Below are 54,939 nucleotides of genomic sequence, written 5' to 3'. Positions count from 1 at the left end.
GCCGCTGGCACCTGAGCCCGGTGGAGGTCGATGACGTTGCGATCGTGGTGCTCGCATTGTGGTCGGAGGCACCGGAGCGCTACAGCGACTACGATTTGCGTCGCGTGGCGGACGAACTGAGTACGCGCCTGCAGCGCCTGCCAGACACGGGTGAAGTGACGGTAACCGGTGGCCGCACCCGCCAGGTGCAGATTCTGCTGGACCCGGAAAGCCTGGCCGCGCGGCGCACCAGTGCGGCGGAGGTAAGTGCGGCACTGGCGGCATCCAACCAGCTGCAATCCGCCGGCCGCTGGACGTTCAGCAACGAGTCGATTCTGCTGGAAAGCGGGGACGCGCTGCGCGGTGCACACGAGCTGCCGGGACTGGTTGTGAATGTGATCGATGGTGTGCCGGTGTATTTGCGCGATGTGGCGCGGATTGTGGATGGTCCGCAGGAGCCGGCGAGCTACACCTGGATCAGCTTCGCCGGGGAGCCCGGAGAGCAGGGGCAATCCACGCCGCGCTACCCCATGGTGACGCTGAATGTCGCCAAGAAGCCGGGCACCAATGCGGTCGGCGTCGCGCAGCGGGTGCACGCAGAGCTCGAATTGCTGCAGCGCGATCTGCTCCCGGCGCAGATGCATGTGAGCGTATTGCGCGACTACGGCCAGACGGCCGATGAGAAAGTCAACAACCTGGCCAGCAGCCTCGGCTTTGCCATCGTTACCGTGGTGGTGTTCATCAGTGTGTTCCTGGGCTGGCGCGCGGGCCTGGTAGTGGGCCTGGCGGTGCCAATCTGCTACGGGTTCACGCTGGCCCTGGACATGGCCTTCGGCTACACCATCAACCGCGTTACCCTGTTCGCGCTGATCCTCGCCCTCGGCTTGCTGGTGGATGATCCGATCACCGGTGTCGACAACATCGCGCGCAACTTTGCCGTAGGCAGCGGTTCGCGCGCGCGTCGCATCGTCGATGCAATGGCGGAAATACGTGTGCCCTTGCTGATGTCGACACTGACCATTGTCGTGGCCTTTCTGCCTCTGGCGTTTATCACCGGCATGATGGGACCGTATATGGCACCCATGGCTTTCAACGTGCCTGTGGCCGTTATCAGCAGCACGCTGGTGGCCTTTCTGGTCACGCCCTGGCTTGCCGGACGCCTGCTGCCCTCGATGGACAGCCCGGCTCTTGACGCGTTGACCGGTGACAGCGGTGGCAGCAACCATGGCGTGTACGCGCGGCTGGTGGGCCCCCTGCTCGCGCACCGCGGTAGAGCTCGTTTGGTGGTGTGGGTGGTGATTGTGCTGTTTCTGCTCGCAGCCAGTCTGCCGTTGCTGCGCCTTGTGCCCCTGAAATTGTTGCCCTACGACAACAAGAACGAGGTCCAGGTACTGATCGACCTGCCGGAGTCGGCCACTCTCGAGCAGACGGCGGCCTTGACCCAGCGTGTTATGCAGTCCCTGCTGCGGGTGCCGGAAGTGCAGACCGTGGCCGCATTTGTCGGTGAGCCTTCGCCGATCGATTTCAATGGCATGGTGCGCCGGCATTACCAGCGTGTGGCGCCGCAGCTGGCGGACATCCGAGTGGTGCTGGTCGACAAGGCGGCTCGCGAGCAGCAGTCACACGGTGTTGTGCTGCGGCTCCGGGCGTTGCTCGCCCCACTGCAGGCCGAGGGGGTGCATCTGAAGGTGGTGGAGGTACCTCCGGGTCCTCCCGTGATGAGCACGCTGGTGGCGGAGGTCTACGGCGATACGCTGACGCCCTATGAACGTCAGCTGGCTGCCGCCCGGCAGCTGGCCGACCGTCTCCTGCGAGAAGCGCATGTGGTCGAGGTGGACACGTCCGTAGAGGCGCGGCAGATGCGCTGGCGTTTCGTTGCGGACAAGCCGCGAGCGGCACTGTCCGGTGTGTCGACGGCGGATATCAATGACACCATCGCCATGGCGAACGAAGGTCTGGTCGCAGGCTATCTGCAGGAGGCCAGTGAAGCGCTGCCCTTGCCCCTGCTGCTGCGCCTGGCCCCCGAGCAGCGTGTCTCGCCACAGGATTTTGCACGCCTGCAGGTCAAGGGGCGTGCCGGCATTACCCAGGCCAGCAAGGCCAGTGGACTGGATGCGGCACCGCAACCTTTGGTGGCGTTGGGCGAACTCGGCGAGTTTCAGCAGCTGGCGGCCGATCAGGCAATTTATCGCAAGGATCTGCGCCCTGTCGTGTATGTCACCGCTGAACTGTCGGGCCGCCCTCCCGCCGATGTCATCGCCGATATGGTAGCCGACCGGGGCGTCAGCGAGGGCAGTGCAAACGACTGGCAACAGCGCAGCTTCCTCAATCCCGGTGGAGGTGATGGCTGGGCGCTGCCGGAGGATATCGAGGTCCGCTGGACCGGTGAGGGGGAGTGGCGCATCACAGTCGATGTGTTCCGCGATATGGGACTGGCATTCGCTTTCGCCCTGGTGGCGATTTTCTTTGTGTTGCGGGTGCAGACAAACTCCGCGGCACTGTTGCTGATTATCATGGCTGCCATTCCGTTGACCGTGATCGGCATCATGCCCGGATTCTGGTCGCTGAACATGTTGGGAGAGCGGAGCGTTGCGGGTGCGCCAGACCCGGTGTTGTTCACCGCAACGGCAATGATCGGCATGATTGCGCTGGCGGGTATCGTGGTGCGCAATTCACTGATCCTTGTCGAGTTCGTCACCCAGGCGCGCGGTCGCGGCGAGAGCATTCGCAATGCTCTGCTGGAAGCGGGTCATGTGCGCATGCGTCCGGTGCTGTTGACGGCGGGTACAACCTTGCTCGGCAATCTGGTGATCATCCTGGACCCGGTGTTCAGTGGCCTGGCGCTGGCAATTATTTTCGGCATCATCGCGTCGACCCTGTTGACCCTGGTGGTGGTGCCGGTGGTGTATCTGCTGGTCTTCGACCGTGAGACCGGGGAGGTCGCAAGCAATGCGTAGTGTCTGGAAATGGGCGCCGGCCGTGGCGGCAATCGTGGTGCTGGTGCTGTTGGTCAGCTGGATGGCGGGTGTTTTTGATAAACGGCTTGCGCCCGGTCTTGCGCCCCCGCCTGCTGAGCCGGCGCAGGCGGCTTACCTTGTGGAACTGGAGGAGGTGCCGGTTGCCGAGCCGGTGCCCGGTTCCGTGGAGGCGAAGCAGGCAACGCTGATTTCGTCGCGTATCATGGCGCGCATTGAGCGGATTCTGGTGCGCGCTGGCGACACCGTCAGCGAAGGGCAGCTGCTGCTGGAACTCGAAAAGACTGATCTGGAAGCGCGGGTCGCCCAGGCCAGTAACCAGATCAGCGCGGTGCGCGCGCGTTTCACGGAAGCCGAACGCAATCTGCAGCGCAGCCTGGAGTTGCAACAACGCGGTCTGCTTTCCGCCTCTGATCGCGATGCGGCGCAGGCAACGCGCGACAGCCTGCAGGCCGACCTGCAGCGCATGCAGCAGGGGCTTGAGGAAGCGCGCGCCGCTCTGGCCTACGCGTCTATCCGGTCCCCGCTGGATGGTCGGGTCGTTGACCGGTTTGCCGAACCCGGTGACACCGCAGCCCCCGGTACACGCCTGCTGTCGCTGTACAATCCGCTGTCACTGCGGGTCGAGGCGAGTGTTCGCGAACAGCTGGCAGTGCGCCTGGACGTGGGCCAGACCGTGCCGGTGAGCCTGCCGGCACTGGACAGCAGGGTGAGCGGCAGCATCGAGGAGATCGTACCGGCGGCTGAGCCCGGATCACGCAGCTTTCTGGTGAAAATTCGCCTGCCCTACGATGACCGGCTGCTGCCGGGATTGTATGCGCGCATTGAAGTGCCGGCGGGCAGTGAGCAGCGCATCCGCGTGCCCGAGAGCCTGCTGGCCCGGGTGGGGCAGCTGTGGGTGGCTGATGTTGCCGGCCCGGAGGGGCCGGAGCGCCGCTTTCTGCGCGTTGGCAAGCGCGACATTGATGGCCGGGTCGAGGTGGTTGCCGGGCTGGAGCCAGGCGACCGCGTGCTGCCGGCGGCTGCGGACCCGTGAGCGAGGTCAGCCGTCCTTGCGCAGGTTGTCCGGACCCCAGTAGGCTTTCATACTGCTGATCTTGCCATTGTCATCGAATTCAAACACATCGATAACGTCAATCTGCATTCCCGGCATGACAACATGGAACGGGAAGGCGACCGCATTGCCCGCGCAGCGCACCTGCCCTGACAGCCGCAGTTTGGCGCCGGCGCCCAGGGCACCCTGGTAAAACGCGCAGATGGCATCAAGGCCGCGATGCGGCTCCGTGCCAACCGGGTCTTCTACTACGGCGTTGTCGGCGTACATGCCGCGGATAATCTCCACATCGGATTTTTCGAACGCCTCAACGTAGCGTTCTACCATGGCGAGCTTGTCTGCATTGTTCATTCAGTGACCTCGTTTTCTGTGGTGTGCCTTCAATAGCCGCACAGGGTGGCATAGCGGTTTTTGTGGAAACCGGTGTCGCCAAGAATCTGCATGGCAGTGCGTGCGCGTTTCAGGAAGAACCCGATCTCAAGCTCATCGGTTACCCCGATGCCACCGTGCATCTGCACGGCCTCATTGGTGGCGTGCCTGCCCAGGTCGTTGAGCGTGGCCTTGGCGAGGCTGGCCATGATGGCCAGCTGCTGTGGCTGCTCGTCCACGACGGTCAGCGCCTGCAGGACCACGGAGCGTGCCAGCTCCAGCTCCGCCTGCAAACTGGCGGCGCGGTGTTGCAGGGCCTGGAAGCTGCCGATGGGCACGCCGAACTGCACGCGCTCCTTCAGCCAGGCCACCGTGCGCGCAAACACTTCTTCAACGCTGCCCAGCATCTCGGCAGCCATGGCGATGCGACCGCGGTCGAGCACGTCCTCAAGCCACCGCCCCGCCTCACCCTCGGTGCCGATGACCTGGTTGCTGGCGATGCTGACCGCGTTAAAGCGGATATTAGCGGCGTTGCGGCTGTCGGCCATGATGGTGCGTTCGATCTCGACACCTGACGTGTCGCGCGGGACAAGCACCACCGAGAGACCGTCGCGGCTGCTTGTCTCGCCGGCGCTGCGGGCGACTACCAGCAGCGCATCCGCCGAATGACCGTCGAGTACAAACAGCTTCTCACCGGAAAGCAGAAAGCCGTCACCCGACCTCTCCAGCCGGGTGGCGATATGGTGCGGTCGGTGGTGGTGTGATTCCTCCAGCGCCAGCGCCAGCGTAAGCTCGCCCGCTGCAACCTGTGGCAGGTAGTCTGCTTTCTGGGCTTCGCTGCCGCCCAGTAACAGCGCGGACGCGCCGACAACTGCCGTGGCGAACAACGGGCTCGCGGCCAGGGTGCGGCCGGTTTCCTGCAGCACCACGCCGAGGCCACTGAAGCCGAAGTCCAGGCCGCCAACGTCCTCGGGCAGGATCACGCTCGCCCAGCCCAGCTCCGCCATCTGGCGCCAGAGCTCCGGGTCATACCCCAGCGGGTCGCGGGCGTTGCGCAGGGCGCGCAGGGCGCTGACGGGCGCCTCCTTCTGCAGAAATTCGCGTGCTGTTTCGGCCAGCAAGCGCTGTTCTTCATTCAAAACCAGTGCCATGCTGTTCTCCTCAGTACTCGGTGGCAGCTTTGGGGGGCTGCGGCAACTGCAGGACGTGGTTGGCGATCACATTCAGCTGCACTTCGCTGGTGCCGCCGGCGATGGTCATGGCTTTTGACATCGCCCAGAGGCGGGTGGTGTCGAGTTCCTCCGGGGTGAATCCGGGCGCCTCCCAGCCGAGTCCACGGGTGCCCATAATGGCCAGCAGCAGCTCGTTCTTGTCCTTGATGGCCTCCGTACCGAGGTACTTCATTGCCAGCCCGACGGTTCCCTTGATGCCCGCCGCGCGCTCCTCAAAGCTGCGCATGTGGGTCAGGCCAATCGCATGCATGCGCATTTCGTAGTCGACCAGGTCGCTGCGCAGCTGTGCGTTGGCGATGCGGCCGTCGGTGAATTCCAGGTAGCGCCGCGCAGCCTCGACCGGGGGGATTTCCTTGCGCGGCGAATCCCCGCCGATTTCCGCCATCAGCTTACGCTCGTGGACCAGCAGCGCCTTGGCCACCGACCATCCCTGGTTCAGCTTGCCGACCAGATTGCTCTTGGGCACGCGAACGTTGTCGAAAAAGGTCTGGCAGAATTCGGAGTCACCGCTGATCAACTCAATCGGCGTGGTGCTCACTCCTGGGCTTGCCATGTCGATGAGCAGGAAGCTGATGCCCTCCTGCTTCTTGGCGTGGGGGTCGGTGCGCACCAGGCAGAAGATCCAGTCTGAGCGATCCGCGGCCGTTGTCCAGATTTTGCTGCCGTTGACCAGGAAGTGATCGCCCTGGTCTTCGGCCCGGGTTTGCAGACTGGCGAGGTCGGAGCCTGCCCCTGGCTCGGAGTAGCCCTGACACCAGCGAAACTCCCCGTTGACGATGGCCCGCAGGTGCTCTTGCTTCTGTGCCTCACTGCCATATTCCAGCAGCGCCGGCCCCAACATCCACAAACCCAGACTGTACAGGGGCGTGCGCGCGTTGATGCGCTTCATTTCCTCTTTCAGAATCTGCCCCTGCTGCGGCGTGAGGCCGCCGCCGCCATAGGCTGTGGGCCATTCCGGCGCAGTCCAGCCGCGGTCGCGCATCCGCTCGAACCAGACGCGTGCATCGTCGCTGGCAAAACTGCCGCGCCGCCCGCCCCAGTACTGTTCTTCCGGTGTATTCGGCAGCCGCTGCGAAGCGGGGCAGTTGGCTTCCAGCCATTGCCGCGTTTCCTCGCGAAACTGGTCTAGGTCTTCCACGCACAATCTCCTGTGTGACGGCCGTTCTCGCGCTGCCGGGAGGGCGCGCGCGGCGAGTGTGCCAAGGGTAATGACCGCGCGAGTATAAGCAAACGGCTGAGCGTATTGCCGGGCCCGAGAGGCAGCACTGGTATAGAGCAGCAAACCCTCCGGTGCTGCGCAATCACCTGCGTCGAGTTCAGTGCCGCGTACCGCCGGAATTGACGCTCTCCTGGGCTCTGGTTCATGCTCCGGCGCTGGAATTCATTCACGAGGGCAGGCAATGCAGCGTTTCACGAACAGGGTAGTCATGGTCACGGGAGCCGGCAGCGGTATTGGGCGCGCCGCGGCAGTGCGCATAGCGGCTGAGGGTGGCAGTGTGTACTGCGTGGATATCAGTCAGGCTGGCCTCGACGACACCGTAGCGACCATCTCGGCGGCGGGCGGCGAGGCAACTGGACAATGTTGCGACGTGTCTGATGAAACCCAGGTCAAGGATACGGTGGCGGCCTGCGTGGCGCGCTACGGCAGCCTCTACGCGCTGGTGAACATGGCCGGGATTCTGCGCTTCGACGATACCGATGCGATCGCCCTGGACGCCTTCCAGCGCGTGATTGCCGTCAACCTGACGGGGACACTGCTGCTCTGCAGGGAAGTCCTGCCTCACCTGATGGAGACCCGCGGCAGTATCGTAAACGCCGCGTCCACGGCGGCCCTTGCGGGACTGCCCTGTGGTGCAGCGTATTCAGCGAGCAAGGGTGGTGTGCTGGCGATGACACGCAGCATCGCCGTAGAGTTTGCCAAGCGCGGCGTACGGGCCAACTGCGTCTGCCCTGGCGATATCAACAGCGGTATGACCACGGGCATCGAGTGGCCACCCAACATGGACTTTGAGTTGATCGGGCGTATTTCGTCCCTGTCCGGTCCGAAAGATGCCGAGGTCATGGCGGGTGTCATTGCCATGCTGGCATCCGAGGATGCGGTGCATATCACCGGCGAGGACATCCGGGTCGACGGTGGCACGCTCTCCTGATGTTGGCACAGCGCCCGTTCTCGGGCGTTGCACGCTACTCTGAATCGCTCAATCTGACGCTCACCTCGCGCCGCTCATCGCCGCGGCGCAGGGTGATGGTTACCGTGTCGCCGGGCTCATGCTGCTCGATCAGGCTCAGGTAATCGTCATTGCTGCGCACGGCCTCGCCGTCCACGGCAGTGATAATGTCCCCCAGAAGGATTTCACCTCGCGCGTTGCGGTAGGCACCGCGGATGCCGGCACGATCTGCAGGCAGGCCGGGGAATACGCGCACCACAGGCAGCCCTTCGATTCGATAGCGACGAATCCAGCGATCGCTGGCCAGTTCCAGGCCGAGACTGGGCCTCTGGATACGGCCATAGCTGATCAGCTGGGGCACCACTTCCCGAACCGTATTCACGGGAATGGCAAAGCCGATACCCGCACTGGCACCGCTGGGGCTGTAGATTGCGGTATTCACCCCCACCAGCTGCCCCATGGAATTGAGCAGGGGGCCGCCCGAGTTGCCCGGGTTGATGGCGGCATCGGTCTGGATGACGCCGCGGATGGTGCGGTTGCCCGGTGCGCGGATCTCGCGCCCCAGGGCGCTGACCACACCGGTGGTCAGTGTGGTGTCGAGCCCGAAAGGATTGCCGATGGCGAGAACCTTGCGACCCACGCTGAGCTCCGATGAATCGCCCAGTGGCAGCGTGGTCAGTCCCGCCGGCGGGTTTTGTATGCGCAGCACGGCGAGATCCTTCTCCGGCGCCACGCCTATGACCTCCGCGTCGTACTCGCTGCGATCCTGCAGGGTGACCGTCAACCGGTGCGCTCCGGCTATCACGTGAAAGTTGGTGACAATCAGGCCGCTGGGGTCCCACACGAAACCTGTTCCGGAACCGCGCGGTATCTCGTGTACGTTCAGTGAAAACAGGTCCCGCCGCAGGGCCTTGTTGGTAACGAACACCACCGCTGGGCTGGCCTTGCTGAAAATCTCCGTGCTGTTGGCCTCGTCCTCGGTGGCGAAGCTCAGGTAGTCAACCTCCTGGGCCAGGGCCGACGGCAGTAGCAGCGCAAGACCCAGTACGCACAGCCAGTGTTTCACAGCTGTCCTCCCTGATCCTCCGCGAAGGTCGTCTGGAACGCCCGGATGCGCTTGGCGTTGGCGCCGATGTCGCCCACACCCACCCGCGATACTGAACGCAGGTCGATCACGCTGCCCTCGGAGGTGGAGCGGATGCGCACGGCGATATCATCCTTGAAGGCCATGATGGCGGTGGTGTCGACGGCCTCGAATCGCCATGCATCCGCATCCTGCCAGGTGATTTTCCAGCCCAGTTGGTCAGCGACGGCCAGCGCATGGCGGAAAGCATTGTTCGCGCTGCGTTCACTGCGCAGCGACTGCAGGTCCGGATAGGCGTCCTGCTGCGCGCCCAGACTGTCGGGCTTGATATCCAGCGGGTTGCTGTCCGGGCCGCGCAGGGACGGCGCGTGGCTGAATGTCGGTGGGTCGCTGAGGTCGGTGGTGATGTCGTGAATCGCAGGGTAGTCTCCCCGCCCCGCCACAACCGACAGGAAAAGCAGCGTGCCGGGCAACGCGCACGCCAGTCCTGTGAGCAGCCGCCTGCGTTGCTGCCGGTAGCGGGGCAGCACAGACAGCACCGTGAGCAGTAGCGCGGTGATTGCCGCCAGCAGGCAGGCCAGCGCGTACAGCAGCAGGCCCTGTTGCCAGTGGCCGGACCGCACAACAAGCACGGCCAGCGGCAGTGTCAGCAGTAAAGTGACGCTGAAGTAGAAGAGCAGCGTTGGCAGTCGTGCGGGACGTGGATGGTCGGTCATGTCGGGCTCCAGGCGAAGTCGCAGAGGGGGTGAGAATACTATTCCGGGGCGCAGTGTGCGAGGCCCGTCTACGGTTCAACAGAGCAGTCACGCCCTGCGTTTTGAGGCTGGCGCATTGAGCTTTGTGGGGGCATTTGCTTAACTCCAGCGCTCACACGGATAACAAGCCCGCAACGGGCACAAGGAGCTGCAGTATGGGACGAGTCGCCGGTAAAGTCGCCATTGTTACAGGTGCCGCCAGTGGGATGGGCAAGGCAGACGCCATTCTGCTGGCAGAGGAGGGTGCCTCTGTGGTGGTCGCTGACCTGAACGAGAAAGATGGGCAGGCGGTCGCGGACAGCATCGGTGGGCGCGCGCGTTTCATGCGCCTGGATGTTTCCGATGAAGACAACTGGCGGCAGGTTATTGCCGACACCCTGAGCGTGTTTGGGCGCCTGGACATTCTGGTGAACAACGCCGGTATGCTGACCATCGCGTCGATTGTAGACACGGATCTGGCGATGTTCCGCAAAGTGCAGTCCGTGAACAGTGAGGGTGTTTTTCTCGGCTGCAAGCACGCCATCCCGGCCATGGAGCAGAGTGGCGGCGGCTCGATCATCAACATGTCATCGGTGGCGGCTATCCAGGGCATTTCCTTTGCCGCGGCCTACAGCGCCAGCAAGGGCGCAGTACGCTCCATCACCAAATCCATTGCGATGTACTGCAAGGAGAAGGGCAACGGCATCCGCTGCAACTCCATCCACCCGGATGGTGTGCGTACGCCCATGGTCATCAAGGCTGCTACAGGCAAGGACTCGGCGTCTCCGGAGGAGCTGGCTTCGCTGCAGGGCAACGATATGTGCAACCCGGAAGATATCGCGCAGATGGTGCTCTACCTCGCTGCGGATGAGTCCTGGTTTGTCAACGGGACTGAAATGCTGATCGATAACTGCTCCACGATCACGCCGCCTGTCGGCCTGTCATAGGAGGCATCATGGAAAAGGTACAGTACGCGCTCTGGCGCGCCCCCGCAGTGGGTGAGGATGCGTTTCGCGCGGGTTTGCTGGCTGACCTGGTGCCGGCGCTGCAGCGTCTGGAATCGGTTCGCGGGCTGCGCCTCGCGGTGGTGGACTCAGCCGTGGCGCCCGCCGCAGACAAGCGTCTGGCCAACTCCGGCAGTCTGCCAGACGCGCTGCTGTCGGTCTGGTTGGACGATGCCTGGCGCAGGCCGCAGCCCATGGCACTGGTGCCCGAACTGGTGGCGCGCAGTCACGCCTGGCTGGTATCCGAGGCGGAGCCTGTCGTCAACGCCACGCAGCCGCCGGGTGCCGATGCGCGGGTTCCCGGCTTCTGTCAGGTGGCTTTGCTGCAGCGTCCACCGCGGCTCGACGTCGCCGAATGGCTGCACATCTGGAAGGGCAGTCATTGGCAGATTGCCATCGATACGCAGTCGACCTTCGGCTACCGGCAGAATCTGGTGGTGTGTGATCTCGACGGGGGTGGCCCATCCCTGGATGCCATCGTGGAAGAAGACTTCCCGGCCGAGGCGATGACCTCCGCGCACAGTTTCTATGCCGCGCCGGACGACGCGACCCTGCAGGCCCACCAGACGGCCATGATGGAGAGTTGCGCGCGCTTCATCGACTTCGACAAGATTGATGTCGTGCCGATGAGCGCGTACTGGTTCAGCCCTGCTGCAGGGCCCTGATCCGGTCTTCCAGCGGCGGGTGTGAGCGAAACAGGGCGGAGAACCCTTCTTTCAACTGTTCGCTGATGCCGAACGCTGTCAGCTCCCCCGGCAAGTCCTGCGGCAGGCCCTGCTCGGCACGCAGGCGCTGCAGTGCGGCGACCATGGCCCCGCTGCCGGCGAGTCGGGCACCCGCGGCGTCGGCGCGGTATTCACGCCAGCGCGAAAACCAGAACACGATCATGCTGGCCAGGATGCCCAGGACCAGTTCGGCGACAATCGTGACCACGTAATAGCCTATGCCGTAGCCGCGCTCGGTCTTGAAGACGACCCGGTCAACCGTGTGGCCGATGATGCGCGCGAGAAACATGACGAAGGTGTTGACCACCCCCTGAATCAAGGTCAGGGTCACCATATCGCCATTGGCGACGTGGCCAATTTCATGGGCCATGACGGCGCGGACTTCGGCGGGCTGGAAACGCTGCAACATGCCGCTGGACACAGCAACCAGTGCCGCATTGCGATTCCAGCCCGTGGCGAAGGCGTTGGCCGCCTCGGAGGGAAAAATGCCCACCTCCGGCATGCCGATACCCACCTCGTCGGCGAGTTCCCGCACCGTGTCCAGCAGCCATTGTTCTTCGCGGTTTCGCGGCTGTTCGATGATGTAGGTGCCGGTGCCCCGCTTTGCCATCCACTTGGACAGGAACAGAGAGATCAGCGACCCACCGAAGCCGAACAGGGCGCAGAAGATGAGCAGGGGCCCCAGGTTCAGGTCCACCCCGTTGGCGGCAAGAATACCTTCCAGGCCCAGCAGATTGAAAATAATGCTGACCAGTACCAGTACTGCGAAGTTTGTGGCAAGGAAGAGCAGGATTCTCATGACAGTCGTTTCACCTCGTGGTGGTTGATGCAGCCCCGCTTTGACCGGCGGCTGATGGATTCTGTTCCCTGTCTGTCAGCAGATCGGGCGTCGGGTCGGGCAGTGGGTGGCTGCTGGGTTCGATCGCCGGCTCTCCGCGCGCGTCCAGTTCGACTGCCAGCACTTCGCCGCGCAGCGACACATCCTTGCTGCTCAGCTCGAACAGCAGGTTGATGCCTTCGTCGTGGTGTTTCAGGCGCGCTACCAGGCGCGCATCGCGGCCGTCCAGCCAGCTCCTGGACTTGCCCCAGTAGTGGCCGAGCTGATTGCGGATGACAAATACCTCACTCATGTGTTGCGGGCTCCTCTCACGCGTTGCGCCGCGCAGTGTAATGAGTCGTTGCGATCGACACCAGCCTGCGGCGGGTTCCCCGGCTCAGCCGAGCAGGAAGTCCTTGGCCTCGTTGACCTTGGCCGCCAGGTAGTGGTTGCCCCCGCGATCCGGGTGCAGCTTCTGCATGAGTTTGCGGTGGGCAGCCACAATGTCCTCATCGCTGGCATCGTCGCCAAGTCCGAGAATGGCGAGTGCCTCGCGGCGCGTCAGACCGCTCTGGCTGTCGGGCGGGGGGCTCGACTGTGTCGCGCCGAAATCCGTCTCGCCGGGAAAACGCTGTTGCAGGTAGCTGTCCAGTAGTTGTACGGAATCGTTGTCCTGCTGCCGGCAGTAGTGCAGGAGCGTTTCCAACTGGCTTCGATCCAGTTCATCCAGGCGCCATTCCTTGAATGGGCCAGACAGGACTTCCCCGCTGAGTTTGCCGCTATCGTGGTCCAGGTGCATGCGCAGCACCGCGCTTTCCACCGTGGACTGTCGGCCATGCGCTGCGTTCGCCGAACGGTTGCGCAGCGAGCTGAGCATGGGAAAGAGACGGATCAGCAGTGGCAGCATTTGCCGGCCTGCAACCAGCAGACCGGTGAGCGCGGCTCCGACCCAGTGCATGCGGCCAGTCAGCGTCAGGTACAGCACGATGACGGCCGCCGCTGCAATGCAGAGTTTGATGTACTGCGCCCTGCGCTTGTGGGGTGGCAATGTACGAGCGCGCAGGTACAGGATGTACAGGGCCGCGGCGATTGCCAGTAGCAGCAGGATTCTCGGCACGTTGGCCCTCAGGGTTTCAGCTGTTGGAGGAGCAGTTTAGCACCTTGCCCGGGGTGATTCTCCAGCGCGGCCCGCCCACCCGTGGCATATCGCGCCACGGCATCGAGCAGGTCTGACAGCGTGTCTGCACTGTGTTGATCGAAACGCGCCCAGGCACCGCCGCTCAGCCGCGCCATGCTCTGGAACGTGCGCTGCACCGCACTGTCGGCACCTTCCTGGAAGAGGAACAACGGCAGCTTGCGCAGTCCGCACTCGCCGGCGAGATGGCAGACCTCATCCGGTGACTCCTCCAGCGCGTCACCGATAAAGACCAGGCCTCTCAAGGGGGTTTCCCGATGTACTGCCAGTGCATGGCGCAACAGCCGTTGAATTTGCGTGTGTCCGCCTTCGCAGCGTACCCGCATCATCTGCCCGGCGAGTGCCTTGCTGTCGCTGAGCCAGGGGCTGGCCCTGAACTCGTGGAAGCCGCGGTAGTAGCAGAGCTGGATACTGAGTGAGGCTACCTGCCCGGCACTGTGGAACATGGCCGCCTGACGATCGCGCGCGAATGCCCAGGTCGGTTTGCGACTGGCCGTGGCGTCTATGGCGAAAACAAGTCGGGGATGGCGCTCGGCAAACACGGCAACCGCCTTGGCAGTGCCGAGAAATGCCTGAATGTCCTGTGAACTGGATGTTCGGGCAGGGGGTTTCGCCATGGCGGTTGCTGCGTCAATGCCTCGCGTTGAGCTTGCCGAGGCGCTCCAGTTCAATGAGGTAGGTGCGGCGCTCGGCAAGCTCCGCGATGGCGCTGCGCAGCCCCTGCTCGTCGAGGTTAGGCAACTGTTCCTGTCCGGCAACAATACGCAACAGCTTGCGGCTGCACAGCGCCCCGGGATTGAATGTCGTGTTTGTATTCATCGTCGTTGTCCTGTTCTCTCCAGTCAGACCCGGCGCAGGGGGTTTGGTTCACTGCGCCTGCCCGTGTCAGGCATCACGCTAGGGCAAAATTGTGACAGTTTGTCGGCAGGCCACTGGATTCGCGTTGCCCCGAGCTTACACCGGCTACACCGGAGAGGGGAAGGGCAGTACACTGGCTTGTCTGTTGAATCGAGGTGAGCCGTATGAGTCTGTTCGATATCCGCAAAAAGCGCGCATTGCCCGATGCGGCATCCGCCCTGCCGGGGCGCAGTGAATCCCTGCCGGTGCCGCCGGCGCACTTTGTCAGCGGTCATCCGCTGCAAGGGCCGTTTCCTGCTCCCCTGCAGCAGGCCGTGTTCGGCATGGGTTGCTTCTGGGGTGTCGAGCGCCTGTTCTGGCAGCTTGAGGGGGTGTACACCAGCGCGGCTGGCTATGCGGGTGGTCATACACCCAATCCCACCTATCAGGAGGTGTGCAGTGGCGGTACAGGCCACACCGAGGCGGTGCTGGTGGTTTTCGACCCGTCACAGATCAGCTACGAACGCTTGCTGCAGCATTTCTGGGAGGGGCATGACCCGACCCAGGGCATGCGCCAGGGCAATGATCTGGGAACACAGTACCGCTCCGCTATCTACACCTACGGCGAGGAGCAGCTGGCGCAGGCGCTGGAGAGCAGGGATCGGTTCCAGGCGGCGCTGGAGCAATCCGGTTACGGTGCCATCACGACCGAGATAGCCCCGGCGTCGCCCTTCTATTACGCCGAGGAGTACCACCAGCAGTATCTCGCCAAGAACCCGGGTGGTTACTGCGGACTCGGTGGTACCGGGGTCAGCTGTCCGCTGGGTCTGGCAGTGGGCGGTAAAAATTGAGTCCTGCGAAGCAAAGGCGTCTTGCCCGGATGACGCAAAGGCTGTTTAATCCAGACTAATCGCCGTTAGTGTTGGCGAGCACACTCGAACGATAACGATAATGGTGAGGTGCAGTTGATGTTCAACAACGAATTTCCGCGGATGTCTGTTCTTTCCCTGGCGGTCGCCGGTGCATTGTCCGCCGGCGCCGTTGCGCCTGTGCTGGCGCAGGGCATGGTGCTGGAGGAGGTGGTGGTGACGGCGCGTAAACGCGCCGAGAGCCTGCAGGAAACCCCGTTGGCCGTAACGGCGCTGGATGCCGCCGCCCTGCGCGAGGCCGGCGTACGCAACCTCGCAGATCTCAATACGCTCGCCCCGAATATCGACGTGGTGGAGGCCAACGGGTCTGCGCCGCTGGCCAGCGTCTACATCCGCGGGGTCGGGCAGCGCAATACGGGGGAGAACATCGACTCGGGTGTTGGTATCTACATCGATGATGTTTACCTGGGACGACCGGACGGCGCCTTGCTCGACCTGAACGATGTGCAGTCGGTGCAGGTCCTGCGCGGCCCGCAGGGCACGCTCTTTGGCAAGAACACCACCGGCGGTGCATTGGTGTTCACCACAAACAAGCCGGTGGAGGAGTTTGAGGGTTCGGTAGGTCTGCGGGTCGGCAATTATGATCGGTTGGACACGGAGTTCGTACTCAACGTGCCCCTGACTGACTCCGTCTGGACTCGCCTGTCCGGAGTCACGCGCAAGCGCGACGGTCAGATAGAGAACCTTTTCGACGGCGAAGACTACATGGACGAAGATCGGCAGAGCCTGATCTGGCAGACGCGTTGGGCGGCGAGCGAGGACCTGACGCTGGACCTGAACCTGAACTGGGCGGATACCGACCAGAAGATGCGTCCCCAGAAGTGCGTCAATGTTGAGGGCGCCAATGGCTGGCAGGCAGCGCTGTTCAATGCGATAGCCATCGGCCCCGCCACGGGCCGCACCCTGGCCGATTTCTGTGAGGAAGCGGCGCAGGCCGGCGGCGGCGACCCGCGCACGGTGATATCGGACCTCGGGGGCGATTACAAGGCGGAAAATCGCGGAGCTTCACTGGTGGCCGAATGGGCCATCAACCCGGACCTGTCATTCAAAAGTATCAGCGCCTATCGCTACACCGAAGCCTCACAAAACGACGAACTGGACCACACCGGTATCCCGTTCCTGCACCGCACCAACACCGTGCACCCGCAGGGCGGTGCCGGTGAAAGTGACCAGTACAGCCAGGAGTTTCAGCTCATTGGCAGTGCCTTTGACGACCGCATGCAGTACGTCAGCGGCCTGTTCTGGTTTGAAGAGGAGAGTGGCGGCCGCCAGAGTATCAGTTTCCTCGGGCCCTTCGCCCCGGCCATCGCCAACCTGTTTTTCCTTAACATCTCGCCCAGCAGCCTGACTGCGAAGAACGATGCCATTGCGGCCTACGCGCAGGTGGAGTGGGAGTTCACCCCGCAGTGGCGTACCACCCTCGGCCTGCGCTATACGGACGAAAGCCGCGACCTGCGGGTGCAGGACTACAGTATTGATGCCAGCACGCTGGATGCCAATGGCGGCCCGGCCATCCCCGTGGGCGGCGGCCTGTTCGTCGTGCAGCGCCCGGGCTTTGAGTACAACCCGGCCTTCGTGCTGGAGGAAAGCGAGGTGCGCCAGCGCAAGGTTTCCAACAGTGACGTGACACCCATGGCCAGTATCCAGTACCTGATTGGCGACAGCGACTGGCTGGACCAGGGCAGCCTGTATCTCACCTACAGCGAGGGCTTCCTGTCTGGCGGTCTCTCGGAGTCGCCCACGGGAGAGCTGGAGCCCTTTGAGCCCGAGGAAGTGGAGAATATCGAGCTGGGCTTCAAGCTGGATTTACTGGATCGCCGGCTGCGGCTGAATGGCGCGTTTTTCTACAGCGACTACACCAACCGTCAGTTGACAACGCTGGTGATCAACCCGGAGGTGAATTCGCCCTCGCCAGCCACCATCAATGCGGCCAAGTCGACCATCAAGGGCTTCGAACTGGAGACCACCTGGCTGGCGACGGATAACCTGATCATCGGTTTCAACGCCACCTTTACCGACGGTGAGATCAAGGAGTTCATGGACGAGCAGATCAGGATTGCCGACACCAGTGTGCCGCCGGCGGCGGGCTGCGTGCGCGCCGACCTGAGCCTTATCCAGGTCGATTCCTGCCCCAACGACCGCTCCAGCGAGAATCTGCCCCGCCTGCCTGAGCAGAGCTACCTGCTCTCTGCCCAGTACGCGCTGGACACCGCCTGGGGGACCTTCCTGCCGCGCATCCAGGCCAGTTGGAAGTTCGATATGGAGTTCTGCTTTGATGCGTTGAGTTGCACGACGGGTCTGTGGTTCGAAGATGAACAGTTCGAGCTGAGCGCACGTCTGGGATGGACCTCCACCGATGAGCGCTGGAGCGCTTCGCTGTATGGTACCAACCTCACCGACGAGGACTACATCAACGGCGGTATCGCGCTGGTTGAGTCTTCGGGCACAGGGGGGGTTGCCGTGGCGCCGCCGCGTATGTACGGGGCCGAAATTCAGTACCGCTTCTAGGCCTGCACCTGCAGCCCTCTCGCCAGTAGCGCAGCGACCGCATTTTCCACCCGGAGAATGCGGTCGCCCAGCGAGACCTGGCGACAGCCCGCCGCCAGCAGTTTCTCTGCCTCGTAGGGTATGAAGCCGCCCTCCGGACCCACCACCAGCACCGTGTCGTCCTGTAGTTCCGCGGGTGCCAGTGGCGCAATGCCGGGATGCGCCAGCAGGGCACAGCGCCCGGCGATGATGTCCGGCAGCCGGTCCTCGACGAAAGGTTTGAAGCGGCGGTGTAGTAGCACCGGGGGAATGACGGTGTCGCGCGCCTGCTCCAGCCCCTGTAGCAGGTAATCCTCGATGACGGCGGCCCCGAGTACCGGCGTTTGCCAATAGCTTTTTTCTACACGGTAGCTGTTTATCAGGTGTATTTCGCGCGCGCCGAATTCGGCTGCCGTACGCAGGATGCGTCGCAGCATCTTCGGCCGCGGCAACGCCAGTACCAGGGTCACGGGCAGTTTCGCTGGCGCCGTATGGGTCAGGCTCACCTGCAGGGTGGCGCTGTGCGGGTCGATGGCCATCAGTTCGGCGGTGCCGACCCGGCCATCGATCTGCCCCACCTGCAGGGTATCGCCGGGTTTGGCCTGCAAAACCTGCCGCAGGTGCTGCGCGCGACGGCCGGTCACGCGCAGCTGGCCGTCGGCGGTGCATTCTCCGGCCTTGAAAAGCAGCAGGTTCACCGGGTGACTAGCCTGCCCACAGGTCGTAGTCGTCGGCGGCGGTGACCTCGGCCTCCACAAAGTCGCCGGGCTGCAGATCGGTAACGCCGTCGAGGTAGACCTTGCCATCGATCTCCGGGGCATCCGCGCTGGAGCGGCCGATAGCGCCCTGGTCGTCCACTTCATCTATGAGAATCTCAATCCGCCGTCCCACCTTAGCCTGCAACTTGGCGGCGCTGATCTCCTGCTGCAGTGCCATGAAACGGTCCCAGCGCTCCTGCTTGACGATATCGGGCACCTGGTCGGGCAGGTCGTTGGCGGGTGCGCCCGCCACCGGTGAGTACTGGAAACAGCCGACCCGGTCCAGCTGTGCTTCGCGCAGGAAGTCCAGCAGCGTTTCGAAATCGGCGTCGGTTTCGCCCGGGAATCCCACGATAAAGGTACTGCGCAGGGTGATGTCGGGGCAGACCTCGCGCCAGCGATGAATGCGCTCCAGCGACTTCTCTGCGGCGGCGGGGCGTTTCATGCGTTTCAGCACGCTGGGACTGCCGTGTTGAAAGGGGATATCGAGGTACGGGAGGATCCTGCCTTCGGCCATCAGCGGGAGTACGTGGTCCACATGTGGGTAGGGGTACACGTAATGCAGTCGCACCCAGATGCCGAACTCGGCCAGCCCCTCACACAGCGACTGCATGCTGGTTTTCATCGGCCGCCCATTCCAGAAACCGGTGCGGTATTTCAGGTCAACGCCGTAGGCGCTGGTGTCCTGGGAGATCACCAGCAGCTCGCGCACACCGGCGCGCACCAGCCGCTCGGCTTCTTCCATCACGTCACCGATGGGCCGACTCACCAGATCACCGCGCATATGCGGGATAATGCAGAAGCTGCAGCGGTGGTTGCAGCCTTCCGAGATTTTCAGGTAGGCGTAGTGCCGCGGTGTCAGCTTTATGCCCTGTGGCGGAACCAGATCCACGTAGGGATCGTGTACGGGGGTGTGCGGCACGTACTGGTGTACCGCGCTCACCACCTCTTCATAGGCAGCGGGCCCGGTTACGCTGAGGACTTTGGGGTGCAGTTCGCGGATGGCGTCGGCATCGGCGCCCTTGCCCATGCAGCCGGTGACAATCACCCTGCCATTTTCGCTCAGGGCTTCGCCGATGGCGTCCAGCGACTCCTGCTTCGCACTGTCAATGAAACCGCAGGTGTTTACCACCACCAGCTGCGCATCCTCATAGCTGGGCACAATGTCGTAGCCGTCCAGCTTGAGCTGCGTCAGGATGCGCTCCGAATCCACCAGGGCCTTGGGGCAGCCCAGGCTGACGAAGCCGATGGTTTTCTTGTCCGCGTTGCTCATGATGTCACCCGTGGCTGCCGTCTGCGTGGCGCGTTGAAGGTCCCGGCGAGAGGGTCAGCTGCCGGTTGGGATGGTGTTGTCAATGAGGCGCGATGATACCTGATAGCCCGCCGGTCTGCAGAGGGAAATGCGCGAAAAGTGGGCGCTCTAGAATGCCTGGCTGGCCTGTCTGGCGATGCTGCTGGTACGCAATTCCCGCTGCAGCTGCTGTTGCAACAGTAGTCCGTCGTCCCGGTTGAGAAACTCGCCCACCCGGATGCTCTCGCCGGAGCTTTGCAGGCTCAGCGCCGGTGCGTCCCAGGGGTGGCGCTCCGGCTGTATGCTGAGCCCGGTGCGTTGGCGTGGAAACGCCCAGCTCTGGCGCGGCAGATAGAAACCCTTGTCGATACGCACCGTGGTTGCATCAAGGGTGATGACATGGCGGTATTGCAGTTTCCAGTTGACGTAATACAGGGAGCCGCCGAGTGCCGCGAGCTCCAGCCCGGCAAAGGGCAGGATGACCCAGGCACCCGCCAGGGCAAAACCGATACCGGCACCCAGTGAGGGCACCGCCAGCGCCAGAATGACCAGCTTGTTGGTTCGCCAGGTGGCAGACTGGTTGGGTTTGGCAATGATGGTTATGGTGTCACCATCGCAGCTGCGTACGACCACGTGTGGCGGCCTCTGAGGAATTTGCGACAGTCTAGTACAGTCGCGCCCCGCTGGCATGCATGTCCCTGTTTTGACCAGCGACAAAACCCCTGCGCGGCGCTGGGCGAGCGGTAACCCAGGCGCTACACTCCGGGTATGAGCAGACAGTCTTCCGCAATACTGATCAGTGCCGGGCAACTGGCGCAGGCGACGGACGCCACCATCGTCGATTGCCGGTTTGTCCTGGGCCAGCCCGACGCGGGTCGCGAGGCCTATTTGCGTGGCCATATTCCCGGTGCACATTACCTCGACCTCGAAAAGGACCTCTCGGCCCCCGTGGCGCGCCACGGGGGGCGCCATCCCCTGCCTGATGCCCGGCAGCTGACAGCCCGGCTCGCCTCGCTGGGGATCCATCCGGGCGCCCGGGTGGTGGCCTATGACGACGCCCGTTTCGCCTTTGCGGCCCGCTTCTGGTGGCTGTTGCGCGCACTGGGTTACCGTCCACCCGAGTTGCTGGATGGGGGTTATGCGGGCTGGCTGGCGGCCGGTGGTGCGGAGGAGCAGGCCATTCCGCAGCCTGAGCCCTGCGCGATGCCGACCGTGGAGCCTTACCGCGGTGTGGTGGATATCACCGCGCTCGCGTCGCTGCAGAGCGCCGGGTCACCCCTGTTGGACTCCCGGGATCCCGCCCGCTATGCCGGCCTCGAGGAGCCACTGGATCCGGTCGCGGGGCATATCCCCGGTGCGCTGAACCTGCCCTGGCAGGCGGTGTCCGATGCGCAGGGCTTCCTGCTGGATGATGCCCGCCTGTCTGCGCACTTTGCGGGGCTACCCGAGGGCAGGCCGCGCGTGGTGTACTGCGGCAGCGGCGTAACGGCCTGCGTCAATCTGTTTGCCCTGGCCCGCGCAGGGGATGAAAGCGCGCTGCTGTATGCCGGCAGCTGGTCGGACTGGTGCAGCCATTTGGTGGCTGATGAGTAGTCTAGAAGTCGGCGGGGCAGGCTTCCTGTAGCCAGTCTCCGGTGGTCGGGTGCGTAAAGCCTAGCTCCGTGGCGTGCAGCAGGAGCCGGGGCGCCATGGCCAGTGCCGCCTCGTGGGCGTACATGTCACAGCCGAGAATCGGGTGGCCGAGTTCCCGACAGTGGATGCGCAGCTGGTGTGAACGCCCGGTTTGGGGCATCAGCTGCAGCCGCGTGCGGTCTGCTTCGCGCGCCATCACCTCGAACCAGGTCACCGCCTCGCGCCCGGTCTCGAAGCAGATCTTCTGCAGCGGCCGGCGCTCCCAGTCACTGACGATAGGCAAGCTGATTTCACCCCGGTCGGGCTCCACGACGCCCCAGACCACGGCCTCGTAGCGCTTGTAGACCAGCCTTTCCTGAAACTGGCGGCTGAGGTGGGCATGGCAGGCGCGGTTCAGGGGTACCACCATGATGCCCGAGGTATCGAGGTCCAGACGGTGGACCATGCTGGCTCGGGGGTAGTCCTGCTGCAGCCGGCTGATCAGGCAGTCGCGGTTGAGGGGATGCCGCCCCGGCACGCTGAGGAGCAGGTGCGGCTTGCGCACCAGCAGCAGGTCGGCGTCGGCATACAGGATGCGAATCGGCTCCTGGCTGTGGGGCACCAGGTAGGGGGGCAGCTCGTCTTCGCTGCTCACATCTTCAGCCGCCCGCCTTGCCCAGTGCGCGCTGATAGGCGGCAATGGTAGTGGCGAGGCCGAGGCGCAGGGCATCGACAGTCAGCGCATGGCCGATCGACACCTCGAGCAAGCCCGGTACACGGCTGAACAGGGGCAGATTTTGCAGGTCGAGATCGTGGCCCGCGTTCACGCCCAGGCCCACCTCGGCCGCCGTCTCCGCCGCGCGGATGTAGCGCTGCAGTACGGCATCCACCTCGGCGCCCGCTGCGTAGGCCCGCGCATAAGCCTCGGTATACAGCTCAATACGGTCGGCGCCCACCTGCGCGGCGAGGCGGATCTGGGCCGGATCCGGATCCATAAACAGGCTGGTGCGAATCCCCAGTGCCTTGAGTTCGGCGACCAGCGGCGCAATCTGCTCGCCGTCCCGTTGCAGGTCAAAGCCGTGATCGGAGGTCAGCTGGTTGTCGCCGTCCGGCACCAGCGTCGCCTGAGCCGGGCGAATTTCACGCACCAGCGCCATGAAGCCGGGGTAGTCGCTGACACCCGCGCGATCACTCTTGCGCGGGCCGGTCATGGGGTTGCCCTCGATGTTGAATTCCACGGTGAGCATAGCCGCCAGATCGTGGCAATCCTGCACCCGGATATGGCGCTGGTCGGGCCGCGGGTGGACGGTAATGCCGTCGGCCCCGGCGTCAATGCACAGCTGGGCGTGCAGGGGAATATCGGGGTTGCGGGTATCGCGTGAATTGCGGATCAGCGCGATCTTGTTCAGGTTGACGCTGAGTGCGGTCATTCGCTGGTCTTGCGCTGGACGCTGTGTATCAGAATGGGTTCTACCGGCACGTCCTGGAAACCCGCCCACTGGCGCACCGGGCTGGAGGCAATGTAGTCCACCACCGACATGCCCTCGATCACCTCGCCAAATACCGTGTAGCCAACCTGGCCCGGCGACCAGTCCAGCTGCAGGTTGCTGCGCTGGTTGATGAAGAATTGCGCCGTCGCCGAATCCGGGTCGGAGGTGCGTGCCATGGCGATGGTCCCGCGGATATTGTGCAGCCGGTTGCGGGATTCATTGACAATCGGCTCGCCGGTCGCCTTTTCCGTCATGTCGGGCAGAAAGCCCCCGCCCTGAATCATGAAGTTGGGAATGACGCGATGAAAAATGGTGCCGTCGTAGTGCCCGCTGTCCACATAGGACAGGAAGTTGGCTACGGTCAGTGGTGACTTGTCCGGGAACAGACGCAGCGTGATGTTGCCCTCGCTGGTACTGATCGTCACCAGCGGGGCGTTGGGCCCCGGCTCCTGTGACCAGGCGGGGTTGAGCGCCAGCAGCAAGGCGATCAACAGGCTGAAAACAGCTTTCATCAGTGTGGTCTCCGTTGGGGGCTCAGGGATTGGGGCGCTCAGGCCCAGCCATCGTTGCGGCGGCGTTTGGGCCACAGACGCGGTACCACAAGGGTGATGACCACCCCCAGCAGCACAGCCAGTGCGCCGTCAATAAAGGCGCTGCTGCGCAGGTTTTCCTGCAGCCGCTGGTTCTCGGCACCGAGCATGTCAGCCTGCGCCCGCAGGTTCTCGACATCTTCCACCAGGCGCCGGTTCTCGGCGTCCAGTTCCAGCGAGCGTCCCGATATCTGCTTCAGCTGCGCGAGTTCCTCGGTCACCGCCTGCAGCGTACCGTCGGCGCTGTCGATGCTGCTCTCCAGCTCCCCGCGAACCTCCTTCAGCTGGTTCAGCTCCGCGGTCAGGCTGGCGTTTTCCTCTGCCAGCTGCTCCGCCCTCGTGCGCGCTGAATCCACCAGGGTCTTGGCCGGTACGGTGCTCATCAGGTATTGCGACCGCACCCAGCCGGTGGTGCCGCCGTCCGTGGTGATTTCCGCCCAGGTGCCGTCCTCTGACTCACGGCTGACGGTGAGCCGGGTGCCGGACGGAATGCCACGGTGGATAATTCGGAACTCATTGCCGGCGCCGCTGCGCACGGGAATGTACTGGGTATCGCTGATGTAGCGGATATCCTGTGCCAGCGCGGCGGCGCTGCCCAGGATCGCGAGCAGGGAAACAATCAGGAAATGCTGCAAAACGTGGGTCCTTCTCTGCAGTCGGTGGTCAATCGCGCAGTTTACCATCGCCCGCGGCTCAGGGCAGCACGCGTTTGTAGGGCTTGACGATCACCTGGCGGAATACGCCGGCGGCCATGTAGGGGTCACTGTCCGCCCAGGCCTGTGCCGCTTCCAGGCTGTCGAAATCGGCGATGATGAGGCTGCCTGTGAAGCCCGCAGCTCCCGGTTCCTCGGTATCCAGTGCCGGGTGCGGGCCGGCAGCCAGCAGGCGACCCTCATCCACGAGATGCTGGATGCGTGACAGGTGGGCCGGTCGTGCGGCCTGGCGCAGAGGCAGGCTGTCGTCAACGTCCTCACACATAATGGCGTAGAGCATGGCGTGGTTTACTCCTGGCTTTCAGCCGGCTGGTCTTTCAGGTGGGGTGCCACCATCCAGGCCGTCAGCCCGGTGAGCAGCACTGTGAACAGTATCGCGGAGTACAGCTTGTAGCTCACCCAGGTGGCCTCGCTGTAGCCGTAGGCAACGACCAGGTTCAGTGCGCCGACCACGCTGAAGTGGGCGACCCAGAGCAGGTTGAGCCGGGTCCACACGCGGTGCGGCAGCTGGATCTGGCTGCCCAGCGTGCGCTCCATCAGGTTGCGTTTGCCGATGAACTGGGACGCGGCAAAGGCCAGCGCCAGTGCCCAGTTGAAAATGGTCGGTTTCCACATGATGAACAGTTCGTTGTGCAGCAGCAGCGTGGCTGCGCCAAAACCGCAGACGGCGAGACCGACCCACAGCAAACGTTTTTCCAGCTGTCGGGTAATGGCCCAGGTCAGCAGCAGTTGCAGCACGGTGGCGGCCATCAGCACCGCAGTGGCGGTGAAGATGCCGTCGATGGTGTGGCTCCAGCCATACAGCGTGACGGTATCTCCATCCATCTGGTAGACGATGAAGAACAGCGCGATGGGGAGAAATTCCAGCAGTTGTCTCATGAAATCAGCCTGGCCCTGACATGTTAGGATGGACGCTGTCGGCGGCAGGGCCTACCTGCACTGTGCGCCAGCCGTTTCTGCGATCCCGGAGTGTAGTGTCTGTGTTGATCGACTTCCATACCCACACCACCGCATCTGACGGTGCCCTGTCGCCTGCTGCCTTGCTGCAGCGGGCACGTGACAGGGATATACGCCTGCTGGCGATAACCGATCACGACACCGTGGCCGGATACCAGGCGGCGGTCGCGCAGTATAACCCCTCGGGGAACGCGTTGCGCCTGGTGCCCGGTGTGGAATTGTCCTGTGTGTGGTCTGGTGTCACGGTGCACGTGGTGGGGCTTGGCATGGACTGTGAACACCCGGTTTTCGTCGCGGGGCTGGCGCGGCTTGCGGCGGCCCGCACCGAGCGTGCCCGGGTGATTGGCGAGCGGCTGGCGAAGCTGGGTTTCCCGGGCGCGCTGGAGGGCGCCCTTCAGGAGGCGGGCGCAAGCCAGGTGGGTCGTCCGCACTTCGCTGCCTGGATGCTGGCCCGCGGGCATGTCGATAGCCTCACCAGGGCCTTTGATCGCTACCTGGGCAGGGGCAAACCGGGCGACGTCAAGGCCTTCTGGCCCGAGCTTGCGGAAGTCACCGCCTGGATTGTCCAGGCCGGGGGGGTCGCGGTGCTGGCGCATCCGCTCAAATACGCATTGACGCGCAGCAAACTGCGTCGGCTGGTGGCGGATTTCGTGGCGGCCGGCGGATCGGCGGTGGAAATACTCAACGGTCGCCAGACCCCGGATCAGAGCCGCCAGTTGCGCCTGCTTGCCCTGGAGGCCGGGCTCGAGGTCTCCGCCGGCAGCGATTTCCACCAGGAGTCCTCCTGGGGCGCCGAAGTGGGTGTAGAATTGCGGCATCTCGGCGGTCTGCGCGGTGTCTGGCAGCGGTGGCTGCCGCCCCAGGACTGTCCGTCAGTGGAGGTTACGTGAGCCAGTTTTTTCAGATTCACCCGGAAAATCCGCAGGCGCGACTGATTCGCCAGGCGGCGGACATTGTGCGCGGCGGGGGCGTTGTGGTGTACCCCACGGACTCGGCCTATGCGCTGGGTTGCCACATCGGTGACAAGGCCGCCCTGGACCGTATCCGGCGCATCAGGCGCCTCGATGATCGGCACAACTTTACCCTGGTGTGCCGCGATCTCTCGGATATCGCCAATTACGCGCGTGTCGACAATACGGTGTACCGCCTGTTGAAAGCCTGCACCCCAGGCGCCTATACCTTCATCCTGCGTGCGACATCGGAGGTGCCGCGCCGGCTGATGCACCCCAAACGCAAGACCGTAGGACTGCGTATCCCGGACAACGCGGTGGCCATGGCCCTGCTGGCGGATCTTGGAGAGCCGATGATGAGTGTAACGCTGATCATGCCCGGCGATGAGCTGCCGCTGATTGATCCCTATGAGATCCGCGACGTGCTGGAGCACGAGGTCGATCTGGTGATTGACGGCGGTTACTGTGGGCTGGAGCCGACTACTGTGGTCGATCTGGCCGACGACCTGCCGATCATCCTGCGCGCCGGCAAGGGCGATGTGACGCCATTCCAGGTCTGATCGGGTATACTCACAGCCTTCTCAGGCACAGGATGTTTCGTGAACGATTCCACGCCGGCCGCGCCCGCCACCGACAGCCCCTCACCAGCAAGGCCACAGCAGGGGGAGATGCCCTTTGCCGTGGTGTTGGGCAAGGCGATGACCGAGCTGCCCAGGGACCTGTATATCCCGCCCCAGGCATTGGAAGTGTTCCTCGAGGCCTTCGAAGGGCCGCTGGATCTTCTGCTCTACCTGATACGGCGCCAGAACCTGGATATCCTCGAGATCGATGTCTCGGAAATCACCGAGCAGTACATGCGCTATGTTGAACTCATGGATGCCATGCAGTTCGAACTCGCGGCCGAGTATTTGTTGATGGCCGCGGTGCTGGCGGAAATCAAGTCGCGGATGCTGTTGCCCCGCGCCGTCGATGTGGACGAGGATGAAGAGGACCCGCGAGCCCAGCTGATTCGCCGTCTGCAGGAGTACGAGCGCTTCAAGAAGGCGGCCGAGGATATCGAGGAGATGCCGCGGCTGGAGCGGGATACCTGGGTTGCCAGTGCCGAGCCGCCGGACCTTGAGCGTGCGCGCCCCGACCCGGACGTGGACATGCGAGAACTGCTGCTGGCCCTCAGCGAAGTGCTGCGGCGCGCCGACATGTTCGAGAGCCACCATATCCAGCGCGAGGCACTGTCGACGCGCGAGCGCATGTCAGAGGTGCTGGAAAAACTGTCGGGGCGCCAGTTCGTGCCGTTCGTGTCGCTGTTCTCTGCCCGCGAGGGTCGACTTGGCGTGGTGGTGACCTTTCTCGCCGTGATGGAACTGATCAAGGAGGCCCTGGTGGAAATTGTGCAAACCGAGAACTTCGGCCCCATTCACGTCAAGGCGAGGTCCGAATAATGTCCGAATCGGCATCCATGCTGGTCCAGATTATCGAGGGCGCCCTGCTCGCCGCTGGCCGTGCACTCACGGTGGCGCAACTGGGCGAGCTGTTTGAAGAGGCTGAGCGCCCCTCGGCGGTCGAAATCCGGGAAGCGCTGGCGGTGGTCAGCGAGCGCTGCGAGGATCGCGGCTTTGAACTGTGTGAGGTCGCCAGCGGCTTCCGTTTCCAGGTGCGACAGTCGCTGAGCCCGTGGGTGGCGAGGCTGTGGCAGGAGCGCCCACAAAAGTATTCGCGCGCGCTGCTGGAGACCCTGGCGTTGATTGCCTACCGGCAACCCATCACGCGGGGTGAAATCGAGGAGATCCGCGGCGTCGCGGTGAGTTCGAACATCATCAAGACGCTGCACGAGCGCGACTGGATTCGTGTCGTCGGGCACCGCGATGTGCCCGGTCGCCCCGCCATGTATGCCACCACGCGGCAGTTTCTCGATTATTTCAACCTGAAGAACCTCGACCAGTTGCCGGCGTTGGCGGAAATCCGTGACCTCGAGACCCTGAACGCCGAGCTGGGCTTCAGTGAACCCCTGGCCGCGGCCAACGACGCAGCGGACCAGGCAGCCGAGCCGGCATCCGCAGAGCCGCCGTCGGCGGCGGTGGGCGCGGAGGACGACAGCTCGGATGTCGGCGACAGTGACAGTTCAGAGGCAGCCGATCCGCTTGCGCCGGGTGGCGCGCAATGAGCCGTCGGCGCGTATCGGCGCCCGGCGACACGCCTCATGCCGAGGCGGCCGGTACCGTTGCCGGCGAAAAGCTGCAGAAAGTACTGGCGCGTACGGGGCTGGGCTCGCGCCGCGAGATGGAGCGCTGGATAGAAGAAGGCCGGGTTGAGGTGGAGGGGCGCCGCGCCTCTCTCGGCGACCGTGTTTCCGGCCGCGACCGCATCAGCATCGATGGCAAGCCACTGGAGGCCGCACCGGCGGAACAGACGCGCTGCATCATCTACCACAAGCCCACTGGCGAGGTGTGCAGTCGCAAGGACCCACAGGGTCGGCGCACGGTGTTCGAGCGCCTGCCGAAGCTGAAATCCGGGCGCTGGATATCCATTGGTCGCCTGGATTTCAACACCTCCGGCCTGTTGCTGTTCACCACAGATGGTGAACTCGCCAATGCGCTGATGCACCCGTCGTCGAACATTGAGCGCGAGTACATGGTGCGCGTAATGGGCGCGGTCGACGAGGATATCCTGCAGCGTCTGCTCGACGGCGTCATGCTGGAGGACGGGGCGGCGCGCTTCACCGACATCCAGGACGGCGGCGGTGATGGTATCAACCACTGGTATTACGTGGTGTTGATGGAGGGTCGCAACCGCGAGGTGCGCCGCCTGTGGGAGTCCCAGGGGCTTACCGTGTCGCGGCTCAAGCGCGTCCGCTACGGCAACGTGTTCATTCCGTCCCGCGTCAAGCAGGGCCAGTGGGCCGAACTTGAGCCGAAAGAAGTCAAGGGGCTGTACGAGCTGGCGCATCTACCGGTCAAGCAGGTCAAGCGCAACACGGTCAAGGAAAAGGAAGTCATGGAACGGCAGTTCGGCAAGCGCAAGGCGCCGGCCGCGAACGCTGGCCGCAAGCCGCCTCGCCGGCCGCAAAAGAGCCGTTAACGCGCCGCCGGCGTCAGCCCTGCGCGCTGAAGGCCGCGCCCGTCACCCCGCAGCTGTCATCACCCATCAGGTACAGGTACAGCGGCATGATGTCTGCCGGCGACGGGTTCGTGGTCGGTACCTCCGCAGGGTAGGCGGTGCGGCGCATGGCGGTGTTGGTGGCCCCCGGGTTCAGGCTGTTGACCCGCACGCGCGAGGTGTTTTCCAGTTCGTCTGCCAGCACCTGCATAAACCCCTCAGTCGCGAACTTCGACACCGCGTAGGCGCCCCAGTACGCACGTCCGCGACGACCCACTCCCGATGAGGTCATGACAATGGACGCCTGCGGTGCCTGTTCCAGCAGCGGTAGCAGGGCCCGGGTGAGCAGAAACGGCGCGTTGACATTGACCTGCATGACGTCCGACCAGGCCCGCCAGGAGGCATTCGCGATCGGGCGCCGCTCCCCCAGCACGCTGGCGTTGTGCAGCAGGCCATCCAGGCGGCCAAAGGTGCTTTCGATGGCCCCCGCCAACCCCGCATAGTCATCTTCTGTCGCCGTCGCCAGATCCATCGGAAACAGCGCCGGCTGCGGGCCACCTTCGCGCTCTATCGCATCGTAAACCGCCTCGAGTTTTTCCTGGGTGCGGCCCAGCAGGATAACCGTGGCGCCGTGGCGCGCGAACCGCTCAGCTGCAGCGCGCCCTATGCCGTCACCGGCTCCGGTGATGAGAATGGTCTTGTCGACGAGCAGGTCCGGCGCCGGTGTGTAGTTGTCGGGGAGTCCTGGGCCGTTCATGTACTGTCCTCAAGCGGGTAGGTGGGTACCGAGAATCAGGGGCGCGAGGTCTCTGCTGCTGCTCACGCTCGCGTCTGCGCCCCACAGAGTGGGGTTGTCATCGGCCTCGATGTAGCCATACAGGGCGGCCACGGTGTACATGCCGGCGCGCCGGCCGGCTTCGATATCGCGCTGATGGTCGCCAATATAGATGGCCTGTTCGGGTTGGCAGCCCAGCTCCGCACAGTTGCGCAGCAGGGCCTCCGGGTGTGGTTTGCGCTCGCGAACGTCGTCGGGGCAGACCAGGCTGCCAATGGACGGCTGGAGGTCGAGGCGCGCCATCAGGGGCGCGGCAAAGGCGCGCGGCTTGTTGGTGGAGACGCCCCAGGCGATGCCGCGCTCGGCCAGTGCGCCGAGCAGCGCGGGAATGCCGGGATACGGCCGGGCGCTGCTGCCCAGCACCTCCGCGTACAGGGCGAGCAGGCGCTGCCGCTGGGCCTCGAATTCCGGGTCTGTTTCTACCGTGCCGAGGGCGAGTGTGACCAGGGCGCGTGCGCCGTTGGACACACTGGCGCAGATACGCGCCGCCTCCAGTGGCGGCAGCCCGTGTTCGGCCCGCAGGGCCTGCACCACCACGACGAATTCGCTGGCGGTATCGACTAGTGTGCCGTCCAGGTCGAACAGCACCGCGCGCAGGTTATCCGGACGCGGCGGGCTCATGCCGCTGGCTTGCTGGCGCGCAGCATATAGTTGACCGAGACATCGCGCTCGTGCAGCCGGTACTGGCGGGTAAGCGGGTTGTAGAGCAGACCGGTCATGCCTTCGACCCGCAGTCCGGCGGCGCGAACCCAGGCAGCGAGCTCCGAGGGTTTGATGAACTTGCTGTACTCGTGTGTACCCGCGGGCAGCAGCTTCAGCACGTATTCCGCGCCGACAATGGCAAAGGCAAAGGCCTTCGGATTGCGGTTGATGGTGGAGAAATACAGGCTGCCGCCGGGCTGCGCCAGCTCGGCGCAGGCCGCCACCACGGCTGACGGGTCGGGCACGTGTTCGAGCATCTCCAGGCAGCAGACCACGTCGTAGTGGCCGGGTTGCTCCGCGGCGAGCTCTTCGGCCGTCGCCTGCCGGTAATCCACCGCGACCCCGGATTCGAGCTGGTGAATGCGCGCCACGGCCAGGGGAGCCTCTCCCATGTCGATACCGGTGACGGTGGCACCGCGTTGTGCCATCGATTCGGCGAGTATGCCGCCGCCGCAGCCCACATCCACCAGCGTTCGGCCCGCGACAGGGGAGTGTTGATCGATGTAGTTGGCGCGCAGCGGGTTGATGTCGTGCAGGGGTTTGAATTCACTGTTCCGGTCCCACCAGCGCGAGGCGAGGGCCTCGAACTTGGCGATTTCCTGGGGGTCGACGTTGGCACGTGCAGTCATTGCTGTTGTCCCGTAATGCGTTGTTGCCAGTATTGGCTGCGCGATGCGATGGCGGCCAGGTCCAGCCCCTGCAGCTGGCGGTCGCGCAGGCGCAGTTGCCCGGCGATCCAGCTGTGGGTGACCTGGCTGCCGTTGCAGGCGTAGACCAGTTGTGAAAGCGGGTTGTAGAGGGGCTGGGTCTCGGGCCCGGTGAGGTCCACGGCGATCAGATCGGCCAGCTTGCCCTGTTCCAGGCTGCCGATCTGCTCTTCCAGTCCCAGGGCTCGCGCACCCCCCAGGGTAGCCATGTGCAGCGCCTCTGCCGCCGACAGCGCGCTGGCATCCTGGCTGGCCAGCTTCGCCAGCAGGGCGGCGCTGCGCATTTCGTCAAACAGATTCAGGCTGTTGTTGCTGGCGGCGCTGTCCGTGCCGAGCGCCACATTGACACCGGCGGCCAGCAGGCGTGTCACCGGGCAGGCGCCAGAGGCCAGCTTCATGTTGGACTTGGGGCAGTGCACAACGTGGGCGCCAGTCTCGGCGAGTAGCGCGATATCCTGCTCCCCGAGGTCTGTCATGTGGACACATTGTGTGCGTGGCCCCAGCAACCCCAATCGGTACAGGCTGTCCAGGGGGCGCTCCCCGTGAGCTTCCACGGCCTGCAGCACTTCGCCGCGTGTCTCATGCAGGTGGATCTGGATGCTGGTATCCAGTTCGGCGGCCAGCATGGCCACCTTGGCCAGGTTGGGGTGGCTGACGGTGTAGGGTGCGTGGGGGCCGAAGCCGACGCTGACCAGGCTGCTGTGCTTCACTGCATCCCGCAGCGCCAGCCCCTTGCTGATGTATTCATCCGCCTCCCGCGCCCAGGGGGTGGGGAAGTCGAGCACCGGAAAACTGATCTGACAGCGCATGCCCATGCGCTGGGCCGTGCGTGCGCAGGCGTCGGGGTAGAAATACATGTCGGAAAAGGTCGTGGTGCCGGCACGCAGCATCTCGGCGATGGCCAGCGCCGCCCCATCGGCGACAAACTCCGCGCTGACATGACGGCCTTCGGCGGGCCAGATATGCTGCTCCAGCCACGGCATCAGCGGCAGGTCATCGGCGTAGCCACGCAGCAGACTCATGGCGGCATGGCCGTGGGCGTTGACCAATCCCGGCAGCAGGGCGTGACCAGGCAGCTCGAACACGTCTGTCGCGGACAGACGCGTCGCATCTGTCCGCGGCACGATTGCCACAATGCGGTCATCGCGAATCGCCAGGCTGTGGTTTTCCAGCACCTGGCCGGTGGGCGCCACGGGTATGATCCAGCCCGGGTGGATAAGGGTGTCTACTGTCTCGGCGGGCGCGCTCATGAGGCCTCGATCGGGGGCTTTCAGCCAGGGATTTGCGGTTTCGTGCCCGGGGCGTCGCACCGCAGTTTGCATTGGTTTCCCAGTATAACCGGAATTCGCCGATTGCCGCCCGAACGGCCGCCATAATCTGCAAAAACATGGCGACAAAGTGGCTTCTGCCGTATAATTCGGGGTTTGTGCCGGGCGCTTGCCCTGGCCCGGTAAGCGGGCCCCCAGCCCGGCCCGAGTTCGCCCTGGCGCCGTGCCGTGGCGGCTCCCCGCAGTCATACAAGGAAGCTGTTGTACATGGGTGAATTAGCCAAGGAAATTCTTCCCGTCAATATCGAGGACGAGCTCAAACAATCGTACCTCGACTATGCGATGAGCGTGATTGTCGGGCGCGCGCTGCCTGATGTCCGCGATGGACTGAAACCGGTTCACCGCCGGGTACTGTTCGCCATGAACGAGTTGAACAACGACTGGAACAAGGGTTACAAAAAATCCGCCCGCGTGGTCGGTGACGTGATCGGTAAATACCACCCGCACGGCGATTCCGCTGTCTACGACACCATCGTGCGCATGGCGCAGCCCTTCTCCATGCGTTACATGCTGGTCGACGGCCAGGGCAACTTCGGCTCTGTGGACGGCGACTCCGCAGCCGCCATGCGGTACACCGAGATCCGCATGCGCAAGATTTCCCATGCCATGCTGGCGGATCTCGACAAGGAAACCGTCGATTTTGTCGATAACTACGACGGTACCGAGCGCATCCCGGTTGTGCTGCCCACCAAGGTGCCCACCCTGCTGATCAACGGCTCTTCGGGTATCGCCGTCGGCATGGCCACCAATATACCGCCCCACAACCTGCGCGAAGTGGTAGGCGGCTGTCTGGCCCTGATGGCCAACCCGGATATCACCGTCGATGAGCTGATGGAGTTCATCCCCGGTCCCGATTTCCCCACCGGCGGCATCATCAACGGCCGTGCCGGCATCATCCAGGCCTACCGCACCGGGCGCGGGCGTATCTATGTGCGCGCCAAGGCCGAAGTGATCCACGAGGAAAAGAAGGGGCGGGATGTCATTATCATTCACGAAATCCCCTACCAGCTGAACAAGGCGCGCCTCATCGAGCGCATTGCCGAGCTGGTGAAAGAAAAGAAGATCGAAGGTATCTCGGAGCTGCGCGACGAATCGGACAAGGATGGCCTGCGCGTGGTCATCGAGCTGCGCCGCGGCGAAATCGGCGATGTGGTGTTGAACAATCTGTACGCGCAGACCCAGCTGCAGTCGGTGTTTGGCATCAACATGGTGGCCCTGGTGGACGGGCAGCCGCGGGTGCTCAACCTCAAGGAGATCATCGAGGCGTTTATCCGCCATCGCCGCGAGGTGGTGACACGGCGCACGGTCTACCTGCTGCGCAAGGCGCGCGAACGCGGTCATATCCTGGAAGGCCTCGCGGTGGCGCTGGCCAACATCGACGAAGTGATCGAGCTGATCAAGTCGTCGCCGAGTTCCTCCGAGGCGCGTGAAAAACTGATCGCTGCCGCCTGGGCCCCGGGCGATGTCCTGGCGATGCTGGAGCGCGCGGGGGAGGACGCCTGCCGTCCGGACGAACTGGAACCGCAATACGGCCTGATAGACGGCCAGTATCACCTGTCACCCGTGCAGGCCCAGGCCATCCTCGACCTGCGACTGCATCGCCTCACCGGGCTGGAACACGAAAAGCTGCTCAACGAGTACGATGAAAAGTTGCGCGAAATCGCTGACTATCTGGAGATTCTCGCCGACCCGGATCGCCTGAAGCTGGTGATTCGCGAAGAGTTGGAGGAACTGGTTACCGAGTTCGGTGACGACCGCGTGACTGAAATCAGTGCCTCGCAGCACGACCTCACGGTTGAGGACCTGATCACCGAGGAGGACAGGGTGGTCACCATCAGTCACCTCGGTTACGCCAAGACACAGCCGCTCTCGGACTACCAGGCCCAGCGTCGCGGTGGCACCGGCCGCTCTGCCACGGCGGTGAAGGACGAGGACTTTGTCGAGCATCTGGTGATTGCCAGCACCCACGCAACCATTCTCTGCTTCACCGACCTGGGCAAGGTGTACTGGCTCAAGGTCTACCAGATTCCGCTGGCAACGCGTAATTCCCGCGGGCGCCCGATGGTCAATCTGTTGCCGCTGGAGGTGGGAGAACGCGTCACCTCAATCCTGCAGGTGAATGAATACACGGAAGGCTGGTACATCTTTATGGCGACGGCCAACGGCACGGTGAAGAAAACCGCCCTGACCGACTTCGCGCGCCAGCGCAGTGTCGGGTTGCGCGCACTGGCCCTGGACGAAGGGGATGTGCTGGTGGGCACGGCGCTCACCGACGGTAGCTGCGACGTGATGTTGTTCAGTAGCGGTGGCAAGACGGTGCGTTTCCGCGAGGACGATGTGCGCGCCATGGGGCGCACGGCGCGCGGGGTGCGGGGTATCCGCCTGGATGAGGGCCAGCGCCTGATCTCTCTCATCGTGCCCAGGGAGGGAGGACGTATCCTCACGGTCACCGAGAACGGCTACGGCAAGCGCACTGAGGCCAGCGAGTTCCCCACCAAGGGGCGTGGTAACAAGGGCGTTATCGCCATGTCAACGAGCGCCCGTAACGGGGCTCTGGTGGGCGCCACCCAGGTGTTCGACGGCGACGAGCTGATGCTGATCTCCAATCAGGGCACCTTGGTGCGCACCCGCGCCGATGAGGTGTCCCTGCTGGGTCGCAACACGCAGGGCGTCAGAGTGATTCGCACCCGCACTGACGAGTACCTGGTCAGTGTGGAGCGGGTGGCCGAGCCTGAACTGGGTGCGGCTGACGATTCCGGGGAGGGCGGCGAGTAACTCGACCGTTTTCCCACCATCTCGAGGAAATGACTGAAATGACCCGCTTGTACAATTTTTGTGCCGGCCCGGCGGCCCTGCCTGAGCCGGTTCTGGAAACCGCCCGCGAGGACATGCTGGACTGGCACGGGCGCGGCCTGTCCGTGATGGAAATGAGCCATCGCAGCAGCGAATTTGTCGGCATCGCCGAGCGTGCGGAGGCTACACTGCGCAAGCTGCTGGCGATCCCCGACGAGTACGCCGTGCTGTTCCTGCAAGGGGGCGCGAGCCTGCAGTTTTCCGCGGTACCCCTGAACCTGATGCCAGAGGGCGGACGCGCCGACTACCTGAATACCGGGCAGTGGTCCAAGAAAGCCATTGCCGAGGGCAAGCGCTTCGGCTCGGTGAATGTGGCGGCCAGCGCCGAGGCGGGCAATTTCAGCTCGATACCGGCCCGGGACAGCTGGCAACTGTCTGCGGACGCAGCGTATTTTCACTACACCCCCAACGAGACCATCGGCGGCGTGGAGTTCCACTGGGTGCCTGACGTGGATGCACCGCTGGTGGCCGACATGTCCTCGACCATCCTGTCGCGGCCGGTTGATGTGTCACGTTTCGGCGTTATCTATGCGGGCGCACAGAAGAATATCGGGCCTGCAGGCCTGACCCTGGTCATCGTGCATCGCGACTTGCTGGGTCGCTCGCGCCCCCTGTGTCCAGTCATGCTCGACTGGAAAACGGCGGCGGACAACGATTCGATGTACAACACGCCCCCCACCTTCGCGCTCTACCTCGCGGGGCTGGTGTTTGACTGGTTGCAGGAGCTTGGCGGGCTAACGGCCATGGCGGAGCTCAACCGGCGCAAGGCGGATAAGCTCTATGCTGCCATCGACAACAGCGCGTTCTATGCCAACCCGGTGGAGGTCGCCAGCCGTTCGCAGATGAATGTTCCCTTTACCCTGGCTGATGCCAGCCTCGACAAGCTCTTCCTGCAACAGTCTGCCGAGGCCGGCCTGCTCAACCTGGCCGGGCACCGCTCTGTCGGCGGGATGCGCGCCAGTATCTACAATGCGGTGCCGGAGGCGGCAGTTGATGCGCTTATCGCTTTCATGCAGGATTTCGAGCAACGTAACGGCTGACACGGCGGCACTCTGATGGCAGATACCAGGGATCTCGATCAGGTCAGGGCGGACATTGACGCCATTGACCGTGAAATCCAGAACTTGATCCAGCGCCGCGCCCAGTGTGCCCAGCGCGTCGCCGACATCAAGCTGGAGGAAGTGCTGGCACTGCGCAATCGGGGTGAAGCCGCGGCGGAGGTGGTGTATTACCGGCCGGAGCGCGAGGCACAGGTACTGCGCCGCATCATCGAACGCAATGGCGGCCCCCTCGAGGGCACCGCAGTGGCGCACATCTTCCGCGAAATCATGTCTGCCTGCCTCGCCCTGGAGCGCCCTCTGCAGGTGGCCTACCTGGGCCCTGAGGGCACGTTCACCCAGGCGGCAGCGCTCAAGCACTTTGGGCATGCCGCGCTCTGCGTGCCACAAAACACCATCGATGGCGTTTTTGCACAGGTGGAATCTGGCGAGTGCAACTACGGCGTGGTACCGGTGGAGAACTCCACGGAGGGCATGGTCAGCCATACGCTGGACAACTTCATGGATTCGCCGTTGAAGATATCCGGCGAAGTCGAAATGCGTATCGTGCACCACCTGCTGGTCGCCCCCGGCACTGCAGAGTCCGACGTCACGCGGATCTGTGCGCATCAGCAGGCACTGGCGCAGTGCCGCAACTGGCTGGACACACACTGGCCCCGGGTTGAGCGCGAGGCCGTGAGTAGCAACGGTGAGGCGGCGCGCCTGGCAGCCACGACGCCGGGCGTTGCGGCTGTTGCGGGTGACATGGCGGCGGAACTGTACCACCTGGATCGCCTGGCGGAACACATCGAGGATTATCCCGACAACACCACCCGCTTCCTGGTCGTGGGGCGTGAGGAAGTGCCGCCCAGTGGGCGCGACAAGACCTCACTGATCGTGTCCAGCCGCAACAAGCCGGGTGCACTGTTTACCCTGCTGGACCCCTTCCGTCGCGCCGGCGTCAGCCTGACCCGCATCGACACCCGTCCTTCGCGCACGGAAAAATGGGCCTATGTGTTCTTCATCGAGTTCGAAGGGCATATGCAGGATGAGGTGATCCGCAGCATCGTCGCCGACCTGGAAGAACAGTCCATCCTGCTCAAGCCCCTGGGCTCCTACCCGCAGGCGGTTCTCTAGCCATGGCGCAGTCGGGAGCCGGAGCGGCGGCTGCGCGACCCACTGTGGTCGTGCTCGGACTGGGCCTGATTGGCGGATCGCTGGCCGCAGCCCTGCGTGGCAACGGTTTCGCGGCGGCCTGTATCGGCTGGGGGCACCGCGAGGCCTCGCTGCGGCGGGGCGTGCAGATGGGTGTTATAGACCGGTACACACTGGTACTGGAGGAGGCGGTGGACGCCGCGGATATTCTGGTGATTGCCACGCCCACCCTGATTGCGGAGGAGATGCTGGAGCGTATCCTGCCCCGGTTGCGCGATCGCGCCCGGCCTCCGGTCATCACCGATGTCGCCAGCGTCAAGGGCAGTCTGCAGCGCGCGGCGGAGCGTGTCTGGGGGTCGATGCCGCCGCGGCTGGTGTTGGGTCACCCGATCGCCGGCTCCGAGCGCAGCGGTGTCGAGGCCTCGAATGCCGGACTGTTCGAGAAGCATCGGGTTATTCTGACGCCTGTGGCCGCCAACGACCCTTCAGCGGTGGAACTGGTGCGCGCCATGTGGGCGAGCACCGGTGCCGAGGTGGTTGATATGGCGGTCGCGGATCACGACCGGGTGCTCGCGGCGACCAGTCACCTGCCCCATGTCCTCGCCTACGCGCTGGTGGATGCACTGGCGCGCAGCGATGCCAGCGATGATATCTTCCGTTTTGCCGCGGGCGGTTTTCGTGACTTCACGCGCATTGCCTCCAGCGACCCGGTGATGTGGCGGGACATTGCCATTGCCAACAGGCCGGCGCTGCTGCAGTCTATGGACCTGTTTACCACGCATCTTGATGAACTACGCGCAGCAATTGAGGCCGGTGACGGCGATGCATTGCTGCAGACGTTTTCCCGCGCCAAGGCCGCGCGCGATGAATTCGCCGCCCTGTTGGCGGCACGTGGCCAGTCGGTCACCTGAGCCAGAGAACGCCAGAGAGAATCCCGCATGGAATTTCAGTTAATGCCCGGTGGTGTCATCAGCGGCGAAGCCCGCGTCCCCGGGGACAAGTCCATTTCACACCGGTCCATCATGCTGGGTGCGCTGGCAGAGGGCACCACACGGGTGAGCGGGTTTCTCGAGGGTGAGGATGCGCTGGCTACTGTGGCGGCGTTCCGCGCCATGGGTGTGTCAATTGAAGGCCCCGAGGAGGGGAGAGTGGTCATCCACGGTGTCGGGCTGCACGGCTTGCAGGCGCCATCGGGAGCGCTGGACATGGGGAATTCGGGTACCAGTATCCGTCTCCTCAGCGGCTTGCTGGCGGGTCAGCCGTTTGATAGCGAATTGACTGGCGACGTTTCCCTGTGCAAACGGCCCATGGGCCGCGTAATGGATCCCCTGCGTTTGATGGGTGCCCACATAGAGGGCGCCGGGGCCGGCACGCCGCCGCTGCATATTGTCGGCGGGCAGACGCTGCGTGGCATTCACTACGATCTCCCCATGGCCAGTGCACAGGTCAAATCCTGCGTGCTGCTCGCCGGGCTGTATGCCTCGGGCACAACCTCTGTGACCGAGCCGGCTCCGACACGCGATCACACGGAGCGCATGCTGCGCGGCTTCGGCTATACCGTCGGTACGGAGCAGGGGGTGATCAGCCTTGCCGGCGGCGGTCAACTGCGGGCGACCGAGATCGATGTGCCGGCGGATATCTCCTCCGCCGCCTTCTTCCTCGTGGCGGCGAGCATCGCGCCGGGTTCGGACCTGCTGCTGACCCATGTCGGCGTCAATCCCACCCGCATCGGGGTATTGAACATCCTGCGTGCAATGGGCGCTGACCTCACGCTGAAAAACGCGCGCGAGGTCGGTGGCGAGCCGGTGGCTGATATTCGCGTGCGCTATGCGCCACTCACCGGCATCGATATCCCGCTCGACCAGGTGCCGCTGGCGATTGACGAGTTTCCGGCCTTGTTCATTGCCGCCGCCTGCGCCAGTGGCCGCACGGTTCTGCGCGGGGCGGAGGAATTGCGCGTCAAGGAGAGTGACCGCATCGCTGCGATGGCGGCGGGCCTCACCACGCTCGGCGTCGTCAACGAGGTGCTGGAGGACGGTATCGTCATCGAGGGTGGGCCGATGGGGGGTGGCGTCATCAACACCTACCACGACCACCGTATCGCCATGTCCTTTGCCATCGCCGCCCTGCGGGCCAACGAGGAGATTCGCATACTCGATTGCGATCATGTCAGCACCTCCTTTCCCGGTTTTGATGCCCTGGCGAGGGGTCTCGGCCTGCAAATATCCGCGCGGGTCGATTGATGCAGGGCCAGCCGGTGCCGGTGATTACGGTTGACGGCCCCAGTGGGGCCGGCAAGGGTACGCTGAGCCACCTGCTTGCCGACGCTCTGGGTTGGCATTTTCTCGACAGTGGAGCGCTGTATCGGGTCACTGGCCATGCCTGTGTGTTGGAAGGGGTATCCTGGGAGGATCACGCCGCCGTCGCCGCTGTGGCCCGCCACCTGGACGTCGTGTTCACCACCGACCGCAATGGGGAGGTGCGTGTCGCCTATAAAGGCAGCGATGTCAGTCGCGCCATCCGTACCGAGGAAGGCGGTCGGGGTGCTTCCACGGTGGCGGTGATCCCGGCGGTACGGACGGCCCTGTTGCAGCGCCAGCGCGAGTTCTGCCAGCCCCCCGGACTGGTCGCCGACGGTCGCGATATGGGCACCGTGGTGTTTCCCGATGCCGCGCTGAAAATATTCCTCACGGCCAGCGCTGAAGAGCGCGCACGGCGCCGTTACCTGCAGTTGCTCGACAAGGGAGAAAATGTTAGTCTCCCGCGCCTTCTCGAGGACATCGAGGAGCGCGATGCGCGCGATAGCAGCCGCTCCGTCTCCCCGCTGGTTCCCGCTGAAGATGCCATTGTCATTGACAGCAGCCGTTTGCCCATCAGCGACGTGTTTACTGCGGTCATGGAGGCAGCGCGCAGGCGCGGCCTGGTGTGACGATACTGGCGCATTGCAGCGTCGCCACACGCAAGGGTGTTTAACCCGCTTTCCCAGGGCCGGTTCCAGAAGTGGCCGGGGATCGCTTTAACGGATGACCCGTGCCAGCTGGAGGCGCGGCAAGGCGGTTAGCCGCCGTACTCTCACAAACAGGTAATGTGTAATGAGCGAATCCTTCGCTGAACTCTTTGAAGAAAGCTTGAAGACCGTCGAGATGGAGCCGGGCAGTATTGTCACCGGTGTCGTCATCGACATAGACAACGAGTGGGTCACCGTCCATGCCGGGCTGAAGTCCGAAGGCGTGATTCCTCGTGCCCAGTTCGTCGACTCTGCGGGCAACTGCTCCCTGAGCATCGGCGATGAAGTCCAGGTTGCACTGGAAACCGTGGAAGATGGTTTCGGTGAGACCAAGCTGTCCCGCGAAAAAGCCAAGCGCGCCGAGTCCTGGAAAGAGCTCGAAGCCGCGCATGAGGCGGACGAAGTGGTCAAGGGTGTTATCAACGGCAAGGTCAAGGGTGGCTTTACCGTGGATATCAATACCATCCGCGCGTTCCTCCCCGGCTCGCTGGTTGACGTGCGCCCGGTTCGTGACACCGCGCACCTGGAGAACAAGGAACTCGAATTCAAGGTCATCAAGCTGGACCAGAAGCGCAACAACGTGGTGGTATCCCGCCGCGCCGTGATGGAAGCGGCGAACAGCGTTGAGCGTGAGGCCCTGCTGGAATCCCTGCAGGAAGGCATGTCCGTCAAGGGTATCGTCAAGAACCTCACCGACTACGGTGCGTTTGTGGATCTGGGCGGTGTGGACGGCCTGTTGCACATCACCGACATGGCGTGGAAGCGTATCAAGCACCCCTCCGAGATCGTCGAAGTGGGTCAGGAAATCGACGTCAAGATCCTCAAGTTCGACCGCGAGCGCAATCGCGTCTCCCTGGGCCTGAAGCAGCTGGGCGAGGATCCCTGGGTCGAAATCACCAACCGTTACCCGGAAGGCAGCCGCGTCAAGGCGCGTGTCACCAACCTCACCGACTACGGCTGCTTTGCCGAGCTGGAAGAGGGTGTCGAGGGTCTGGTTCACGTCTCCGAGATGGACTGGACCAACAAAAACGTGCACCCGTCCAAAATCGTCCAGCTGGGCGACGAGGTCGAGGTCATGGTGCTGGATATCGACGAGGAGCGTCGCCGCATTTCGCTGGGTATCAAGCAGTGCCAGCAAAACCCCTGGGATGCATTCGCCTCACAGTATGCCAAGGGCGACAAGATTTCCGGCAGTATCAAGTCGATCACCGATTTCGGCATCTTCATCGGCCTGGAAGGCAACATCGACGGCCTGGTTCACCTCTCCGACATCAGCTGGAACGAGGCGGGCGAGGAAGCCGTGCGCAACTACAAGAAAGGCGACGAGATCGAGACCGTCATTCTCTCCATCGATCCCGAGCGCGAGCGTATCTCGCTGGGTATCAAGCAGCTTGAGGACGACGCGTTCTCCGGCTTCGTCGGTGAAAATGACCGCGGCGCCATCGTCACCGGTGAAGTCATCGCGGTTGACGCGCGCAGCGTTACCGTGCAGCTGGCGGATGAGGTTGAGGGTATCCTCAAGGCCTCGGATATCAGCCGCGAGAAGGTGGAAGACGCACGCAGCGTGTACAAGGTCGGCGACAGCGTTGAAGCCAAGATCATCTCGGTTGATCGCAAGAATCGCAGCGTGGTGCTCTCGGTCAAAGCCAAGGACTACGACGACGAGAAAGATGCGGTGAAGTCGCTCAAGGACCAGGAAGAATCGTCTTCTCCCGGTACGATCGGCGACCTTATCAAGGCGCAAATGGAGAAGTGATCGCCCGCTGGGGCGCTTGCGTCCCACCGGCAAGCCCCAGGGCGTCCACTCGCCCCGGGGCTTCACCGAACCGCAAAGGCTCACCGTTTGGTGGGCCTTTTTTCTATATAAAATAACGAGTTGCGTAACTGCCCCGGCGGCGTCACAATAGATTCCCTGAGCACGGCCGACCGAAGGCTGGCGAGAGCGCAGGTGGATAGGGGCCCGCGATGACGAAAAGTGAACTGATTGAGGCAATTGCCGCCCGACAGGCACAGCTTTCGCTGAAAGATGTGGAGCTGGCGGTCAAAACCATCATTGAACACATGTCCGAGGCGCTTTCCGGTGGTGAGCGGATCGAGATCCGTGGGTTTGGCAGCTTTTCCCTGCACTACCGCGAGCCGCGCCGCGGGCGCAACCCGAAAACCGGCGACACCGTCGAGCTCACCGGCAAGTATGTGCCGCACTTCAAGCCCGGCAAGGAACTGCGGGAACGGGTCAACCTGGGTCTGCAGGCGGGGTTGTGAACGTGGTTGCTGCGTCACGTGGCGGCGCCGGCCGCGTTGCGAATCTGCTGCGCCGGCTGATCGTCGTGCTGGTCGTACTCGCCATGCTGGCGGCCGGCGTACTGTTTGCCGTGCAGAACCCCCAACCGGTGGCGCTGGATCTGCTGGTTATCGACCTGGCACCACGCAGTCTCGCGCTGTGGCTGCTTGCCACGCTGGCGCTGGGTGGTTTGCTGGGGTTGCTGGCGTCCAGCATCATTATCCTGCGTTTGCGCGGTAACCTTCTGCTGGCCCGGCGCAAGCTGGAAAACTGCAAAGTTGAACTGGATCGTCTGAGGGTCGCCGGACTTAAAGACGGTGACTGACCTGCTCGTATTTGCGCTCCTGTTTGTCGCCATCGGCATCGGCTGGTGGCTGGGGCGACGCAGCGCCAGCGCCCGTGTCTCTGCGGTGCCCGGCCAGTATTACAAGGGGCTGAATTATCTCCTTGACGGCCGACCGGACGGCGCCGTTGACGCCTTTATCGACGCCCTCGAAGTCAACAGTGAAACACTGGAGACCCACATCGCGCTCGGCAACCTGCTGCGCAAGCGCGGGGAGGTAGATCGGGCGATACGCATTCACCAGAATCTGTTGGCGCGTCCCAGCCTGCCTCGACCACAAATCCACCAGGCGCACCTGGAACTGGCGCGCGACTACATCAGCGCTGGACTCTTTGATCGTGCCGAACGCTTGTTGCTGGACCTCGTCAAAGACTCGCCGGAGCAGCGCCGCGCCAGTCGCCGGCACCTCTTGGAAATTTTCCAGAGCCAGCGCGAGTGGGCTCAGGCCGTGGAGGTGGCGACGGCGCTGTTGCCACGCAAGACGCTGCTCGGCGCGCCTGCGCCACCGCCCAGCGGTGCCAGTCGTCAACCGGTCGCGGTGGCCCTGGCGCACTACCACTGCGAGCTCGCGGCAGAACTGCTGGAGCAGGGCAGCCTGCAGGAGGCGCGCAAGCAACTGCAGCAGGCCCTGCATCACGATCGCCGCTGTGTGCGTGCCTCACTGATGCTGGGCGACCTGGAGTGCCAGGCCGGGCAGTACAAGGCTGCGATCAAGGCTTTGCGCAAGGTGCAGCAGCAGGACCCGGACTACATACCCGAGACCATTCCGGCGTTGCACGAGGCGTACAGCCAGCTGGGTGACACGGCCCCATTGCGGCAGTATCTGCAGGAATGCCTGGAATCCAGTCCCGCAACCGGCCTGGTGGTTGCTGTGGCCGATGACGTGCGCAGCCGCCACGGCGACCAGGCGGCGATGGAGTTTCTGACTGACCGCCTCGCAACGTCGCCGTCTCTGGGCGGCTTGTCACGGTTGATTGAGTTGCAGGCCGCCAACACCGAGGGTCCGGTGCGTGAAAACCTGACATCGTTGCAGAAGCTGGTGGCGCGCCTGCTCGCGGAGCGCCCCAGTTACCGCTGCGGCCATTGCGGCTTTTCCGGTCGTCAACTTCACTGGTTCTGTCCCGGTTGCAAGCACTGGGGCACCGTTAAATCCATTCGCGGCAATCGGGTCGACTGAGCGTCGCCGCAGTTATTGAAGGCGTGTTTTGATGCAATCTCCTGTTCTCGTCGCTCTGGATTATCCCGATGAGGCCTCGGCGCTGGCACTCGTGGAGCAGCTGTCACCGACGCTGTGTCGGCTCAAGGTGGGCAAGGAACTGTTTACCCGCAGCGGCCCGGGCCTCGTGCGGCGCTTGCAGGATCAGGGTTTTGACGTGTTTCTGGATCTCAAGTTTCACGATATACCCAATACTGTAGCCTCTGCGGTTCGGGCAGCGGCAGACCTGGGTGTCTGGATGGTCAATGTGCACGCCAGCGGGGGACGGCGCATGATGGAGGCGGCGGCAGCGGAACTGGCTCGCCTGCAGCAGGCGCCGCTGCTGATTGCCGTCACCGTGCTGACCAGCATGACGGACGAGGATCTGCGCGAGCTGGGTTGCACTGAAGGTGCGCTGGCCCGCGTCACAGCGCTTGCTGGTCTCGCGGCGGACTGTGGCATGCAAGGGGTGGTCTGCTCCGCTGAAGAGGCGCCTGCGCTGCGCGCACAGCGTGGTGGTGAGTTTCTCCTGGTAACGCCGGGTATTCGACTCGCGGGTGATGCGCCGGGTGACCAGCGTCGTGTCGTGACGCCCGCCGCAGCGCGTGAGCGCGGCGCCGATTTTCTGGTTATTGGACGCTCCATCACCGCAGCGGCCGATCCGCTTGCCGCGCTGCATCGGGTACATGAAGAGCTGGGCACCGCAACCAGTCGCTGAGTGCCGCGAATACCATCAGATGTGACCGCAGGCCTCTTCTTCCCGTGAGGGACTGCTAGACTTCGCTTCGATACGGATGTGCAGGGATGCCACAACGTCATACGGAGATAACGCCATGTCGATCAACCAACCTACCCAATACCTGTATGGGGCGCACCAGCGCCTCACCTTGTTACGCGAGCGTCTTTCGCGGTGGCCGGCCTTGCTGGGCACCCTTGCCGTTTGCCTGTGCCTGGGCGCTGCGACCGCGCCGGCCTCGGCTGCGCCGGAGGTGCCGCCCCTCGCCGCTGAGGCGAGTGTTGCCCGGGTCAACATCAACACGGCGGACGCCGCCACACTGGCCGCCGGGCTGAAGGGTGTGGGCCTCTCCCGCGCGCAGGATATCATTCGTTACCGGGAGGCCTACGGGCCCTTCAAGTCGGTGGAGGAACTGGCTGATGTCAAAGGCATTGGCCAGTCCACTTTGGAAAGAAACCGCACTGTCATAACACTGGATTAGGCGGCCGGCATCCGTATCATGGGGGCTTGTGCCCCCATTTTTTTTCGGCGCGCCCACGCGGGCCCGCAGGGTATCCCATGCATCAATACCACGCCCGCGTGGCAGACGGTAACAAGGCTGTAGTGAGGTCTGTATGTCAGTTCTGGTGACCGGTGCCACCGGCTATATTGGCCGTGCCTTGACTGAACGACTGCATCGGGACGGTGAGTCGACCGTGTTGGTCAGCCGCCGGGGGGCGATTCCCGGGCGCGGCAAACCCAGCCATGCAGTGGATCTTGCCACCGGCACTGTCAGCGACGAACTGTTGCGCGGTGTCGAGACGGTCTACCACCTGGCAGGCATCGCCCATCGGCGGGCGGCGGAGGGCCAACACGCTGCTGTGAACTGCCGCGCGACGCTGGCGCTGGCGGAGGCAGCCGAACGGGCGGGGGTCCAGACCTTCGTTTTTCTGAGTAGCGTCAAGGCCATGGGTGCGGCGGCTACCGCCATGCCGCGTCGGGAGAGCGAAGTGGCGCCGCCAGCCGATGCCTATGGGCGTTCGAAGTGGGAGGCGGAGTGTGCGCTGCGTGAGCGCTATGCCGGCAGCGCGATGTCGGTGATCATACTGCGGCCGGCGCTGGTGTATGGCCCACGTCCCAAGGCGAACCTGAAGTGGCTGCTGCGCGCCGCGCGCTTCCAGCTACCGGCTCCCCCCGCAGGTGGCGCGCGCTCCATGGTAGGTCTCGACGACCTGGTCGAATTGCTGCTTCTGCTGCCCCGCTGCGGCCTGAGCGGCGTGAGTACCTTCAATGTCACAGACGGGCACGCTTACAGTGCGCGAGAGAGCTTCCTCCTGTTGCGCGCCGCGCTGGGCAAGGAGGGGGCGGGTAGAACCGGCCCCGCCTGGCTGTGGCGATTGCTTGCGGCACTGCTGGATTTTCTCCAGCGCCAGCCACAGGGCAGCAGTTACGATCGACTGTTTGCTGCCGAGCGCTATGACAATCACGCCGTGCAGGAGGCGACCGGCTGGAGGCCGCGTCAAACACTCGCCACGGTGGCGCCGATGATGGTCGCCACGCTGTGAGCCTTGCACTGCTTACAGCGCCCGTGGCGGTGGCGCTGCTGTGTGGCCTCTGGTTGCGGCTTGCGCGCAGCGGTCGCTGGGTCGATACACCGGGTCACCGCAGCGCGCACCGGCAGCCCACGCCCAGCGGCGGTGGGGTGGGCATTGTTCTCGGTTTGGCGGCATCGGTGTGGGTCGCAGCGCTTGCGGGTGTCCTGTGGCCGCCTGTATACGGAGTCTTGCTGGGGCTCGCTGCCCTGCTGATGTTGGTGGGCCTGCTCGACGACCGGTACAACCTGCCCGCGCTGCTGCGGCTGGGCTGTTATGCCCTCGCCTGCGCGGTGTTGATGGCTGCACTGTACCTGGTTGTCCTGCCGCGCGCGGGCTTCCCGGGGCTGCCGCTGCCACTGTGGCTGCAACTCCCGTTACTCGCGCTCGGTCTGCTCTGGCTGGTCAACCTGTACAACTTCATGGATGGCATCGATGGGCTCGCTGCCCTGCAGGCCTTTCTGGCCGGGATGAGCGGGGCACTGCTCGCGCTGCTCGCGGGTGATCCCCCACTGGCGCTGATGTGTGCGCTTCTGGCCGCTTGCCAGCTGGGCTTTCTCTACTGGAATTGGCCGCCAGCCCGTCTGTTCATGGGTGATGCGGGCAGCGTGCCGCTCGGTTTCCTGCTCGGTGGTCTCGCCCTCATCGCGGCCGCTCACGGTACGCTGCCGCTGGCCTGCTGGCTGGTGTTGCTGGCCGCCTTCATTACGGATGCGACCTGGACCCTGCTGGCGCGCTGGCGCGCAGGAGCCAGGCTGTTCGAGGCGCACCGGGACCACGCCTATCAGCGCCTGGCGCGCTACTGGAACTCCCACCTGGCGGTGGACTTTGTGCTGATCGCGCTCAATGCGCTGTGGCTGTTTCCTTTGGCGTGGACGATTCTGCGTTGGCCACAATTCCAGCTTTTCTTGGTAATTTTGGCATACCTTCCGCTCCTGCTCGGCATGGCGAAGTTACGGCGATTGACGTAACATCGGAGGTTCCGGGTTCGCGCGACTGCGATGCACTGCAAGCGGGCCTGTCACGACTATCCGGAGTGGGAGGGATTTTGCTGAATCGGCTTGGCAATGGTGTGCTGCAAGCGATATCCGGGGTGCTTGGAAGCGTCCGGGATGCACTGGAAAAACTCATAGAACTCCCGCGAAATATCAAGCAGGCTCTGCTCCTTGCCCTGGACATGGTGTTCGTGAGCGCGGCCATGTGGTCGGCGGTGGCACTGCGCCACGGCAGTACGGACTTCACGCTCGGCCCCACTGAAATCGCCTGTGGCGCCATCACTGTCGTCATCAGTGCAATTATATTCCTGCGCCTTGGCCTGTATCGCGCGGTCATCCGCTTTATGGGTCAGCAGGCAATCTGGGCGGTGATCACCGCCGTCACCTATTCAACGCTGATTCTGTCCGCCTCGGTATTCGTCGCCCAGGCTGAAGTGCCGCGGACCATGCCATTTTTCTACTGGGGCATTGCGCTGCTGTTGATTGGGGGTACCCGCCTCACCGTGCGCGCTTACTACCAGGCCAAACTGCGCTCGCTATCGCGCAACGTCATCATCTACGGCGCCGGTGAATCTGGCCGGCAGCTGCTCACGGCATTGCACCATGGTGACCAGTATCGGGCTGTGGTCTTTGTGGACGACGATCCGCGTCTGCAGCACTCGGTGATCAACGGCCTGCAGGTGGCGCGCCCCGAGGAAATCAAGCGTCTCATCGGCGAACACAACATCACCCAGGTCTTGCTCGCCATTCCGGCCGCGTCGCCAGAGCGGCGCCGGGAAATCATCAACTCCCTGGTGGGGCTGCCGGTGCACGTGCGCACGGTGCCCAAGATCAATGAACTGGTGGCGGGGCGGGCCAGCGTCAACCAGATTCAGGACATCGATCTCGATGACCTGCTGGGTCGGGATCCGGTGCCGCCGCATCCCGAACTGATAGACCGCTGCATCACCGACAAGGTGGTGATGGTGACGGGGGCAGGGGGCTCCATCGGGTCGGAGCTGTGCCGCCAGATCCTGACCTCCGGGCCGCGAGAGCTGGTTCTGCTGGACAACTCCGAGTACGCCCTGTATCGCATCGAACGCGAGCTGCGGGAGATGGGTCAGGCATTGGGCGCGAGCGTGGAGATCATCGCGCTGCTTGGGTCGGTGCAGGATCAACGCCGGCTGGAGACCGTGTATCGCACCTTTGCCGTGCAGACGGTATACCACGCGGCGGCGTACAAGCATGTCCCCATGGTTGAATACAACGTGGCGGAAGGGGTGGCCAATAACGTGTTCGGCACCTGGTATGCCGCGGAGGCTGCACGCAAGGCTGGAGTGGAAACCTTCGTTCTGGTGTCCACCGACAAAGCCGTACGGCCTACCAATATTATGGGCGCCTCCAAGCGCTTCGCCGAGATGGTGTTGCAGGGCCTGGCCCAGCGCGACTCCGGCACGCGCTTCTGCATGGTCCGCTTCGGCAATGTGCTGGGCTCCTCCGGCTCCGTCGTGCCGCTCTTTCGGGAGCAGATTGAAGGCGGCGGCCCGGTGACGGTGACCCACCCCGAAGTGTCGCGTTATTTCATGAGCATTCAGGAAGCGGCACAGCTGGTGCTGCAGGCCGGTGCCATGGGAACCGGGGGCGACGTTTTCGTACTGGACATGGGTGAGCCGGTGCGCATTGTCGATCTCGCGCGGCGTATGATCCGGCTGAGCGGCTATGAAATGCAGCACGACAGCCACGCCCACGATCACATACAAATCGAGTTCATTGGCCTGCGACCCGGGGAAAAGCTGCGGGAAGAGCTGCTGCTGGGCAGCAACGTGACGGGCACCGGGCACCCCATGATCATGCGTGCCGAGGAGGAGTGTCTCTCCTACAACCAGATTCACCGCATGCTGACTGAACTCATGCAGCATTGCGATGTGATGGATTGTGCCGGTATCACCTCGGTGCTGAACGCCGCGGTGAGCGGCTTCAACCTGCACGAGGTGCGCTATGACCACGTCTGGCGCAAGCAGGGCATGGCAGGGCGCTCTGTGCTCGCCAAGCCCAAGCAAAAGCCGGCGGCCGTCGGTTTGTCCAATGTCCAGGAACTGTTTCCGGACAAGTCCTGAGCGCAGCGGTAAGGAATCAGAATGGATTACGATGTCTTCAATGGCGATGCGGATGGTCTGTGCTCGCTGGTTCAACTGCGTCGGGCGGAGCCCCGTGACGCAACGCTTGTAACGGGCGTAAAACGGGATATCGCCCTGCTGCAGCAGGTTCAGGCTGGCAGCGGTGACCGCGTGGCAGTGCTGGATATTTCGCTGGACAAGAATCGCGCTGATCTGCAGCGGCTGCTCAACGCCGGCGCAGAGGTGTTCTACTGCGACCACCACTTTGCCGGGGACATTCCTGAGAGTGCCCGGCTCGACGCGGTGATCAACCCGGCAGCGGATGTGTGCACCAGTCTGCTGGTGAATGGTCGCTTGCAGGGGGCCTATGCGGCCTGGGCCGTTACCGGTGCTTTCGGCGACAATCTGCGCGACTCTGCGCAGCGCCTGGCGAAAACCCTGGACCTGGATGAGGCGCAGCTGCAGGCGCTGGAGAATCTGGGGATTTATATTAATTACAACGGCTACGGCCCGTCACTGGAGGATCTCCACTTCGCGCCGGCAGCGCTGTATCGGCTGTTGGCGCGGCACGATGATCCCTTCCAGTTCATGGCGGCGGAGCGGGCGCATTTCGAGCGCCTGGAGACGGGTTACCGGGAAGATATGTCCGCAGCGGCCTCGCTGCAACCAATCTACCGGGGCGATAGTGCCGCAGTGTTCCTGCTGCCCGACGCCGCCTGGGCGCGCCGTGTCAGTGGGGTATTCGGCAACGATCTCGCCAATCAGGATCCGGCACGCGCGCATGCGGTGGTGACGGAGAGAGCTGACGGCGACTACCTGGTCAGCGTGCGGGCACCGCTGGATAACAAGACGGGTGCTGATGTGCTGTGTCGGGAGTTTCCCACCGGCGGCGGACGTTCAGCTGCGGCGGGAATCAACGCCCTGCCGGCGAGCCAGTTGCAGGCCTTCGTCGACCGTATCGCGGCGTTTTACGCCTAAGGGGCACGGGCGCCCTCAGGCGCTCCCTCGGGGTTCTGGACGCCACCGGTAACGGCTATGCGCATGGCTTCCTCGACACTCAGGTCGACGGATTCAAGCTGGTTCGCGGGCAGGTAGACGGTATAACCCCCTAACTGATAACTCATGGGTAGATAGACACCGACCACCGATTCGTCGACTGCTCCCCGTAAACGCCTGGCGGGCTCGCGCGAGGTGACGAAGCCCAATAGCCGCATATTCTCGCCGATCTTCACAAGGACCACAGAGTCCGCCTGCTGCTTGTTGGCGATGCTGAAAGCCCGCAGGACATCCTGAATGGCGCCGTGCACTGACTTCACCAGCGGAATTCGGCTGAGCAGGGCGTCACCCAGTCGCAGCAGATGGCGCACTGCGTAGGCATTCACCAGTACACCAATCGCCGTCAGCAGGACCAGTCCCGAGATCACGCCGAGTCCGGCAAAATACCAGTCTGCCGGAAGAATGGCTCTGAGCGCGGCACCGGCCATGGCCTCGATGGTCATCAGCAGCCAGTACACCAGATACAGTGTGAGTGCGACCGGCAAGACGGCGACCAGTCCCTGTAGTGTGAGTGCAGCAATGCGTTTCATGAGAGCCCTTCAGTGATGTGCGATCGAAAAGACGCGGGTAGCGTACACGGTTCCAGCGCTCGCTACACGCAGGGGCGTCAGGCGGCGAGTGCTGCCTTCAGCGCGCCTTGCCAGCCCAGTGCTCTGGCGACGGCCTCGAATTCCCCGCCGGGACCGGTTCGTAGCTCCAGTGCGCTGCCGTGGGTCGGGTGTTGCAGGTTCAATTTGACACAGGCCAGCAGCAATCTGTGGCAGTTGAAGTGCTGTTGGAAGAAACGGTTGTGAACGCCCTTTCCGTGGTTTGCGTCACCGATTATCGGATGGCTGATGTGCTTGAGGTGGCGGCGCAGCTGGTGCCGGCGCCCGGTGACCGGGCGCAGCAGCACCAGGCTGTAGCGCGTGGACGGGTAACGGTCTACGGCAACGGGCAGATCCGCTGTGGCGAGGCGTTGGAACAGGGTCACCGCGTCCTGTGTGCGCGCTGGCATCGGCTTGCCTGACCCCGCGGCAGAATCGTGGTTCTCCGTCAGGGGATGATCGATGGTTCCCTGTTCAGGGCACCACCCGCGCACGATGGCGATGTAGGTTTTACCCGCGCTGCGGCGGGCAAACTGGCCAGCGAGTGCAGCCGCTGACTCTGGGCTTCGTCCAAACAGCAGAACACCGGATGTGGGTTTGTCCAGGCGATGGACCGGGTAAACCCTGTGCCCCAGCTGGTCGCGCAGCAACTGTAAGGCGAAGCGGGTCTCGTGGCGATCAATGGGACTGCGATGGACCAGAAGTCCGGCGGGCTTGTTCACTGCGACGAGATCCTCGTCGCAGTGCAGTATCTCCAACACCCTGCGGGCGCCGCCTGCTAGCTCTTGATGGCGCAGCTTTCGCGGGAATTGCCGGCATCGAAATAGGCCTGGAAAACCTTGGGGGTGCGGCCGCGCCCAGTCCATTCGTGCTTCTTGCCATCGATAACAAGGCGATACTTGGGCGCGACTGTCCCGGCTTTGCGGCCTTTGCTCGTCGATTTGCGGCCGCGGGTTCCCGCTGACGCCTTCTTCAGATCCTCGGGTTTGAGGCCACTTTCTGCCAACAGGCTATTTACTTTGCGAATGGTGGCAACGCGGTCTTTTTCCAGTTTTCTTTTGGTTTTTTCTTTTTCCGCGCGCAGCGCCTCATTTAAAGATGCGATCAGTTTTTCGAGCTCTGCCTGGCTAAGACGGCGGGCTTCCGCCTTGGCTTTTACTTTGGAATTTGCAAATACCGCCAGTGCTGATGGTTTGACTTTCATTTTCATACTCCTGCCTGATAACACGCGAATTATATTCGAACTGAAGTAAACAAGGCAAAAAGCGATTTAAATGATTTAATAGAAACGGTATCTATTTGGTAATTGCGAAAACTTTGATCCATGTTGTGCCGCTGTTGGAAACGGTGATTTCGGATACCATTCAGCGCCGTTCGGTCAGCCGTCAATCAAGCCGTGCGTCGCTGCGCGTCGCTGTGATGACCAACAGCCAGATAACGCCGTTATCCCTGATTGCATTTACCGCGTTATCCGCATAATTCACGATTTCAATTGGCCAGTCGGTAAATTCCTTGTGTGACGGCGTATAACGTTCCAGTGGCGCGTGATTCTCCCGCCAGCGTTCAATATTTACATTCTCCCACCAGGGAGTCGTAAACAATTTACGTATCCGATCAATATCGCCCATGATAAATATTTCGTTGCCATGGAAATGTATCGGTGCGTCGAAATACACCCGGCCTCCGGGTTTTGTGACGCGAGCGATTTCCGCCAGGCAATCTTCATAGCACGCAGGTTCCCGCAGGCCACCAGCGCGCTGCCCCCAATGCTCAATGGATTGAACGCCAAATACACGGTCGAAGGTCGCAGTAGGGAAAGGCAGGGCGTTCACCAGTCCGTGGCCCCCAGTGCCTATGCGGGCGGGACGTGAAGCAGGCTGTTGCGGATCGATACCCGTCCAGCGGCTGCCGTTGCGGACCACCAGGTTGCGGGCCAGTTTGAAGCGTCCGAAGCCAACCTCCAGTACCTCCTCCCCGACGCAGTCGTGAAAATGTGCCTCCACGGAAGAGACAACGCATTTACGCAGCGGCGTGCCGAAGCGAATGCTGCAGCGCTGTCTGGCGGCGTCAAAGCTTCGGCAACCGGCGCAGGATACCCTGCGCTCATCACCGTTATCCTGCCAGTACTGTCCCTGCCATTTTCTTGCGCAGGCAGCAGGTGAAATCATGGCGCTGTGCAGGCGCTTGAGCAGGGAGTCGCGTTTCGAGTGCATTATTGTCGCTCCGGGCACAGGGTGTCACAGAGCGCTAGGATAACCGGGATGGCTGTGAAAAATAAAAGGGCGTGGAAGGGGCGATAAAGAATAAAATGGCGTGGAAGGGGCGATGGGCGAAAGCAGGTCCGTCACGAATTCAAGGTCGCCGCCGTGGGTTCTGTAGGCTGGTGACCCGTACCAGCCAACAACTAGCGCTGGTTTTTTGCATCACGGCGAGCCCTTTTGGTCAGCGGCTTACCCTCTGCATCAACAGTACTTTTTGGCGTCTCGCCCTTGGCAGTCTTTGATGCGCGGCTACGCATGATCAGCCCCAGTGTTTCCTGATCGCGCAGTTTGATCGCATTCTTCTCCAGAGTATCGAGCTCTTCAAAGCTGTATACGTCGTTTTTGAGCTTCTCTATTCTGTTCATATTGCGCTCGTATGCGTGAGTGGGCAGAGATGGGGGTCAACAGCGGTAACCGTCGCCACCTGATCCGACAGTTACCGGCCGGAACAGGCCTGGTCCCGCTAACAGATCAAGCCGCCGCTGATGCTTCCTTGGCTTCGCTTTCAGGCGAATCCGCCACTTCAGCCCCGGGCCCCCCGACTTTCGCCTCCAGCTCAGCGACTTTCCGCCGCAGCTCCGCGTTTTCCTTCTTGGTCTCGCTGAGCGTTTTCTGCAGCAGGTCGGAGGCGCGGGTCTTTTCAGCCAGTTTCTTCTTGCTGGCGTCGAGGTTCTTCTTCATACGCACCGGGTCGAATTGCGTGAGACCCTTGTTCTCCTCCCGCACCGCCGCCAGGTCTTTCTGCAGGGTCTTTATCCGCTGCTTCAGGTCGGCGATTTCCGCCAGCAGTCGCTCACTGCGATTGTGCAGCTCGCGGGCCCGCTGCTCGGCCTTCTGGCTGTCTGTCGCCTTGCCGGTCAGATCTGTGATGGTCTCCAACTGCTTGTCAACGGCGGCCTGGAGTTCTGACTCCCGGGCGCTCAGGCGGTCGATTTCGGCGGTCTTGGCATCGAGCTGTTGCTGATATTCGGCGCGGAGATTCGCCTCGAGTTCCATGATTTTTTCAAGTTTACTGGCTGTTAGCATAGGGCTTCCGGGGTGCTTACGTGGTCTGAAAAAAAAAGGTTCATCGCGGGTTAGCGGGAATTTGGTAGAGGCGAACGGTCAATCGGT

General features: G+C 63.4%; 58 protein-coding genes (1 of these 58 only partly in view). 29 read left to right on the top strand and 29 right to left on the bottom strand.

The genetic code is table 11. The features are described 5' to 3' along the window. Together AACZ17_RS14825 and AACZ17_RS14820 are read left to right on the top strand one after the other, a co-directional pair. On the top strand, positions 1-2,936 hold the 3' portion of the coding sequence (locus AACZ17_RS14825; protein WP_290741620.1) for an efflux RND transporter permease subunit. 382 nt of this gene lie to the left of the window's left edge; the window shows 2,936 of its 3,318 coding nt (coding positions 383-3,318); its start codon lies off the left edge, out of view; its stop codon occupies positions 2,934-2,936. Beyond that, a complete protein-coding gene (locus AACZ17_RS14820) occupies positions 2,929-3,990 on the top strand; it encodes an efflux RND transporter periplasmic adaptor subunit (RefSeq protein ID WP_290741622.1) in 1,062 nt (353 codons plus the stop codon). The genes AACZ17_RS14825 and AACZ17_RS14820 overlap by 8 nt, the downstream gene beginning before the upstream one ends. A 6-nt stretch (positions 3,991-3,996) precedes the next feature. Here AACZ17_RS14820 and AACZ17_RS14815 read toward each other — a convergent pair whose 3' ends face one another. Genes AACZ17_RS14815 through AACZ17_RS14805 form a run of 3 tightly spaced genes read right to left on the bottom strand, consistent with a single transcriptional unit; the run spans position 3,997 to position 6,747 of the window. After that, positions 3,997-4,359 (bottom strand): nuclear transport factor 2 family protein, encoded by a 363-nt coding sequence (locus tag AACZ17_RS14815; protein ID WP_290741624.1) that lies wholly within the window; start codon positions 4,357-4,359, stop codon positions 3,997-3,999. 29 nt (positions 4,360-4,388) lie between these two features. After that, positions 4,389-5,528, bottom strand: coding sequence for an acyl-CoA dehydrogenase (locus tag AACZ17_RS14810; protein WP_290741626.1), 1,140 nt, complete (start codon positions 5,526-5,528; stop codon positions 4,389-4,391). Positions 5,529-5,538: 10 nt separating this feature from the next. Further along, the gene (locus tag AACZ17_RS14805; protein WP_290741628.1) at positions 5,539-6,747 is read right to left on the bottom strand and encodes an acyl-CoA dehydrogenase family protein; all 1,209 of its coding nucleotides are present in this window, start codon (positions 6,745-6,747) and stop codon (positions 5,539-5,541) included. Between the two features lie 262 nt (positions 6,748-7,009). On the opposite strand from AACZ17_RS14805, the gene AACZ17_RS14800 reads away from it, so the two are divergent. After that, positions 7,010-7,759 (top strand): SDR family NAD(P)-dependent oxidoreductase, encoded by a 750-nt coding sequence (locus AACZ17_RS14800; protein ID WP_290741630.1) that lies wholly within the window; start codon positions 7,010-7,012, stop codon positions 7,757-7,759. Positions 7,760-7,793: 34 nt separating this feature from the next. Here AACZ17_RS14800 and AACZ17_RS14795 read toward each other — a convergent pair whose 3' ends face one another. Beyond that, complete coding sequence (locus tag AACZ17_RS14795) at positions 7,794-8,822, bottom strand: trypsin-like peptidase domain-containing protein (RefSeq protein WP_290741742.1); 1,029 nt, start codon at positions 8,820-8,822, stop codon at positions 7,794-7,796. A 17-nt stretch (positions 8,823-8,839) separates the two neighbouring features. Continuing rightward, positions 8,840-9,577, bottom strand: coding sequence for a DUF1499 domain-containing protein (locus tag AACZ17_RS14790; protein WP_290741633.1), 738 nt, complete (start codon positions 9,575-9,577; stop codon positions 8,840-8,842). 194 nt (positions 9,578-9,771) lie between these two features. On the opposite strand from AACZ17_RS14790, the gene AACZ17_RS14785 reads away from it, so the two are divergent. After that, the gene (locus AACZ17_RS14785) at positions 9,772-10,542 is read left to right on the top strand and encodes a glucose 1-dehydrogenase (protein ID WP_290741635.1); all 771 of its coding nucleotides are present in this window, start codon (positions 9,772-9,774) and stop codon (positions 10,540-10,542) included. Positions 10,543-10,550: 8 nt separating this feature from the next. Continuing rightward, a complete protein-coding gene (locus AACZ17_RS14780) occupies positions 10,551-11,264 on the top strand; it encodes an EthD domain-containing protein (RefSeq protein ID WP_290741637.1) in 714 nt (237 codons plus the stop codon). On the opposite strand, the gene htpX is transcribed toward AACZ17_RS14780, so the two are convergent. From htpX to AACZ17_RS14755, 5 genes are all read right to left on the bottom strand, one after another. After that, a complete protein-coding gene (htpX, locus tag AACZ17_RS14775; protein WP_290741639.1) occupies positions 11,242-12,123 on the bottom strand; it encodes a protease HtpX in 882 nt (293 codons plus the stop codon). The genes AACZ17_RS14780 and htpX overlap by 23 nt on opposite strands. Positions 12,124-12,133: 10 nt before the next feature. Next, entirely contained in the window at positions 12,134-12,454 is a 321-nt protein-coding gene (locus AACZ17_RS14770) for a hypothetical protein (RefSeq protein ID WP_290741641.1), read from the bottom strand. Between the two features lie 84 nt (positions 12,455-12,538). Then, on the bottom strand, positions 12,539-13,258 hold the full coding sequence (locus tag AACZ17_RS14765) for a molecular chaperone DnaJ (protein WP_290741643.1): 720 nt from the start codon (positions 13,256-13,258) through the stop codon (positions 12,539-12,541). A gap of 8 nt (positions 13,259-13,266) precedes the next feature. Beyond that, the gene (locus AACZ17_RS14760) at positions 13,267-13,953 is read right to left on the bottom strand and encodes a VWA domain-containing protein (protein WP_290741645.1); all 687 of its coding nucleotides are present in this window, start codon (positions 13,951-13,953) and stop codon (positions 13,267-13,269) included. 13 nt (positions 13,954-13,966) lie between these two features. Beyond that, positions 13,967-14,155, bottom strand: coding sequence for a hypothetical protein (locus AACZ17_RS14755; RefSeq protein ID WP_290741646.1), 189 nt, complete (start codon positions 14,153-14,155; stop codon positions 13,967-13,969). Between the two features lie 203 nt (positions 14,156-14,358). Between AACZ17_RS14755 and msrA the strand changes: the two genes are divergently transcribed. Both msrA and AACZ17_RS14745 read left to right on the top strand, forming a co-directional pair. Continuing rightward, positions 14,359-15,024 (top strand): peptide-methionine (S)-S-oxide reductase MsrA, encoded by a 666-nt coding sequence (gene msrA, locus AACZ17_RS14750; RefSeq protein ID WP_290741648.1) that lies wholly within the window; start codon positions 14,359-14,361, stop codon positions 15,022-15,024. 117 nt (positions 15,025-15,141) lie between these two features. Beyond that, positions 15,142-17,610, top strand: coding sequence for a TonB-dependent receptor (locus AACZ17_RS14745; protein ID WP_339638678.1), 2,469 nt, complete (start codon positions 15,142-15,144; stop codon positions 17,608-17,610). Here the strand turns inward: AACZ17_RS14745 and AACZ17_RS14740 are convergent. From AACZ17_RS14740 to AACZ17_RS14730, 3 genes are all read right to left on the bottom strand, one after another. Further along, positions 17,607-18,326, bottom strand: a complete 720-nt coding sequence (locus AACZ17_RS14740) for a 16S rRNA (uracil(1498)-N(3))-methyltransferase (protein ID WP_290741652.1) — start codon at positions 18,324-18,326, stop codon at positions 17,607-17,609. The two genes, AACZ17_RS14745 and AACZ17_RS14740, sit on opposite strands and share 4 nt — an antisense overlap. A gap of 7 nt (positions 18,327-18,333) precedes the next feature. Then, positions 18,334-19,659: a 30S ribosomal protein S12 methylthiotransferase RimO gene (gene rimO / locus AACZ17_RS14735; RefSeq protein ID WP_290741654.1), complete on the bottom strand. Its 1,326-nt coding sequence runs from the start codon at positions 19,657-19,659 to the stop codon at positions 18,334-18,336. A 147-nt stretch (positions 19,660-19,806) separates the two neighbouring features. Next, positions 19,807-20,310 carry a DUF2244 domain-containing protein gene (locus AACZ17_RS14730; protein WP_290741656.1) on the bottom strand — a complete coding sequence of 168 codons (504 nt, stop codon included), beginning with the start codon at positions 20,308-20,310 and terminating at the stop codon, positions 19,807-19,809. Between the two features lie 135 nt (positions 20,311-20,445). Between AACZ17_RS14730 and AACZ17_RS14725 the strand changes: the two genes are divergently transcribed. After that, complete coding sequence (locus tag AACZ17_RS14725) at positions 20,446-21,270, top strand: sulfurtransferase (RefSeq protein ID WP_290741658.1); 825 nt, start codon at positions 20,446-20,448, stop codon at positions 21,268-21,270. Position 21,271: 1 nt separating this feature from the next. On the opposite strand, the gene AACZ17_RS14720 is transcribed toward AACZ17_RS14725, so the two are convergent. The 6 genes from AACZ17_RS14720 to AACZ17_RS14695 are packed head-to-tail and all read right to left on the bottom strand — an operon-like array spanning position 21,272 to position 24,960. Continuing rightward, the gene (locus tag AACZ17_RS14720) at positions 21,272-21,943 is read right to left on the bottom strand and encodes a pseudouridine synthase (protein ID WP_290741660.1); all 672 of its coding nucleotides are present in this window, start codon (positions 21,941-21,943) and stop codon (positions 21,272-21,274) included. 4 nt (positions 21,944-21,947) lie between these two features. Beyond that, positions 21,948-22,718, bottom strand: coding sequence for a pyridoxine 5'-phosphate synthase (locus AACZ17_RS14715; RefSeq protein WP_290741662.1), 771 nt, complete (start codon positions 22,716-22,718; stop codon positions 21,948-21,950). Continuing rightward, positions 22,715-23,290, bottom strand: coding sequence for a peptidylprolyl isomerase (locus tag AACZ17_RS14710; protein ID WP_290741664.1), 576 nt, complete (start codon positions 23,288-23,290; stop codon positions 22,715-22,717). The genes AACZ17_RS14715 and AACZ17_RS14710 overlap by 4 nt, the downstream gene beginning before the upstream one ends. A 38-nt stretch (positions 23,291-23,328) precedes the next feature. Then, a complete protein-coding gene (locus AACZ17_RS14705; RefSeq protein ID WP_290741666.1) occupies positions 23,329-24,003 on the bottom strand; it encodes a TIGR04211 family SH3 domain-containing protein in 675 nt (224 codons plus the stop codon). A 58-nt stretch (positions 24,004-24,061) separates the two neighbouring features. Beyond that, positions 24,062-24,361, bottom strand: a complete 300-nt coding sequence (locus tag AACZ17_RS14700) for a YciI family protein (protein ID WP_290741668.1) — start codon at positions 24,359-24,361, stop codon at positions 24,062-24,064. Between the two features lie 8 nt (positions 24,362-24,369). Continuing rightward, positions 24,370-24,960 carry an inner membrane-spanning protein YciB gene (locus tag AACZ17_RS14695; RefSeq protein ID WP_290741671.1) on the bottom strand — a complete coding sequence of 197 codons (591 nt, stop codon included), beginning with the start codon at positions 24,958-24,960 and terminating at the stop codon, positions 24,370-24,372. A gap of 95 nt (positions 24,961-25,055) precedes the next feature. Between AACZ17_RS14695 and AACZ17_RS14690 the strand changes: the two genes are divergently transcribed. Genes AACZ17_RS14690 through rluB form a run of 5 tightly spaced genes read left to right on the top strand, consistent with a single transcriptional unit; the run spans position 25,056 to position 29,063 of the window. Next, positions 25,056-25,928 (top strand): PHP domain-containing protein, encoded by an 873-nt coding sequence (locus AACZ17_RS14690; RefSeq protein ID WP_290741673.1) that lies wholly within the window; start codon positions 25,056-25,058, stop codon positions 25,926-25,928. Beyond that, the gene (locus tag AACZ17_RS14685) at positions 25,925-26,548 is read left to right on the top strand and encodes an L-threonylcarbamoyladenylate synthase (RefSeq protein WP_290741675.1); all 624 of its coding nucleotides are present in this window, start codon (positions 25,925-25,927) and stop codon (positions 26,546-26,548) included. Before AACZ17_RS14690 ends, AACZ17_RS14685 begins: the two co-directional genes overlap by 4 nt. A gap of 39 nt (positions 26,549-26,587) precedes the next feature. Next, positions 26,588-27,427, top strand: coding sequence for a segregation/condensation protein A (locus AACZ17_RS14680; RefSeq protein WP_290741677.1), 840 nt, complete (start codon positions 26,588-26,590; stop codon positions 27,425-27,427). Further along, positions 27,427-28,149, top strand: a complete 723-nt coding sequence (gene scpB, locus AACZ17_RS14675) for an SMC-Scp complex subunit ScpB (protein ID WP_290741680.1) — start codon at positions 27,427-27,429, stop codon at positions 28,147-28,149. Before AACZ17_RS14680 ends, scpB begins: the two co-directional genes overlap by 1 nt. Further along, positions 28,146-29,063: a 23S rRNA pseudouridine(2605) synthase RluB gene (rluB, locus tag AACZ17_RS14670; protein ID WP_290741682.1), complete on the top strand. Its 918-nt coding sequence runs from the start codon at positions 28,146-28,148 to the stop codon at positions 29,061-29,063. Before scpB ends, rluB begins: the two co-directional genes overlap by 4 nt. A gap of 13 nt (positions 29,064-29,076) precedes the next feature. On the opposite strand, the gene AACZ17_RS14665 is transcribed toward rluB, so the two are convergent. Genes AACZ17_RS14665 through AACZ17_RS14650 form a run of 4 tightly spaced genes read right to left on the bottom strand, consistent with a single transcriptional unit; the run spans position 29,077 to position 32,575 of the window. Next, complete coding sequence (locus AACZ17_RS14665; protein ID WP_290741684.1) at positions 29,077-29,838, bottom strand: YciK family oxidoreductase; 762 nt, start codon at positions 29,836-29,838, stop codon at positions 29,077-29,079. 9 nt (positions 29,839-29,847) lie between these two features. Further along, positions 29,848-30,537, bottom strand: a complete 690-nt coding sequence (locus AACZ17_RS14660) for an HAD-IA family hydrolase (protein WP_290741686.1) — start codon at positions 30,535-30,537, stop codon at positions 29,848-29,850. After that, positions 30,534-31,247, bottom strand: a complete 714-nt coding sequence (gene ubiG / locus AACZ17_RS14655) for a bifunctional 2-polyprenyl-6-hydroxyphenol methylase/3-demethylubiquinol 3-O-methyltransferase UbiG (RefSeq protein ID WP_290741688.1) — start codon at positions 31,245-31,247, stop codon at positions 30,534-30,536. The genes AACZ17_RS14660 and ubiG overlap by 4 nt, the downstream gene beginning before the upstream one ends. Beyond that, a complete protein-coding gene (locus AACZ17_RS14650) occupies positions 31,244-32,575 on the bottom strand; it encodes a TRZ/ATZ family hydrolase (protein ID WP_290741690.1) in 1,332 nt (443 codons plus the stop codon). Before AACZ17_RS14650 ends, ubiG begins: the two co-directional genes overlap by 4 nt. A gap of 285 nt (positions 32,576-32,860) precedes the next feature. Here AACZ17_RS14650 and gyrA point away from each other — a divergent pair, with 285 nt between their 5' ends. The 16 genes from gyrA (at position 32,861) to AACZ17_RS14570 (ending at position 50,900) form a co-directional block, all read left to right on the top strand. Next, positions 32,861-35,428, top strand: a complete 2,568-nt coding sequence (gene gyrA / locus AACZ17_RS14645; protein ID WP_290741692.1) for a DNA gyrase subunit A — start codon at positions 32,861-32,863, stop codon at positions 35,426-35,428. A 38-nt stretch (positions 35,429-35,466) separates the two neighbouring features. Continuing rightward, positions 35,467-36,546 carry a 3-phosphoserine/phosphohydroxythreonine transaminase gene (gene serC / locus AACZ17_RS14640; RefSeq protein WP_290741694.1) on the top strand — a complete coding sequence of 360 codons (1,080 nt, stop codon included), beginning with the start codon at positions 35,467-35,469 and terminating at the stop codon, positions 36,544-36,546. A 15-nt stretch (positions 36,547-36,561) separates the two neighbouring features. Then, positions 36,562-37,680: a prephenate dehydratase gene (gene pheA / locus AACZ17_RS14635; RefSeq protein WP_290741696.1), complete on the top strand. Its 1,119-nt coding sequence runs from the start codon at positions 36,562-36,564 to the stop codon at positions 37,678-37,680. Between the two features lie 2 nt (positions 37,681-37,682). Further along, complete coding sequence (locus tag AACZ17_RS14630; protein ID WP_290741698.1) at positions 37,683-38,609, top strand: prephenate dehydrogenase/arogenate dehydrogenase family protein; 927 nt, start codon at positions 37,683-37,685, stop codon at positions 38,607-38,609. Positions 38,610-38,636: 27 nt separating this feature from the next. Beyond that, positions 38,637-39,941 (top strand): 3-phosphoshikimate 1-carboxyvinyltransferase, encoded by a 1,305-nt coding sequence (gene aroA, locus AACZ17_RS14625; RefSeq protein WP_290741700.1) that lies wholly within the window; start codon positions 38,637-38,639, stop codon positions 39,939-39,941. After that, the gene (gene cmk / locus AACZ17_RS14620; RefSeq protein WP_339638665.1) at positions 39,941-40,627 is read left to right on the top strand and encodes a (d)CMP kinase; all 687 of its coding nucleotides are present in this window, start codon (positions 39,941-39,943) and stop codon (positions 40,625-40,627) included. The genes aroA and cmk overlap by 1 nt, the downstream gene beginning before the upstream one ends. A 163-nt stretch (positions 40,628-40,790) precedes the next feature. Next, entirely contained in the window at positions 40,791-42,461 is a 1,671-nt protein-coding gene (rpsA, locus tag AACZ17_RS14615; RefSeq protein WP_339638663.1) for a 30S ribosomal protein S1, read from the top strand. Between the two features lie 209 nt (positions 42,462-42,670). Beyond that, a complete protein-coding gene (locus tag AACZ17_RS14610; RefSeq protein ID WP_027949028.1) occupies positions 42,671-42,967 on the top strand; it encodes an integration host factor subunit beta in 297 nt (98 codons plus the stop codon). Further along, complete coding sequence (locus AACZ17_RS14605) at positions 42,964-43,311, top strand: lipopolysaccharide assembly protein LapA domain-containing protein (RefSeq protein ID WP_290741708.1); 348 nt, start codon at positions 42,964-42,966, stop codon at positions 43,309-43,311. The genes AACZ17_RS14610 and AACZ17_RS14605 overlap by 4 nt, the downstream gene beginning before the upstream one ends. Then, complete coding sequence (gene lapB / locus AACZ17_RS14600) at positions 43,304-44,506, top strand: lipopolysaccharide assembly protein LapB (protein WP_290741710.1); 1,203 nt, start codon at positions 43,304-43,306, stop codon at positions 44,504-44,506. The genes AACZ17_RS14605 and lapB overlap by 8 nt, the downstream gene beginning before the upstream one ends. 31 nt (positions 44,507-44,537) lie before the next feature. After that, positions 44,538-45,242, top strand: a complete 705-nt coding sequence (gene pyrF, locus AACZ17_RS14595) for an orotidine-5'-phosphate decarboxylase (protein WP_290741712.1) — start codon at positions 44,538-44,540, stop codon at positions 45,240-45,242. 115 nt (positions 45,243-45,357) lie between these two features. Next, positions 45,358-45,741, top strand: a complete 384-nt coding sequence (locus tag AACZ17_RS14590) for a ComEA family DNA-binding protein (protein ID WP_290741714.1) — start codon at positions 45,358-45,360, stop codon at positions 45,739-45,741. 133 nt (positions 45,742-45,874) lie between these two features. Continuing rightward, positions 45,875-46,804 carry an NAD-dependent epimerase/dehydratase family protein gene (locus AACZ17_RS14585; RefSeq protein ID WP_290741716.1) on the top strand — a complete coding sequence of 310 codons (930 nt, stop codon included), beginning with the start codon at positions 45,875-45,877 and terminating at the stop codon, positions 46,802-46,804. Beyond that, positions 46,801-47,802 carry a glycosyl transferase family 4 gene (locus AACZ17_RS14580; RefSeq protein ID WP_290741718.1) on the top strand — a complete coding sequence of 334 codons (1,002 nt, stop codon included), beginning with the start codon at positions 46,801-46,803 and terminating at the stop codon, positions 47,800-47,802. Before AACZ17_RS14585 ends, AACZ17_RS14580 begins: the two co-directional genes overlap by 4 nt. A gap of 77 nt (positions 47,803-47,879) precedes the next feature. Continuing rightward, the gene (locus AACZ17_RS14575; RefSeq protein WP_290741720.1) at positions 47,880-49,922 is read left to right on the top strand and encodes a nucleoside-diphosphate sugar epimerase/dehydratase; all 2,043 of its coding nucleotides are present in this window, start codon (positions 47,880-47,882) and stop codon (positions 49,920-49,922) included. Positions 49,923-49,943: 21 nt separating this feature from the next. Next, positions 49,944-50,900 carry a DHH family phosphoesterase gene (locus AACZ17_RS14570; protein ID WP_290741722.1) on the top strand — a complete coding sequence of 319 codons (957 nt, stop codon included), beginning with the start codon at positions 49,944-49,946 and terminating at the stop codon, positions 50,898-50,900. On the opposite strand, the gene AACZ17_RS14565 is transcribed toward AACZ17_RS14570, so the two are convergent. From AACZ17_RS14565 to AACZ17_RS14540, 6 genes are all read right to left on the bottom strand, one after another. Continuing rightward, positions 50,897-51,508, bottom strand: a complete 612-nt coding sequence (locus tag AACZ17_RS14565) for a DUF502 domain-containing protein (RefSeq protein WP_290741724.1) — start codon at positions 51,506-51,508, stop codon at positions 50,897-50,899. The genes AACZ17_RS14570 and AACZ17_RS14565 overlap by 4 nt on opposite strands. Before the next feature lie 77 nt (positions 51,509-51,585). Continuing rightward, positions 51,586-52,287, bottom strand: coding sequence for a pseudouridine synthase (locus AACZ17_RS14560; RefSeq protein WP_339638656.1), 702 nt, complete (start codon positions 52,285-52,287; stop codon positions 51,586-51,588). 56 nt (positions 52,288-52,343) lie between these two features. Next, the gene (locus AACZ17_RS14555) at positions 52,344-52,769 is read right to left on the bottom strand and encodes an H-NS histone family protein (protein WP_290741728.1); all 426 of its coding nucleotides are present in this window, start codon (positions 52,767-52,769) and stop codon (positions 52,344-52,346) included. A gap of 181 nt (positions 52,770-52,950) precedes the next feature. Continuing rightward, entirely contained in the window at positions 52,951-53,733 is a 783-nt protein-coding gene (locus AACZ17_RS14550; RefSeq protein ID WP_290741730.1) for a methyltransferase domain-containing protein, read from the bottom strand. Positions 53,734-53,969: 236 nt separating this feature from the next. Next, on the bottom strand, positions 53,970-54,191 hold the full coding sequence (locus AACZ17_RS14545; protein WP_290741732.1) for a hypothetical protein: 222 nt from the start codon (positions 54,189-54,191) through the stop codon (positions 53,970-53,972). Between the two features lie 106 nt (positions 54,192-54,297). After that, positions 54,298-54,852, bottom strand: coding sequence for a hypothetical protein (locus AACZ17_RS14540; RefSeq protein ID WP_290741734.1), 555 nt, complete (start codon positions 54,850-54,852; stop codon positions 54,298-54,300). Between the last annotated feature and the right edge of the window lie 87 nt (positions 54,853-54,939).

Origin of the sequence: uncultured Haliea sp., assembly GCF_963973825.1 — a bacterium.
In the GTDB taxonomy this organism is placed as follows: domain Bacteria; phylum Pseudomonadota; class Gammaproteobacteria; order Pseudomonadales; family Halieaceae; genus Haliea.
The sequence above is the reverse complement of the archived record's forward strand: the minus strand, read 5'-3'. Positions and strand labels throughout refer to the sequence as shown.

Excerpts from the sequence above, each read along its gene's own strand:
- AACZ17_RS14820 (WP_290741622.1), top strand. The coding sequence starts at position 2,929 with ATGCGTAGTGTCTGGAAATGGGCGCCGGCCGTGGCGGCAATCGTGGTG.
- AACZ17_RS14815 (WP_290741624.1), bottom strand. The coding sequence starts at position 4,359 with ATGAACAATGCAGACAAGCTCGCCATGGTAGAACGCTACGTTGAGGCG.
- AACZ17_RS14810 (WP_290741626.1), bottom strand. The coding sequence starts at position 5,528 with ATGGCACTGGTTTTGAATGAAGAACAGCGCTTGCTGGCCGAAACAGCA.
- AACZ17_RS14800 (WP_290741630.1), top strand. The coding sequence starts at position 7,010 with ATGCAGCGTTTCACGAACAGGGTAGTCATGGTCACGGGAGCCGGCAGC.
- AACZ17_RS14790 (WP_290741633.1), bottom strand. The coding sequence starts at position 9,577 with ATGACCGACCATCCACGTCCCGCACGACTGCCAACGCTGCTCTTCTAC.
- AACZ17_RS14785 (WP_290741635.1), top strand. The coding sequence starts at position 9,772 with ATGGGACGAGTCGCCGGTAAAGTCGCCATTGTTACAGGTGCCGCCAGT.
- AACZ17_RS14780 (WP_290741637.1), top strand. The coding sequence starts at position 10,551 with ATGGAAAAGGTACAGTACGCGCTCTGGCGCGCCCCCGCAGTGGGTGAG.
- htpX (WP_290741639.1), bottom strand. The coding sequence starts at position 12,123 with ATGAGAATCCTGCTCTTCCTTGCCACAAACTTCGCAGTACTGGTACTG.
- AACZ17_RS14770 (WP_290741641.1), bottom strand. The coding sequence starts at position 12,454 with ATGAGTGAGGTATTTGTCATCCGCAATCAGCTCGGCCACTACTGGGGC.
- AACZ17_RS14760 (WP_290741645.1), bottom strand. The coding sequence starts at position 13,953 with ATGGCGAAACCCCCTGCCCGAACATCCAGTTCACAGGACATTCAGGCA.
- AACZ17_RS14755 (WP_290741646.1), bottom strand. The coding sequence starts at position 14,155 with ATGAATACAAACACGACATTCAATCCCGGGGCGCTGTGCAGCCGCAAG.
- msrA (WP_290741648.1), top strand. The coding sequence starts at position 14,359 with ATGAGTCTGTTCGATATCCGCAAAAAGCGCGCATTGCCCGATGCGGCA.
- AACZ17_RS14745 (WP_339638678.1), top strand. The coding sequence starts at position 15,142 with ATGTTCAACAACGAATTTCCGCGGATGTCTGTTCTTTCCCTGGCGGTC.
- rimO (WP_290741654.1), bottom strand. The coding sequence starts at position 19,659 with ATGAGCAACGCGGACAAGAAAACCATCGGCTTCGTCAGCCTGGGCTGC.
- AACZ17_RS14725 (WP_290741658.1), top strand. The coding sequence starts at position 20,446 with ATGAGCAGACAGTCTTCCGCAATACTGATCAGTGCCGGGCAACTGGCG.
- AACZ17_RS14715 (WP_290741662.1), bottom strand. The coding sequence starts at position 22,718 with ATGACCGCACTCAGCGTCAACCTGAACAAGATCGCGCTGATCCGCAAT.
- AACZ17_RS14710 (WP_290741664.1), bottom strand. The coding sequence starts at position 23,290 with ATGAAAGCTGTTTTCAGCCTGTTGATCGCCTTGCTGCTGGCGCTCAAC.
- AACZ17_RS14700 (WP_290741668.1), bottom strand. The coding sequence starts at position 24,361 with ATGCTCTACGCCATTATGTGTGAGGACGTTGACGACAGCCTGCCTCTG.
- AACZ17_RS14695 (WP_290741671.1), bottom strand. The coding sequence starts at position 24,960 with ATGAGACAACTGCTGGAATTTCTCCCCATCGCGCTGTTCTTCATCGTC.
- scpB (WP_290741680.1), top strand. The coding sequence starts at position 27,427 with ATGTCCGAATCGGCATCCATGCTGGTCCAGATTATCGAGGGCGCCCTG.
- rluB (WP_290741682.1), top strand. The coding sequence starts at position 28,146 with ATGAGCCGTCGGCGCGTATCGGCGCCCGGCGACACGCCTCATGCCGAG.
- AACZ17_RS14665 (WP_290741684.1), bottom strand. The coding sequence starts at position 29,838 with ATGAACGGCCCAGGACTCCCCGACAACTACACACCGGCGCCGGACCTG.
- AACZ17_RS14660 (WP_290741686.1), bottom strand. The coding sequence starts at position 30,537 with ATGAGCCCGCCGCGTCCGGATAACCTGCGCGCGGTGCTGTTCGACCTG.
- ubiG (WP_290741688.1), bottom strand. The coding sequence starts at position 31,247 with ATGACTGCACGTGCCAACGTCGACCCCCAGGAAATCGCCAAGTTCGAG.
- AACZ17_RS14650 (WP_290741690.1), bottom strand. The coding sequence starts at position 32,575 with ATGAGCGCGCCCGCCGAGACAGTAGACACCCTTATCCACCCGGGCTGG.
- gyrA (WP_290741692.1), top strand. The coding sequence starts at position 32,861 with ATGGGTGAATTAGCCAAGGAAATTCTTCCCGTCAATATCGAGGACGAG.
- serC (WP_290741694.1), top strand. The coding sequence starts at position 35,467 with ATGACCCGCTTGTACAATTTTTGTGCCGGCCCGGCGGCCCTGCCTGAG.
- pheA (WP_290741696.1), top strand. The coding sequence starts at position 36,562 with ATGGCAGATACCAGGGATCTCGATCAGGTCAGGGCGGACATTGACGCC.
- AACZ17_RS14630 (WP_290741698.1), top strand. The coding sequence starts at position 37,683 with ATGGCGCAGTCGGGAGCCGGAGCGGCGGCTGCGCGACCCACTGTGGTC.
- aroA (WP_290741700.1), top strand. The coding sequence starts at position 38,637 with ATGGAATTTCAGTTAATGCCCGGTGGTGTCATCAGCGGCGAAGCCCGC.
- cmk (WP_339638665.1), top strand. The coding sequence starts at position 39,941 with ATGCAGGGCCAGCCGGTGCCGGTGATTACGGTTGACGGCCCCAGTGGG.
- rpsA (WP_339638663.1), top strand. The coding sequence starts at position 40,791 with ATGAGCGAATCCTTCGCTGAACTCTTTGAAGAAAGCTTGAAGACCGTC.
- AACZ17_RS14610 (WP_027949028.1), top strand. The coding sequence starts at position 42,671 with ATGACGAAAAGTGAACTGATTGAGGCAATTGCCGCCCGACAGGCACAG.
- pyrF (WP_290741712.1), top strand. The coding sequence starts at position 44,538 with ATGCAATCTCCTGTTCTCGTCGCTCTGGATTATCCCGATGAGGCCTCG.
- AACZ17_RS14590 (WP_290741714.1), top strand. The coding sequence starts at position 45,358 with ATGTCGATCAACCAACCTACCCAATACCTGTATGGGGCGCACCAGCGC.
- AACZ17_RS14585 (WP_290741716.1), top strand. The coding sequence starts at position 45,875 with ATGTCAGTTCTGGTGACCGGTGCCACCGGCTATATTGGCCGTGCCTTG.
- AACZ17_RS14570 (WP_290741722.1), top strand. The coding sequence starts at position 49,944 with ATGGATTACGATGTCTTCAATGGCGATGCGGATGGTCTGTGCTCGCTG.
- AACZ17_RS14565 (WP_290741724.1), bottom strand. The coding sequence starts at position 51,508 with ATGAAACGCATTGCTGCACTCACACTACAGGGACTGGTCGCCGTCTTG.
- AACZ17_RS14555 (WP_290741728.1), bottom strand. The coding sequence starts at position 52,769 with ATGAAAGTCAAACCATCAGCACTGGCGGTATTTGCAAATTCCAAAGTA.
- AACZ17_RS14550 (WP_290741730.1), bottom strand. The coding sequence starts at position 53,733 with ATGATTTCACCTGCTGCCTGCGCAAGAAAATGGCAGGGACAGTACTGG.
- AACZ17_RS14545 (WP_290741732.1), bottom strand. The coding sequence starts at position 54,191 with ATGAACAGAATAGAGAAGCTCAAAAACGACGTATACAGCTTTGAAGAG.
- AACZ17_RS14540 (WP_290741734.1), bottom strand. The coding sequence starts at position 54,852 with ATGCTAACAGCCAGTAAACTTGAAAAAATCATGGAACTCGAGGCGAAT.